This window comes from Priestia sp. ST2 (assembly GCF_055810735.1).
The window spans coordinates 115,344-165,514 of sequence record NZ_JBVVNT010000007.1; the positions used below are offsets into that span (position 1 = coordinate 115,344).

The window sequence follows — 50,171 nt, forward strand, 5'->3', positions numbered from 1 at the left end:
TGTAGAAGAAACATTACTTCATATGTATGAACAGTTAGGTTGGAAGCGAAAGGAAGAATTAGATCCGCGCCAGTATACGATTAATAAAAAGCAATGGATTGAAGTTGCAGATCAATTAGCCGAACTTGAACCTGGAGGCGCCCTACTCTTTATGAATGTTGGACCAAAAGGAAAAGAAGATGTTCCCTATGGAAAAATTAAAATAGAGAATCGGAGAAAATAACCATGAGACATCCGACCATATATAACAGCGGAGAATTTGTTTTACTTAATGGAGATATGGCAGAACGAGATAATTTATATATTGAATGGGGTACATATGGAGCTGATTCATATTCTGTACACATCTGTCTCAAACAAACGAATTCATTATTCGGTAACACGACCTGGACGGATTTAACCTCTCAAGAAAAGGTGCTAGAAGTAGTGAGGCATATCAAACGACATAGTGGCATTACAGCCATAAAGAAATTCGACGATGTATAATTGTGCTTTTATTAATTATGTTTTTATTAATTATGCTTTAGCGTAAAAATCCAAAAAAATAAAAAAGGTGTTATAAGAATAGTGAAACAAAAAGATAAAAAAATCTATAGCTCAATGGTAGAGCGCTCACTAATGAAACGAGAGGTAGAAGGTTCGAATCCTTCAGATTGTTTTTATCTTTTAATTTTTATTAAGGGAGTGACGAAATTGAAAAAGGATCTTTTTGTAATGATAATGGTTCAGCACGGGATGATCGGTGACACAATGATTAAAGAAGACATTGTAGAGATTTTCACGGAAGCATTAGATTGGCACAAAAAGAATAACTCAGGTTTGGTGATTATTGAAAAAGGAATTGAAGGCGCAACAGCAGTGAATGAGCGCTTATTTTCTTTTGATGTCAATGAGGACATGGCAATGCTGCAGGAACGTATTTATGAATGTGTAGCAAATTACGGATTCAAGAAAAGTAAAGTTGCAAACGCATAATTAATAATTATGTTTTTATGAAAATAATAACTAATAAAAAGGGGATATGTAAGATGAAAACAACTTTAGAGCAACAAGTAGAGGCTATCCAAAAGAAGATTCAAGATATGACGAAGGGTTATGTCACGTATGTTCACGTATCTGAAGTATTTGAATTAGAACAAATGATGAATCAACTTAAAGAGCTTCAACAACCACAACCAGAAGAAATCTTACAATAACCATTCCCCTTGCGGGTTTGGTTTTTCTTTTTTCTTTTTTTGTAACAACTTGTTACAGCGGTAACATCTTGATACAATGGAATAAATAGGACTATAGAACTAGGAGGAATTAACTATGAATGAGACACCCGCTACTTTTAGAACGAAGAGATTAACGACTGTTTTAGATTTAATTGATTCAGAAGCATATGAAAAAACACGTATGAGTGAGTACTTGAAACGAACAGGAGATAACGATTTAGCTAGACATAAAGAGATAGAAGTCGAGGCGATCCGCAATGTAGTTAAACAGCTCCGTAGAGACTTCTGCATAAAGAATGATCTATATGATGAACTGATGAGAAATTCACTTAAATGAAAGGAGTGTCTTGTATGAAGCCAACAGTAAAGGTTGATGACCACGTAAGATTATTGCCAAATCCAAGATTAGAAGGTGAGCGTTGCTATTGGTGGAAAGAACATATTGGTAAGCGCGCCCACGTTCTACTCATAAAGGAATATGATAAACCGCACCTACCTTATATGCTTTTTGTTGAATTAGTGGACGAGGGTGAGTTTGGTTTCGGATGGATTCCGTTTGATTCTTATACGAAAGCAGCTCATTTGTATCGCGTTAAATAGACATAATTTCATAAAGACATAATTTCATATTTATGCTGTTATGAAAGGGGATAATTATGAAAGCGTTTATCTATGGAGCAGAGAGAACTGTATATCAACAAGTTGGCAATTGGTATGTATTAGATGAAGATTTCTCCTTCGACTTAGCACGGTTGAAGTCTGAGATTGAGCGGTTTGCTCCTTCATCTTCAATACCAATTGTTTTTTGTGACTCTTGCGATGCGAATAAATTAGTATCAGACCTTGGAGAGGAAGAATGCGAATGGCTACAATTTGCTGCTGGCATCTATTGGAGAGAAGTAAACATCATTTTCATCTTCGCATTTGAAGACTTATCTACGTTAGTTGAAACCCTCTTTCACGAATTACGACACCTAGAACAAGAATCGATTGATGGATTAAAAGAATGTTTTATTACAGATAAATTATTGCCCTATGAAGAACGTGTGACAGAGAAAGATGCGTTCGCTGTAGGTAAAGAGAAATTAGCATTATTTATGTTGTCCAATTCAAATGAGTTAGAAAAATATTGTTGTTAGGGGGAAATATGATGGGCGGAAGAAGATGGACGGATGAAGAGAATAGATTATTAGAAAAATATTGGGGCTTTGCCACTATGAAAACAATATGTGAAAAGTTAAATCGTTCAGAAAGATCGATTAAGATGCAGGTTTTCAGATTAGAACTTGGTGCAGCTACTTCAAATTTTGATGGATTATCGCTCTATCAATTAGCTCAAGTTATAAATTACAATTATAGATCTGTTATGGAATGGGAACGTCACCACGGCCTCCCTAGCATGAAGAAACGCTTAGTATCTCAAAAACCTAAATCGATGATTAGAGTGGCGGACTTTTGGAAGTGGGCACACACCAATCGAAAGCGTATTGATTTTTCAAGATTTGACAAGGGAGCACTAGGACCTGAACCGGATTGGGTGGCTGAAGCAAGAAAGTATGATCAACGTTATCGTGTTCGATTCAAAAATAGGAACACTCCTTGGACAGAAGAAGAGGATAAGCTTTTAATTAGCATGGTGAAAGCATACTGCTACACATATATAGATATACAAAAACGTTTGTTACGACCTGAAACTGCTATTAAAACGCGTCTTGAAAAATTAGGTGTTCAGTTTAGACCTGTTTCCGCTTACCCTCACTATCCAGAAGATACAATGTCACCAAGACCACAACGAGCTTGGACAGAAGAGGATAAACAGAAACTAGTGGATATGACTGAAAGCCAAAAATATACGCTAGTTGATATATCACGTGAATTAGATCGAACGATTAAAGCTCTCCAAACTCAAATACGAAATCGTAAATTAAAAACGCCTCCACCATATTTAGGTTATACCTTAGAAGAAGAACAAAAAATTAAAGAAATGGTAGAACAAGGTTATAGTGTGTCTACTATTGCTGTTGAATTAGATAAAGGTCAAATGGCTATTCACTCGAAAATTCGTTATATGAAAGAAGCGAATCAAATCGCTGAATTACAGGAGGTATAATCATGGGACAAAAAAACTGGACTCAAAAAGAGATTGATATATTAGAGCGTTATTGGGGCACACGTTCTGCTCAAGGTATTGGGAAAATAATTGGTCGTACTGAACATGCTGTTCGTGTTAAAGCTTTTAAGCGGGGATTAGGGAGTGCTTTAGATAATTTCGATGGTTTCCCTATTGAACGCATTATTAATGAATTAAAAGTTCGTCATGCTACAACTGAAAAATGGATTAATCAATATGGGTTGCCTGTAAAGAAAGATCCAACACATCGCTCTAAAAAGAATAGAGTGGTCAAAACAGAATGGTTTTGGACTTGGGCTGAAAAACATCAAATCCTTATTGATTTCGCTATGCTAGAGCCACATGCGTTAGGTGTTGAGCCGGATTGGGTGGATGTTAAAAGACGGAAGGATCAGCGCAAGCATTTCCTTATAAAGAATACTTCATCTGAATGGTCAAATGAAGAAGATAAATTGTTAGTTGGTATGTGTAAAGCTGGTTGTTATTCGTATAGAGAAATGGCAAGAAGATTACAACGTACAGAAAAATCTGTAATCACTAGGTCAGAGGTTGTATATAAGAAAACTCGTCTACCTTATTCTCACAGAATGCTAAAACATTTGTCAGAAGAAGAGGTTCAAACCATGTTGAATATGTTTATGAATCATCATTCGGTTGAAGAAATAGGGGAAAAGCTAGATATTTCCACATTAATTATTAAATGCAAGCTAAAGCGCGAAGGTTATACAATCCAAAAGGTCATTGAAAAAGATACGAAAAGAGCAGAAGAGTTGTATAAAGAGCCAATAAATCTACGGAGGGATTATGATGGCATACTATGCTGAACTGTGTTACGAAGTAAATCGTTCTCCACAAGTTTGCGCTATCTTTTGTGAACAAGAAGGTGATTTTATGCAAGAAATCTATCATCAACTTAATGAATTCCCTCAAGAAAAAACATTTCGTTTTAAACGTCTGAATATTTTTAAAGATAATAAACTGATTAAATACTTTAAGAATGAAGATGGTGATGTGTTGGTTTTATTTGAAAGATGGATAGCTGGCAGCGTTCGTCATAGTGTCAAAGATTTAGCAACTCTTTTTGAACAGCGACAAATTAAATACACTGTGTCCCGTAATGGCTTTGAATTTCAATCTAAAAAAGAAAAACGTCGCGGTGTTAAGTTAGCTAAAAAAGTAGGCTTATCTTATGTGCTTGAAGGCGTTAAATAAAGGGGGTGGTGCTCTATTTGTAATCAGCACCTGGCGATCACATACGAATAAAATTAATAGTGACAAAGGGGAGAGAATGATGAGAAACGAGCAAATTAGTTATGTGGCTTTTTGTGAGAAATGCACGACGCCGAGAGTAGTTGATAAAAAGATTATTCAAGATTACTTAGGTGGCGTGAGAGTGAAAGGCTTCTATTGTCTTACAACAGAGTGTGGCCATTTAACGCCTTTTCCTGCATACATGCGTTCAATCTTAGAAGAACTCATCGAATCTCTGGATGACATTAATGAACAAAATGAGAAAGGTGTTCCTTCTATTTATGTAGGCAAGGTAAAAATGCGTCAAAGACGTTTAGTTAAAGAACGTGAACTATCTGCCAACGAAGAATAAGCTCACTTTAATTCGAATAGGGGAGTGTTAATGATGAGTGAAGTAAATAAGACGGTTGGCCACAAGAACGTACGTATCGCTACATTAACTATCAAAATGGCTGAATATAGTAAAGGTGAATACAATGTGTTGAAAGCTTACGCATGGTCTAGGCTATTGAAGAATAACGAACGTCCGGTTTCTTGGGGTGATCCGCATCAAGAAGGGACTGATGTTGATGTTGAAGCAATAACTACACCTGAAGAAGCAGCACTTGCAATAGGACAATTGGCTGACTATATGAATCAAGTAAAGGGGAGAAGATTCGATGGAGAAAAAGACTGAACAGGTAGATTCCTACGTATATAAAAAAATCCGGCAGCGGTTTAATTATCAATGCATCCATGATTTACTTGATAAGATTCAAGCTGGTGAGCTGCATCGAAAGAAAGAACTAGCAGAAACCATGTGGCATACATTTGACTTGAAAAATCCTGTAAACCAAAATCTTTATCGTCTGTACCTGTTAGTTAGAATGGATATTAAAAATGATGAATTAAAGAACACATCCAAAGTCACAGTCTAAACGTATTAATTATATAGAAAAGGGGAAACGGGTTATGGAACAAACATTAGAAGCATGGCGTGAAGAAGGTAAACGTCTTTTTGGTAAGCAGGGACGTAATTGGAAGTTTGTTTGTCCTCGGTGCGAAAACGTTCAGAGTCCACAAGATTTTGTAGATAAAACTGATATGGGTCAAGAAGAAGCGTTGAGTGCAGCCTATCAGATATGCATCGGTAGACACTACAAAGAGCATGATTGCAATTGGTCAGCATATGGACTTTTTGGCACGATGGGCAAAGGGCGTACCATTATCACACCAGATGGAGAAAAGGTTTCGGTATTCGATTTTTACCAACCAACCGCAAAAAAGGATAATTTACAACAAACTTAAAAAGATTTCCATATAGGACTTGTTATATTCAAAAAATAGGTATAAAGTAGTAGGTAGGAAGTAGTGTTTTGAAAAACAAGGCTTCCTTCCTTATATTTTGAATGGAGGGGGAAAAATGGAGCCGGTATATGAAAAAGCGATTAGAGATAAATTAAATACCATTGATAGGCAGATGAGGGAATTGGAGAGCAAGAAAGAATTTGATGTCGAACTAGCTAAAAAGTTATTCAAAGAAATTCCTCTCTTCATTTCTCGTGAGCTAGTTTATATCAATGAAATTAAAAAAATCAGAAATCATCTTTTGAAAACCCAAACACTACTGATCAGCGCCGAACGTAAAAACGATACGTTTATCAAAATGCTTAAAACAAATGGTGCGATCACATCTGAACAGGCAACCATATTATCTGAATATTTGAGTACGCCAAAAGATTGCACCGAAGAAAATTTAGAAGAGGTTTCAAAAAGGTTAAATTTGTTAGAAGATTTACGAACATAAAAAGAAGGTGTTTTAAAAATAGCGAGCAGGACGCGCTAATTTCGCAATGAATGATAGAAGGTAAAGGGGGACGTATTCTAATTTCAACACAGCTCACTTCGAAATGCCCCTTTTTCGCTTTCTATCCCTTGGGGCTGTAAGGACGAAGCCTTCTAAAAAATATTGCATTTTATTGCGGTTTTTTAGTCCAAAAAACGGATGTTTATTGGACTTTCGATAGAACAGTAGATTATGAGCTGTTTTTGGCTAAAATGCAGTCCAAAAACTCAGTACAAAATCAAAGTCCATTTACTTGCGTACATTTGACCTTTTTTGTACGATGTTCTTAGACTGTATAAAACGAATAGCTAAAAATGGAGTGGTATAGATGAAATTTGGATATGCACGTGTCAGTACAAAAGAACAAAACTTAGATTTACAAATCGATGCTCTTGAAAAAGAAGGCGTTGACAGAATTTACAAAGAGGTTGTATCGGGTGCTAAAGCGGATCGTCCCGAATTAGCGAGAATGCTAGATAACGTCCGAGAAGGTGACACTATCGTTATTTGGAAGTTGGATCGTCTAGGGCGTAGTCTTCAACATTTAATTCGGATGGTAGAAGATTTCAAAAAGCAAGGAATCAATTTAGTTTCTCTAAATGAAAAAATAGATACAACAAGTGCAGGTGGAGAATTGATCTTTCACATTTTCGCATCTATCGCTCAGTTCGAACGGAATTTAATTCGTGACAGAACAAATGCAGGGTTAGCTGCAGCACGTGCCAGAGGACGAAAAGGTGGAAGACCAAAAGTTGATAAAAAGAAAGTTGACTTAGCTCTCAAAATGTACGAAAGCAAAATGTACTCAATTGCTGAAATATTAGATGCAACCGGAATGTCAAAAGGTTCGCTTTACAATTACATCGACAAACGTAATAAAGAAAAACAGCAGTCGAGTTGATCACAAACTTAACCAATTAGGGGGAATAGAGTTGACAACATTCAATTCGTATACCAATTTAGTAGGTCTTTTATATAAGAAAGGTATTATGGACATTACAGAATACGAGAGGCTTGTTGAGAAAGTCGGCCCAGGATTAGGCACGGGTTTTCCTTGGATGTTTGAAGAGTTATATGAAATTACGGATAGATGGGATGCTGCGAAATTAGCATCCCATATTAATAAAGAACGTCTTCCTTCTATTAAAGAAGCGATGCTACGTGAAGAAAATGATAGTTTACGAGCAGCATTGAGAAATATTTCTCAGCTTGAAAATAATGATAGCGCTTATTTTGAAGCGATTAAAATTGCATTGAATGCTTTGCAGCCTTTCAAAAGTGAGGTTCGCCACGGATGAACATCGTTACTTTCCAACGTGCTGATGGCGTTTCTATGAATGTAAATGTAGATAAAATTATTTATCATATAAAAAATCAGATTGTTTTGGAAACTGGAATCCTTTTCAATCTTAACCATACGTTCGAAGAAGTAGAGGCATTAATAAAGGAGGCTAAAAAGTAATGGAAGGTTTATTTCCGAAGTACCAAATAGAGCGTTGGGATGGTCAACCGATTACTGATTTTAAATTTGTGCTTAGCCCTTATAAAGATGATGCAGCTATGAAAGCTTTAATTATCTATTGCAAAATGATGGGTGAATCAGGCAATACAATTGGTGTTATGGAAGAGAATTCAGAGACTTTTCGAGTACGGAAATTTGATGGTTCACCAATTAATAATGCTAAATTTGTCTTAAGTCCAGAACAAGGAATGGCTTCACTTATAGCGTTGAACGCGTACGCTGAAAATACACCTAATGATGAATTACGCAAAGATATAAAGAAGTGGGTTCAAACGATTATCCAAAAAATAACGGAGGGTGTTAAATCATGAACTTAGTAGATCTATGTGAAATTCAATATGCGGTGGTTCAATATCAAAATGAGTTGTTTAAAATTAATCGATTACAAGGAAATCCGTTACAACTAGGCAGTCCACATGATGATGATGCATTTCCGACACATAAAATTATGAATCAAAAAGGTACAAACATTGTCGTTCTTGCCCTACCTAATAAAAAGACTGTTTCTTTCTTGGAACATATTCCGCATACCTCAGTGTTTGTTTCTGCAAACGAGCCGGAGCAGTACAAAAATATCTATACAATCTTAAAAATTGCTGTCGATCACAAGGTACGAATGGAAGACCAAACTGAATAACAAAAACGTCCACTATCCCTTGTACTTGTTATAAGGATAGTGGGCAATATACTATTTTTTTCTTAGGGGGAATGGTTGTGGAAGAGACTCAAATGCCTATCACTTATGACCGCTTTGGACGTATGAAATATCATCCGGATTACCATGTGAATCACGGAAAAGACTACACGATCAAGGAGCTTTCTTACATCTGCAAGTATTATAAACCGGGGCATGTGAAGACATTATCGCTGGATGTTGGAAGAACAGAAACGTCTATTCGTGAATTAGTTTGTCGTTTGCGTCGTCTTGGAAAGTTCGAAGAATATAAAAACATGGAACTCACTCATTAATAAAGGAGCTGGAAGCAATGGAAATGAGAAACCTACGTGAAGAATACAAAAACTCAATCTTGATAATGGATGCAAAAGGTGATGAGTACAGATTGAAAGCTGGAAAAGATATGCATTCTTTCATGGTGAATGATAAGGAAATTGAAACATTAGAAGAGGCAAAAGTAGCTTTAAATATGTTAACAAAATCTATAATTAGTATAGCTGGAGGTTCCTATGAGTGATTTTATTAAATCTTCTTTACCTAAGCTGACAGCTGAACATTTACAAATGATTATAAAAGATGCTGAAAACCGTATCATTACTCATCAACGTGGCTATGTTACACCTGAATATATTGAGCGGCAACAAGAAATTATTACGTTAGCAAAAATTCAATTAGAAAAAGCTCAAAAGGAAAATGAAGTTTTTCCTCAAGAAATTAAATTCGATAATGGTAGCTCTATATCTTTAAATCCTGCACGTACTGCGATGATTCGAGGACGTGGCAGCCGTTTTACAGCAAGAGATTTAGAACAATTACTCTTTTCTTCAATGGGTGTTCCGGAGAAATACTTCGAAAGAGATCATTATTCACCTTATAAAAAGGAGGATAAAAAATGATATTCGATTACACCAGTTTGTACGATGCGCTGTTTCAATCACAACGTTTGTTAAAACATTATGTACGCGGCATGAAACCTTTGTATGTACTGACGGATTCAGTTACTAAAAATGCATATGTAGCAGCTGGTCAAGTAGGTAAAGCGGATTTGGAGAAAATGATTCTAGCGAACTTTTCTTCAGAAGCAGATTTATCTATGACTGATTATCTAAAACGTTTTACCGCTTATGAATATGTGTCATCCAAACGAAAAGAACTTACTCCCGAGATTACCACATATAAGCCTTCTTATTTTAGAAAAGATTTATATAGAAGAAAGATGGATATCCAACACAAGTATCTTCTATTAAATGAATTTGTGTAAAGGATGATAGCGAATGAACTTGAATGAATTCAACGATAAAGAATCCGTTCGAATCAAAGAAACAGGCGAAATTGTGACTGTTGATTATTGGTGGCAAACAAACAATCGAGGACCAGCTAACGCTATTTATCAATACAACATTATTGAAAAACCTGGCACTTGGTACTCTGAATATGAATTAGAAAAAATAAAAACGGAGTGATAACAATGGCATCACTAACAGATCACACATTAGAAGAAGAAATGACTACAGAAGAATTACGTAGAGATCGACGAGATTTAATTCTTTTAGTCGGTATGATTTTAAATGAATTGCCAAATAAAAAGATAGAAATTCCAGAACAATCAGCAGTATTTATTGACCGGAACAAATATGCAATTAACCGCATCAATGATCCCGCTACTCAAAGTGTCGTGTTTAGTTTAGTAGATCTTGAAAGAGACGTAGCATATGAAAGAAAGTGATTTATTCGTTCCTGTCAAAGAGTGGCTAGAAGAAAAAGGCTATGAAGTATTTTCGGAAGTTCAACATGGGTGGGGCGGTAAACGGGCAGATGTGGTAGGACGTATTGGTAAATGCATCTGCATCGTAGAAATGAAAACATCGCTATCAATGGATGTTATTGAGCAAGCGATTAGCTGGAAACCTTATGCTCATTATATTTACATTGCTATCCCAAAACGAAAAGCGCCTATCCGTCATTTCATTCAACAGTTATTACGGCAGCATCGAATCGGCATCCTTGAAGTGAGCAGTAGAAATTGGGTGAGTGATTATCATAAAGCTCATTTTAATCGCCCTTCTATGTTGGACTGGACTAGCGGAAGTAAACGTTATAACTGGAATAACATACTCAAGGAAGAACATAAAACGTGGCTTCCTGGTGGATCAGCAGGCGGTGGATACGTAACAGATTATAAAATTACAATTCAATCCGTCAAAGATTACTTACGTAGACAAAAAGATTGGGTATCCATTAATGACATTTTGACTCATTGTGAAACGCATTATGCAAGCCCGAAACCGTCACTTGCTCAAGCACTTATTAACTTCGAAAATGATTGGTGTGAGGTCAAAAAGATTGGCCGCAAAAATCATTATCGGATGAAAGAAGATGCTCGATTAGTTATGCACCCCAGACATAAAAACATAAGATCATAATTAATAAAAACATAAAATCACTTTTATTAATTGGGGGAAATGATATGGAGTCTATGAAGCCGATAATCGAAAAAGCACCTTGCGAAACAAAACATACGTATGTTCAATTTAATGAGGTGAAATCCCACCGTCACAACAATGAAACCGGATTGACTCGGTATCGCATGATACGTTTTTACTTCTGTTCTACATGCTTAAAAAGAGAGAAAAGCATTACGATTATTTACTCAGATCAGAAGCCAGCTTGGTACTAAAATAAACGCATAAAAGCATAATTTCATATTTATGCTTTTATGCTCTTTCATAAAGGAGCAACGATATGATTAAACGATTTATTACATTTGAAGGTCCCGAAGGTGCAGGCAAAACAACCGTCATGGAACGAACAGCAGCTATTTTAAGAGAGCATGGTTATGATGTATTAACGACTCGAGAGCCGGGTGGAATTGATATTGCAGAACAGATACGCGAAGTTATTTTAAATCCTGCTAATACAAAGATGGATGCGCGAACAGAAGCATTATTGTATGCTGCAGCTCGAAGACAACATCTTGTAGAGAAAGTACTTCCTGCATTAGATGAAAATAAGGTTGTGTTATGCGACCGCTTCATTGATAGTTCTCTTGCTTATCAAGGATATGCTCGTGGGTTAGGGATTAACAATGTACTGGAGATTAATGAGTTTGCTGTTATGAACCTTCAACCTCTCATAACATTCCTATTAGATTTAAAGCCTGAAATTGGATTAGAACGTATTCAAAAGAATAGATCCGGTGAAGTGAATCGGTTAGATATGGAAACGTTAGATTTCCATAAAAAAGTAAGAGAAGGCTATTTCGAATTGGTGCAATGCTACAACAATAATAACCGTTTTTGTGTTGTAAATGCAGACTCGCCAATTGGTGAAGTTGTAAAAGAAGTAGCAACAGAACTGATTGAGCACTTTCAAACAATGGAGCAGTTTAAGTCTAAATAAAAGGGTGAAGTGAAATGAAGGAGCTATCTGAAGAAGGAAAAATGGAAGAAAAGAAAAAAATAGCCACTTATTATTCTTTAAAAACTGCTCATCGTATGAAAAGACAACTCGAAGACTACGATATTGATTTAGAAAAAGAAAGTAGATTAAATCAACAATTATGCAAGACGTGCCACTATTTAAAATCTTCTATGGCAGGTCAGGCATTCACTAAATACAATTGCCAGCATTGCGGAGAAGAACATCATCATCCAAACACTAACGTACCAAAGTATTGTCCAGCTTGCTCAGATAAATTTGATATGTGTAAGAAATGCGGTGCTAGTAAAGGAGATTGATAGAATGAGTAGTTATGTATACACTCCTGCAAAAATAACAGCAGATAATTCGAAGTTCAATGAGCTCATGAGATTGTCTTTGCAACTATATGAAGAAATCGACTATAAGCATCAGAAACACGCATGCATAACGGAAACAGAAGGTCAGTGGTTAAATGCATTTGCTCAATATGCGAAAGACATTACAAGTGATGTCTATTCAGCTATGCCGACAAAGGAGAGGTACTAATGATTAAAGAAAAAACGTTAAAGGGTAAAAAGTACAATTTCAAACATATGGCTATTGAAGTTATTGAAAAAGATAAGGACGGTAACGTTGTGGCTTTCACCGCTACATTTGTTCATACAGCACTTCCAGGCGAAACAATTAGCGATGGTTTACGTGAAGTAAATCAAACGTTATGGGATCAATCTTCTCCTAAACGTCCCAAAGGATTTCTTGTGAAAGACTCATATAAGTATCAAAACGGATTAATGACTACACTTATGGTGTCTACTGAATGGTTTCTTGAAACATTAAGCAAGGAAGCTCGTAAGGAAATTGAATTCCGATGGAACGCAAAATTCAAAAAGGATTTAGTCGAAAGTTAATCTATTAATCTAAGGGGTGCTTTGTATGAACACGAAAAGTAGAGCAAACGGTGGCAGCGCAACACTCCCGAATTTTTGGTTTAAATATGAAAAGACAATTCCTCAAGAAGCAAAAGATTGGATCTATGAGCAATACTTAAATCGCGATACCTTATATGTCTATTGCGATATGTCTCTTTCTGTTGAGAAGCAGGTTATGTCATTAGCCTGCTCTTATCTTAATAACGGCTACATCAAAGTTAAGAAACAACTATTTGAGCCTCCTAAACGATTACTACATCAGAATGTGTACGGAGAAGTAAAAGCGGTTATCTTTGCCCTCAAGAACTTCCACAACCACATCGGCCGAAACAAAAAAGTGATTATCTATTCGGACATCGAGGATATTGAAAAGATGGCCAACAATGAAGTTGCTACGGATAAACCCGTTATGATGAAAGTGCAAAATGAATTGATGCAGGTATATCGGTCTGTATGTAACGAATATAAAGATATGGATATTTCTATTCAGTTCTTACCACCATCTAAACAGCGGTACAATCCATATCATAAAGCTGCTAATAACGCTGCAAGACGATTGCTACAAGAATAGGAGGAAATTACGTGCAAGATTACGTGTTTGTTGTTACTAAAGAAGAGTTTGATGGTGTTATGGATCATAAAAGCGTTGTGCTGGTATGTGAAGAAGAAAGTGATGCAATCGATTATATCAAAGAAAATAAAGAGCCTCATTCAGATTACGATTACGAAAAGTATCCAGTTAAAAGAAAAGGAAAATAGGGGGAGATTGTGTGTCGAAAGAAGTACGAATTATTGGCGAAACCGTTTATGTTGTTTATCAAAAAGGTGTACCTTATAGTGCTCCAGGAGTCAGTATCGTGTATACAGAGGAACGCTTAGCAAAAGGCTGCATCACCAAAGAAGCCAAGAAAATCGCAGAAGAACGTTATAACGAGCGTCATAAAAAAGAATTTAAAGATTGGTATGATGCTAGCCCCGATATGAAGGAAGCGTACATTACAGCTGCACGACACGAATTTGAAGTTCGTGAATATGGGCCAAAATAATAACATAACGGCATAATTATTAAAAATATAATTATGCCGTTATAACAAAGGAGTTAATAGAATGGAACATGTTTGTGTACCGATGATAGAACATCAAACACCATCTAAAATCGGTTTTGTTAAAAGTTATTACGATACTAAAAATAATGAAAATGTTCACTACTGTCATTATTGTGGAGTAACATTCCCTATTAATGATGAAACAGCAGAGAAATACCGCTATCACAAAGGAGATAAGGTATGAAGTACTCAGAAATCAAACCCATTATTAAAACGCTGCATGCTGAAGGATGGCGCAAATATACAGGTGTAGAAAATTATCGCAAGGTTTGGAAACGCGGGAATGCTTTGTACGCACAACAAATCTCAGTTACTGAAATTACATCCACTGTCATTCCGATTGAGAATTTTTTGGCTCATTATGAAAGGAAAGCTATGCGTGAATTACGTTATGCACCTGGACATAAATATTAAATTATTAAAAGCATAATTGTTAAATTAATAATTATGCTTTTTTCTATGGAGGTATCTTATGACATTCCGATTAAACCTTTCTCACATTTATCGAAGTGGTGTAAAAGTAGCAGCATATCGAAAAAGAGAAAGCGGAGTTTACGATGTTTATCCTTATATGAATAGTGGCTTACCAATAAAGTCTTTATTGTTATCTGAAAAAGAATTTGCTGATTTAAAAAATCGATTAACAAAGGAGATAGTATGATGAAAACATATGATGGTTGGGGAGAAAGCAGATTAAGATTAGATGATTATTTACAAGTTGGTGATCTTGTCGATGAAGAAATGTATGAACATTTTATTGGTGCTGTGCCTCCCGCTTGTATGAGAAACAGTTGTACGCAAATGGGTGAGCCATATGATCATGTAAATGGCAGAGCCACATATTCCACATTATCGCGTACAGAGCATGGCTGGATGTATATGGGACATTGCCATATAGGGGAAACAGAAGAGGCGTAAATCTTTGCTGGAGTGTGAAGTTAAATGCATTACAAAGACAAATTTGCAGGAATTAAAATTTACGGTTTTTGCAACGGCTACTTTGGTCGCGATTCCTATGACGATAAAATTATTGTTGCTAGTGGTGAGGATTGGATAGTGGCAAAGAATGATAAAGGCCACAATGAATATGCTACTTTCGATGATCCGGAAGAAATGGATATACTCATTGAACGTTGGAAAACAGAAGAAGAATAAAGACATAACGGCATAATTATTAATTATGCCGTTATTTTAATTGGAGGGAATTATATGTATCAACTATTAAGAGACGGAAAAGTAATATTTGAGGGTACAGAAAACGAGTGTTATATGAAGCTGCATCGTGTTCAAGGTCAATCGTGGGATTATGCTCTTAAATATAGTGGTTATAAGATTCTTCCAAAGGAGAATGCACAATGACTTACCCACTAGCTTATGATCCGCAGGAAGGATACAAATATCAAATCTTAGTTAAAACACCTTATGATCGAGCATATGAGCATTGTGATTATGCGAAAGATAGCGAGGAAAAGAATTACCTTATTGGTGAATATCGTTTAGCATATGGTCCGGGATTCGCATTTCAAACAATCTTGTTGCCACAAAAATATTGGCCTTGAATCTTTTTGATACTGAACAAGAAAGTATTGTAAAATATAGCTATGCATTCCAAAGGGGGAGTTAGATTGGATTCAGTTGATTTAAACGATATCGACTATGATAAATATGATGTAAAAATTGTACCGCATGAAGACAATTCTTTCGACGATACACTAAAGCAGTTAATGAGCATTCTTCAAGATCGTTCTATTCCAGAAGAAAGCAAACAATTGACTCGAGATCATTACAATAGGATTATGAAACATAAAATGATTATGGCGAAGCCGCCAACGATCATACTAACTCCTAAGAAATAAAATCATAATTAATAATTATTAAAAGCACAATTATGTTTTTACATAATTGTGCTTTTTTGTGTGATAAGAATAGTGAGAAAACAATAACATCTTAGAGGAGAGATCATCATGACAAAAACAAATAAGGAACAATTAGAACAAATGGTAGGAAAGGAGAAAGCACAACAATACATCGATATGATTAAATCAATGATGGAAAGTGGAAATAACATCACAGCCAAAGAAGAACAAGAAATTAAATAACACATGAAACACAGTAGCAATTGCTGCTGTGTTTTTTATTTATTTTAAGGGGGAGATTACAGTGACAAACAGACGAAGAAGAATTGGAGAAATACATTTTACTCAAACACATTTGAAGGTGGTAAACGATGTGTTGATTCACAAAAAGACGCAATCCGCTACAGCTGAAAAGTACGATATTCCGTTAAGTACCGTCCACGATATTTTAAAGCGTTGGGAATTACGTATCGATAAGTCGCCATTGTTGCTTACGATTGAAGAAGTAAAAGAGAAGATTGTAAAGGGAATAGACATCGAAATATTTGCCCTGCCACTTTCACATCGCACTCAGCGCACCCTACGCTACGGAGGCAAGTGTCAAACCTATAAAGACCTGTTATACCTCTACGATCATCAACAGCTCAAATACAAGCATATAGACGGTCTTGGCACGATAGCACAAAGAGAGATTCGTCAGTTCCTTGATTCCATTCGTGACATCGATTCAGATGCTGCACAAAAAGAAGAAAAAGATATCACTTTGACTTATGAACAAATTGCGGAGAAATGGGCAGAAGACTTACACATTCCTACAATGTCTCTTCCGCTGCCAGTTGGTATTCAAAATAAATTATGTCGTGGTCGCATTTTTTCCTTCAAAGATTTAATGACTTTCTATATGAACAAGAAAGGCCGACTTCAATTAATTAATGGCGTAGGAGCAACAACAGAAAAAGCATTGCTGGAGCTCATTGATGGAGTGAATAAAATACGTGTTCAGAAATGTGAGGAAGCCAAATGAAAACAATCAATGAGTTAGTTGACGGCACATGTATTGTAGTCGCAGAACATGGTGACACCATCAAACATTTTGATGGTGTCTATATAGAACCGCTTGGCGTCGTGTATTTTGTGATACCGGATTATTATGATGTGATCGGCTATATACAGGAGGATGAATCATGAATAAATTAACGTTTGACCAATGGCTTAGAACTACTGGATTTCTTCCTCATAACGAATTCAAACAACAACTAATCGAAAACAATATACCTCTTATTCGTATACATCAGTTATGGAAAGAAGTTCATCGTTTATATCAAACTTATCTTTTGCTTGGGAGGAATTAAGATGACAATGCCAAATGTAATGCAGTTTCCGAATACAGCGAAAACGTTGGTGATTATGAGTAACTTTATTAATGCAGTAGCTATGACAGATGTAGGGAAGCAGCCATATGAGATTGCTCCAACAAACGGAAAGCATAAAGGTGTGTATGTCTCTTTACATAAAGGCAGCAGACCTTTTTTTATTAGCATGAAAGAGTATATGGATCCGTTCACGACAGATGATGATTTATGGAAACGAATTAGCCAATTATTTAAAAAGGAGATGGATAAGTATGAGAACCTTTCTGTTCAAAACAGCTAATGATATTTGGTTTTCTTTTCAAACGGAAAACATGGAACCTAATGATGCATTTGAAGATGAGGATGTATGCGGAGAAGTCGTAACAATGTTTGTAGAAAAGATGGTTAAAGATAATCCACCTACAACAAAAGAACAGCTAGAAGATGTAGTGGAAGAAGCGGCTTATATTTTTAATTGGTTTATATGTGATTATTTCGAAACAAGTTTTATTCCAGATAACGCAAGACCGATTGAAACGTTATTAACTGAATTTCCAATTTAAACACAGCGGCCTTCGGGTCGTTGTGTTTTTATTAATTATGTTTTTATTAATTATTAAAAGTGTAATTAATAAAAACATTGTCCCAAAAGGATGTATATTTGGGACAAATAGCGGACACAATATAATTACAACCAGATAGGAGTGATTGTTGATGTCAGAATATCGCGTTCCAGTATATGAAAGTCACGAAGATAAAAGTTGTGGTGAAAGTCCTATTGCCCGTGTAAGGTACAATACCGAGTTAGATTTTTGGGATGGTCGTAATTTCTCAAATGGTGGTACAGGATTCCATAAAGGTATCACAAAATTAAAAGATGGTCGTTTTGTCATCATTGAAGGATCACAATGGCAAGGTGATCGCGACTACGCTTATGTCGTATCAGACGATGAAGCTTTAAGTGAAATCTTAAAAAGTAATCATGCTGACTTATTAAAGCGCAAGAAATTTGTAGCGCTTAAAGAACTATATAAGCAAAAGATGATTGAAGAAGATGAAGATGATTCGTTAATTGAAGAAGCGCAATAACCAAATAAAACGCGGTGACTCAATCACCGCGTTTTATTATTATTTTCATAATTATTAATTATGCTTTTATGTGTGATAAGGATAGTGAGAAAACAATAAAAGGAGCAATGAACATGAGAAAAGAAACAGAACTATTCTTACAAGAAATGAAGCAGTTATCACAGGTGATTGAGTCACCAGTATTAAAGGAATTAATTGAACAAAACAACAATGAAATGGAACAACAGGTTCTTTATATAAAAGAATTACAAAACAAATAACCACAGTGGCCGAAAGGCTGCTGTGGTTATTTTGACATAACGGCATAATTTTATAAGTATGCTTTTTCATAATTATGTTATACTAACTAACGTATATTGATCCCTATTTATATACGTATCTCTTGATGGCGGTACCCCGAGTGGGTGCCGTTCTTTTTTTATTTTATGTCCCAACCAAATTCATTCAGTAAGCCTTTGTTACGTACTTCTACATCCATCACAAAAGGCAAGTAACTGTTGTACCATAACGATTGTTCACGACTTGATGAAAAATCTTTTGTATTAGACCGCAGTTCGTCAAACAAACGATTAGAACCTTCAATGAATTCATTGAACACGGTTGAGGCAATATAAAATGTATGGACATCGCTCGCTTCTGCATTATCTTTTGCTTTATGCTGCATAATACTTTTCACAAACATTTCATGTGAAAGGAGCCATAATTCTTCAGCTTTGGTCATACCCGCTAATTGATTGATTTTTAAAGAGCGATCCATTGCTTGTTTTAAATACTGCTTTAACATATAACTTGTCTCAATCAAGTTAATGTATTTCCCGGCTGCTACTCTTAGACCTAGTACGCTGGCATTTGTTCTTTTAAGTCGCTTCTCTTCTTCATAAGTAGCAATCAGTGTTTCAGCTTGTTTAAAAGCTTCTCTGTAATCAGAAAAAGAACGTTCAGTCATGCTTTCATAAACCTTGTGTTCTTTCCCATCATGCTTAGTCATGAATACTTTTAAGATTTTACCGAACGTCTTTTCTGAAATAAACTCTTCGCGCGCGTATCGATAAGGAGAATCGTACACTAATAAGAGCTCTTCATTTTTTTGTTCCAATTCCCGACAAATCATCACTTGATATGCCGCATCTTTTGACTTCAATACAGTAAGTTCTTCTCTTACTGGAATTGACTGAAACATATAGTTATTTCTATATACTTCAAAAAACTTATCCGCTAAATCATTAGCTTCTTCTAAATTTGTAATGCCACTAAATAAACAATCCGGCTCTTGTTTAGAGGAAAGGATAGAACCAAATTCAATTGAACACTTACCGAATTCTTCTTTTTTGACACCTACAAAAACATTGGCAGTTCTTAATAAATACAAATATTTATTTTCCTGAACATCCATTTTACTCTCCTTCTTTCTTTTTAAAGTTTCCAAGCAATCCGTTAATCGAAACTAAATCGCTAATTAACTGTGAGAATAAGGAAGGTAGTTCTGGATTAAACCCTCTCATATACTCTGCATTTTTTAGCGCGCGTTCCGCTATTTCTTCTACAGTCGCTACAGGTACTAATCCTGATGTGAACGCTTCTGTTTTCCGTTCATTCTCTTTAGCATCTAATCCACACTCATACATATATAACAAAGAAATCGCTACTGAATTAGCTGTCTCTTCATCTGGTAAGTGTTCAGCAATCCATCCGCCATTTGTACGGTAGTTGCCAGAGTGAATTAGATACGGCACTTTAAAGTTTAAAAAGAAATACCCTTGCTTTGCAGCAAAGATTTCGATTTTGGTTCCGTCTTTTTGGGAAACCTGTTCTTTTACAAATACCGGTTCGTCTTTTGGATTATTTTGAAAATAATGAGAGGCTGGCGTTCCCATTCTATCACGCTCCTTACACATGGTCTAAGCTTGTATCACGATTCATCATGACTTTATATAATGTTTTGTACGTAATGTATTTATTCTTCTGAATCGACAGCGGATCAAAGTCACCGTGACATTCATCGCAATAATAGCCTAATGTACGTTCCAATAACGATTCTTCTTCATCTGTGATCTTTTCTTTTTTAATAATGGCATCCAATTCATCTTTTTTCTGTTGATCCATAGTACGCGTAATCGGATAATCAACACAGCAAGGACATAACACGTGATAGTACTTCGCAATATAGCCTTTATCCAGAAGGAAATCTAATGTTTTTTCGACCAGCACCAACTCAGTTTGACTATATCCAATAACACGATACAACGCAGACGTTGTGATATAGTTACCTTCGCGGAATTTTGCAAGTACGCTATCCAAGTTAACTTTTGTCTCTTCAGATAAGAAGTCGATTTCTTTTAAAAAAGGGAAGTGGTGAACACCTAATAGTTCTGGATATTCCTCTTCCTTCTTTTCTTGAATCATCGCTGGAATACGGAACATCGGTGTTTTGATATTGTACATAGCTGTATCGAACTCTTTTAATTCTTTACGTGAGAACTGTCTAAACTCTTCACGATCCACACTATTTAAAAAGTCCGCATACTCTTGTTTCTTTTGAAGAATTTGCTCTAATATATTCGGCATCTTATTCCTCCTCGTTTGGCACATACGGAGCATTTATACGATTGATGAACATGCCATATCGTTTAAGGAACGAAATTACAATTTGCATTTCCTCTTCATTTCTACTTGCTACCGCATCTTCCGCTAAAGCTTGAGGAACACCGAATCGCTCAACCAATTCTTTTACATAGTTTTCACCCATATCATTCACTCCTTTTATCGAACTACTTGCCAATCAGTCGCAAACATATCTTCCGGATAAGGGATAGCGGATACAAAGCCTCCGTTGTCACGTAAACAAGCCACAATCATAGGATTCATATCCATAGAAATGATGTCGTCTTTCTGATGCAATTTGAGCGGTTTGACCGGCACTTTCCAATAACCTTCCCACGGCGCACGAGATATCTTTAATCCTTCGTGAATGCATTTATCTACAGCTTGACCATATGTTAAGCCTTCTTCGACGATTTCAGAATACATTGGCATATCTATCAATCTCCTTCACTTTCAAACAGAAATTTAATAACTAAAAAGAAACACGTGCCCATACCTAAGTAGGCGAGGGCAGTAAAGATGTCATCAATCATCGATTAATAAACTCCTGGAGATTATTAATTACATTCTGTAACACTTGTTTTACTTCATCTTCTGTTTTCTTTTTAGGGTTCATGCACACTTCCGTTACTTTAAATCCTAATAACTCACCACCGCTAATCTTGTCGTGCAGCAGGCTTATGATGGAATGACTAAAGAACTCATCCGTTACTTCAATGGATAACTGCAGTTTTGTGCCTTTTTTGAAACTAAGTTGTTCCGTAGCGTAGCGGTAGTGTTCTTCTTCTTCCATCTTTTGATCGTGAATTGCTTTTCGTTCTTCAAAGTTAGGTATCTTCACAACTTCAATCATTACTTATTCCTCCTAATCTCTTATTTAAAGAAATCGCAAATGGCTGCAATGATTGCATCAATTGCTCTCTTTTCTTGGGGTAGTTGATTATAAGGAACGATGTAAGGGCTCTTTTTTAGTTGTAAATCAAATAGTTCACCGAAACTCCAACCCTCTTGTGCTCTTTCCGTTACCCAATGTGAATGAATATGTTCAAATGATTTTCCTCTTACCATATATGCTTTAATATCTTTTAATAGCTTTTTTCGTTTTTCATCGGATAGGTGATCCCAATCCCTTTGATAGTTTCGGGTTACGTTACCATAGGCATGATTTACATTCGCGACTAAACGAGCAATATCTTCGATGTATTTTTCTCTCGTCGCTTCTTTGAATTTACCCATAGCCGCTTTCTCAGTTGCAGAAAGATTTGGTGTAATAGCTGTCTCCGGCTCATTTCCTTCTTGATCACCGTTAACTGTGTGTTGGATAGCGGTCATGGTTGCATCTTGACCTTTGTTCCAGTCCTGGCCAAAATACATAATCGGCGTTTTCTCTGGCATCTTAAAAAACGATTGGCGTTCATAGTAATCCACGATCCTCACTAGTTGGGTATACACCTGTAATTCATCGACCCCGTTCGCACCGTGTTTCTCTAACTTTTCCTTTAAAATCTTTGCTTGTTTTGCTGTGATTATCGGTATACCTTCATATGAAGCTTTTGAAGGACCGATATAACCGGTTAATTGGGTAGCAGCATTATACCCATCGTCACTGATGATACCTGAAGGCTTACAGCAATCATGGACAGTGATTTGTCCGACTTGTGTAATACCTGTTTTCTTCTTTTCGGTTTCTGTATAATCCCATGTTGGTACTTGAATACTACCTGAAGCAACAGCAGGACCTTTTTTCTTCTTGTTTTTAAGCTCTACTTTCATACCCATTCGTTTGTAGGCTTCAACGATTTCTTGAGGTGTTTCAAATCCACCACCCCCGCTATCAGAAATATCCATGATGATATTTTTGTTGTCTTGAAGTACGTAATAGCGTCCTTGTGAACAAACGATTCTACGTTCCGCGTTCACTAATTCAGGACCATTTATAATTAAAACGTCACCGTTATGCACTCTTTCTTCCATTCTCTCCATCCCCTTTATCGAATCGTTTCAGCTGATTCATCAATTTTGCTGTTGTATTCTTTGCAGAAATCAATAAATTCTTTTGTAAAGCCATATACGCCACCGCGACTATCCGGTGTAGCGCGATACGCTTTACTAACAATAAGTTGTACTTCGTGTAAGATAATTCGTCGGTGAAGAGAGTACGTGTAAAATTCAAGGTACTCATCGAGGCTGATTGTATAAGGGTTATCGCAACCTGCTAATTCAGCTGCTCTATTAAATTGTTCTACTGTATCAACATTGACACCATAGATATATACTCTTTTTGAAGAAGAATCGACCTTTACATGAGTAGGAACCGTAACGTCACAATTCTTTACTGGCATTTTTGGTATCGCACGAGCGGTTGTATTGTGAATCACACCAATTTCAATACAATCGTCTCGCATCACAAGATGAATACTAATAAATTCCGCTTTTAATGAGGTTAAATCAAACATTTCGATAGTCTTTTCCACACCATCCACCCCTTATGATTCTTTATACCTATTACTAGGTCTTTTTAACTATTTATTATTGTACAACATTTACCATCTGTCTGTACATTGTTTTTGCAGATAAATAAAAAGAACAGCGAAAGTTCCGCTGTTCTGTGGTTATTGATCGTTTTGTTGTTCTTGTTTATTTCGATTATGACGAATGGCTGCTGCACCCGCGAGTCCCATTGCACCACCAACACCGCCTGTAACCAATCCATTCATACCTTGGAATTTACTCATAGCGGAATAGGTTTTACGAGCAGAAGGTAAGACTGATTCATTGAACGCTTGCTTCGCTTTTTCAGCACTACCTAGTTCATCGGTTAAGACTTTTTTAACAAAGTCATTAGCACGATCTTCGGTACGTTCTACTAACTTACCAGATGCTAAACCAGCTAAACCGCCGCCGACAGCTGCCGAACCTGCAAGGATTGCATCTTTCTTTTTCGCATCGCTATCATTCTCTTTTGAATTAGCAGCATAGATACCAGGAGCCGCTGCCCCGCCGTAAAATGAAAGACCTGAACCAATTGCTGCTTTTTGAGCTAACTTCTTATCACGCAGCATGTTTTTATCTTGAGCATGCCCCATTTCGTGAAGGGTAATCTCTTTATGACGAGCTGAGTTAATCATGCCATCAGCCGTTTCTTCATCCGGTACCATACCTAGTTGCCTCATACCGACAGGATGGATATACATCGATTGCGATAACATATCATCATCTAATTCGTTCACAGGTACATTGATGTTGTACTTTTTCTGCACACCGTCTACAAATTGACGATATTTCTCCGGGTCCATGAAGCGCTCTTGTTGAGCACGTTCCATAAAGTCTTGACCTGTTTGTTGAACGTATCGTGGCGACCAAGCGAGTTTTACTAAACCTTCCATTAACGGTCCCTCCTTAGTTCATAGCGTTTACGGATATCTTCTTCCGCTAGTTCACGTGCCATTTCTGCATCTAATAATTCACCATTTGTTTTATAATAATTCTCCATTACTTCCGGATCTTCTTTGCCACGATGATGATACACGGCAGGTAAAGAAGCTAACCCACCGACAGCTGCACCAGCGCCAGCACCTAGTAATCCACCTAATAGACCGCCACCTACAGAATAAGCCGCTTTACCCGCTAAGGTTTTTCCTTCACCCGCTCCGATAATACCGCCTGTAACAATTCCACCTAAACCACCCGTGCCCGCACCAATACCAGCACCCATATTCATTGCACGTTCTTCTTTCGCAACAAGTTCAGGATTACGCTGTGCTTTCGCTTCTTCAAATGCTTTTTCCTTTTCTGCATAGTGGTCATTGTAGGCTTTTAAACCAGGATCATTCGAATAATCAAACGCTACTTTTACTAAACCGTCCACTGGAACTCCTCCTATTAAGCATGGTTGGCACTACGAGCTACTTCTTGCCAAACCCCGCCGACATTTTCTAATACTAATGTTTCATCTGCTGCACCCGTATAGTTCACGCCACCTTTTAACTTAATCGATGCACCATGAGCGATAGTGGTATTAGCATTTGTGAAGAATAAAGTTAAGCGCTGGCCATCTTGCCCTGTTAACGTGGCAATTGTAGTAGCAGCGGTTTGCGCTAACTTAATACGATTAGCCGCTGTGACATCAACAGTCGTATTGTTGGCTGTGATGTTAGCTGTTGCTTGAACGAAGAATTTCTTGTCCGTATTCGTCTTGTACGTATTGAAGTCCGTTGTTTTCGTATAGTTGTCTTCAACATTTTTGACTCGAGTATCATTAGTAGATTTATAAGTATTTAATTCTGATTTTGTAGCGGAATTGGTTTCTAAAGAAGATACGCGTCCATCGTTGGAAGATTTATATGAGTTAAACGTTGATGTTTTCACAGCACCAGCTTCTACATCCGATACCTTTTTGTCATTAGCGGTTTTGTACGTATTAAACGCATCAAGGTTCAACTTGCCATCCTCTAATGCTTTGACTTGCCCCGCTACGAATGCTTTGAATTGATCAAAGTCACCATCTGATACAGCATGTTTTCCGAATGTATACAGGACATTCCCATTCCCGTCCTTAATAATTAACTCATCATTTGTTTCATCGAGAATGATTTTACCTTCATAGTCACGAATTACCGTCATCCCACTCACTCCTTAAATAGAAAATGATATAGGTCTTTTGACCTATATCAAGTGTACAACAATCCGATTGGAGAAACATTAGGTTTTGTTAAGAAATGATTTTAAAAGATATTCAGTTCTTTCATCTTTTTATAAACCATATTGCCGATTACCGTTTTGCCTTGATTATTGTAATGAACGCTATCAGATAATAAACTAGGAGGAGTTTTCCCTAATGCCATTGCATCCGTATCCGCTTGTGTCGGTGTAATTCCTGCATCAGCTAGACCGTACTGTGACAAGTATTCACGTAAAGAAATGAAATAGCGTCCGAATTCAGCTTTCATAGCCGCTTCGTATGGAGCTCTTTCAGCTGCTGTACCTGAAGATAATCCTAAGATTACAACTTTCTTAGCGTTACTATGAGCAATCATTAATTTATGTTGACGAATTAGCGTATTGATATCATTATCCCAACCACCATTTTGACCGATATAGATAATCATGATGCCGTCATTGTATTTTCGGTCATAATTAGTAACTAAAGCAGTTGGTCTTTCTACTTTAACCGCTGTCCCTGGTGCATTTCGTTTAAATACCCACGTTCCAGCTGGATCAGCATAATCTGTACCGGTGTATCTCAATGTACCTTCAACATCACCAATATAACAAGGGTTAAAATGCGCGCTCCCACCTTGAAGTAAAGGAGTTACCTTTTTACCTAAGAATGTAGATATACCTGACTTGTTGGCAATTAAAATTTCAGATGTATCAGCAGGGATATTGATGTTATTAACCATCATTACATCGCCGCCTTGTCTAGCCATAATGGTTTGAGAGTTTTCCCCACCTGTACCAGCGTTATAAAGAGGTAAGCCGGATAATGTACTTAGAGTTGCGGTCCATCCTCCACCAGCAGTTAAAGAATCTCCCCAAGCTACCATCTTATCGATGATTTCTACACCAATCTCTTTAATCTTATTACTCACATCTTGTAGAGTTGCAAGATCAGGTTTAACTACTCGTGATTCCATACCATCAGCTATTGAACTATTTTGTCCTAATTCATAAGCATAAGAGTAAATCGTGTATGTTTTATTCAATTCTGTGCCTGAACCTTCATTAGTAGTTAAGATATAATAAAACCTTTGATACAATTCGGTTTGTCTTTGACTAGCAGCATAATAAGTTGAAAAGACCGAACTACTAAGATCTACATCATAAGTGAAGGTATAGTTGTTATTCGCATTCAGTTCAACGTTAGTTTCCGCGATATTCGCTACTGTATTATCGGTGCTCCCCCAAGAAGTACCATTACAGAATCTTAATTTAAATTTTCCGGCTTGTTCACCTTTGATAACAATTCTGAATTTCTTCGTTTCCAAATCGTTATAACCTAAGTTAGTTAATCGTGCATACGTATAGGCATACACGTTATCGACTACTTTAGCCTCCATTTTGTAACCGACTTGATCTGTACCCGAAAGGTATTTGGTTGAAGAAACTGTATTGTTAGCTGATGTACCTTTAGCTGAACCGATAGAAGGTAAAACCGCTTTTTCCGCTAACTTTCCTAATGCTGCTGTAGTATCAGCTGATAGAGCTCTATCAGCTATTACCGCCTTTTCTGAAGAACTAGCTTTTTCTGCAAACTTAGCATTTTCGGAAAAGAAAGCGGATGCCTCATAAAACTTACTGCTCCGAGCGTCTTTACGATTATCTAAAACAAAGTATTCCATTGTTCCTGTACCTACCATTTGACCGAAATCAAAAATAGCAAACATTGAACCTGTTTGATAGTCACTTCTTGCCTTAGCTGCATCTAATTCAGCTTGAGTGAAAGGCACTCTATACCAAACACCAGGAGCGTAAGTTTCGTATTTTTTCCCCTGGCCCGCTTGAAGATTACCCCATGAGCTTCCAGTGTTAATTAAACGACCTATATATTGAGAGGTTGCCCCTGTAACACGAAGGTAAACAGCGATATCATCTACATTATTCCATACGAATCCAAATTCACTAGAAGTGCCAGCAACTTTGGCGCCGATATTAAGTGAGGATTTTTCCTTCACTTGAGCCATATCGAATGAAGTTTTATAAAAACCATTTGTGTTTAGTTGCCAATTCGTATAGTAACTATTGATGTTATCTCTAAATCCATATCCGGAATAATCACTCATCTTCCTAAAGTTAGAACCATTAGCGGCACGTAAAGCTTCACCAGCTGTAGCGAACGTTTTACCAAACGGATCAACACGAATATCTTGTAACTCCGCATTCCCTGTTGTATTTCCAGCATTGGCAACGAGATTATTAATACGTGCTTTTTCAGTTTCTAATTCAGTCTTTAATGATCTTTTACTTAACTCTACATCAACGTATGTTTTATCCGTTTTAGGTGTTAGTTCAGATTTATCTGCTTTATTATCTGTTAATCCTTTAATTCCGCTAGCCATATCTTCTTTGAATTTTTTAAACTCCGGCTGAAATACCATTTCAATTGACGACGGCGGCTTCGGTATCGTGGTATCTGGAATATGCGGATCTTCTTCTAACATTTTCATGACTTCTTCAGGCAGTTCCGTTTCAATACTTATCTCTCTTCGGTTATGGAGCTTAATTGCATACTTAATGTCTTCGAGCGTATAGAAACTCACAAACTGTTTCTCTTTCGGCTCCAAAATAGCATTCCCTAAACGCCGGTTGTTCGTAATTAAGTTGATAATATACAACTCGCATAACTTATCTTCGGCCACTTTAACTCACTCCTTCATAAAAAATTGGTATAGGTCTAATTACCTATACCAATTGTACAACAATGCGTATTCAGAAACATTACAATTTCCAGTTCTTAACCCATTAAGAAGGTTTCAAACGATGTAAACTCTACCTTTTGGTTTGTTCCATCTTCCAGTTGGCAATATGCACGGAACAAGCGGTCTTTTGTTAAATCAATTGTAGACTCACGTGAATAAATACGTGGATTACCTAAATGAGTAAAGGAACGCATCACGACTCTTACTTTTGTATTGTCAATCGGATAGACTAACATTTCGATTTGGAAGGCGCCGGATCCTGTTTCGGTATAACTATTTAAGGATACATTATTACCGCCTGCAGTATCGGTACTTCGAATCGATAACGTTTTGTTGCCGCTACCTGTAATTACGCCAGTTAATAAGAAACGTAATCGCTGATTTTTCGATAAGAAGAAGTCTTTTGGCAACTTCCCAAGTACCGTTCCAGCATATACAGGTGTATTAGCAGTTGTTCCGGTATGAACCACTGTATCTGTACGAACACCGATACGAAACTCATTATTGGAGTTTTGGGAATACAAGCGTGTTTCCCTGGAGTTTCCGAAATGAGCATAGTTCACTTCATTGTTTTCGAACGTATTCACTTCATCGATATTGTTTAACCATTCACCGCCGCCTTCTGTACGTACTCCGTATTTATTGTTACGAAGGATTGTACCTAATACGTGAGCACGGCTGTTATGGTCAATTGAAATACCGGCGAATTTACATCCGTCTGCAATCGAATAGTCTACGTGACAAACAGAGTTACGTGAAATCGTAAAGCCTTCTCCACAGTTAAGTGCAATACATGCTTTATCCAATGTACCTCCGAACCCGCTGCCGAATGTACCACCCGAACAATACTGTGTACGGAATCCACTTGTTTCACAATCAACCGCTACACATTGCTGGAAGCTGTAGCTTACATTACGGATTGCGGCAAAGCCGATATCGCAATTCTCTGCACGGCAGTTTTCTGTAATTAAGTAACCACCGCTTTTCATCAATAAGCCATAGCCATTGAAATTGTTTTTGTAGTTTTTAAAGAGAATGTTGCGTACTTCGATACGTAAGTCAGGACATGGCTCAATCCATAAGCCAATCTTTGTTGCTGCTGTTGCCCCGTCAAATACAGCTGCAGGCGATCCATCCGGATTTACCTCACCTGTGATTTTTAGCGGAAAGCGGAAACGCGGTAAGTTATTAATTTTATGTCCTTTATTAATCGTACCACTAACCTTGATTTCCCATGTACCATCTACGGCTACATCAGACATTGAGCGTAAAACCGCCAATGCTTTATCTAATGAGCGGAACGGTGTTTGAGTAGTTTGGCCATTATTGCTGTCACTACCACTACTTGCATTTACAAAGAGTTGATGGACCACATTCGAATTATACGATGTAATCATTTGTTCAAGTGTGGCTATGTATCCAGCCACCTCATCTTTGTATTTGTTGAACTCTTCCACCGTGATTGTAGCCGTACTATCTGCCATACACATTCCTCCTCAAAAGTAATAAAACTAGGTCAAAAGACCTAGTTTTATTGTATAACAACCTCACAGACATTTCATTCCGTTTTAGTTGATCGCTAAGGTATCTTTATAGACTTTGAACTCAAATGTATCGTGCGTATTGTTCTTCCAACTTTGCACAATCCATAACTCTACTGCGTCACCAGCTGTGAATGTAGCAGCATCTAAGACAAAGTTCTTTTTAATGTTTTGCTTCACATTTTTCGTAACGGCGGAAACCGCTAAATTCGTTGTAATATAAGCGGCTTTGGTGCGATTATAAAGACGTATTTGCAACACATCATCCACCGTATTCAATAGCTCAACATCAAGGGTTAACGCATATGTTTTATTCAGAGTCAGCGGTTTAATCGGAATAATTAAGCCATCTGAGTTATTAGAGGATGTCACTCTAAAGAAATCAGTGGTGCTTTCTTGAATCGTAGCGGTATTTCCGTTTTTCACCGCATTGCTAATTAACAAGTATTCATTCGGAATGGTTTCTAATCGAAGTGCCCGCACACCTGCTGCTGTCATAATACGTGCAGGAGCAACGGTTGAATCTGTACGGTACCACACTTGCCCTTCTTCTGCATCGGCCGGATCGCTTTGACGTTTTTCTAATACCAAACCGCCTTTGGTATAGACTTTCCCGTCGATATCTCCACCGGATTTAGGGAACCATGCTTTCCCTGGATGTTTACTGCTCATTGCAAACAAGCGGCTAATTTGAATAAGAGAGCCTTTCGGGTCATTAGTACCCCAGAACGAATAGCGGATTTTGGTTGCTTTACTTACGCCCGCCCAAGGTGCTGATACCACAAAAGGGAAGGACGTGTTTCGATCTACTTCATGTATGAAAATCCATTGTTTTGTAATGTCATCATACGCTTCGATTCGTACTCCTTTAGGTGAGGTATTCCATGCACTTGTTAAGCCCATGAAGTTACAGTACCAAATCGGGTCTGAAGCGGTATCCACTTCTAGTACAATCGGATTTTCATACGTAGCACCTGCTGCTTCCCACGTGACACCGGATTCCATCTCCATTGTCAGTAATTCCGTTAAAGGAATATACGTATTTTTAAGTTTATGAGATGACGTTTGCTTAATGGTATAGCCGCGAAGCTCCCCACGTACTAAATAGTCATCTTGATTTCCTAAAAAGTTCGGTTGGAAAGGGGTAGAAAGGTGATGAGCCAGTGTACGAACATCGGGTACATGGTTTGTTAAACTATTAATCTGATTCATATAACCTTCGTCTACAAAGTGTTGCGGTTGTTCATAGCCATGAGCACAAATGACACGATTAAACTTACTGCCTTTAGCAAAGCGAATAGAAGGATTCGGGTTTTTATGTAAATCCCAAAACAATCCTTCAAAGGTGTTATAGCTACCTTCACAATAAATAGCGAAATCAGATGTTGGCTCAATCTGAATTTGAAGGTTTTTAAACTGATTCCCACCGACATCACGCGGCACACTACCTTCACCTTTTAATTCAATGCTTCGCTTGCAGTTCATCATCGCAATGGTATCGAATGTACATCCTGTGATCCATGCCCATTCACTTTGATTCTTAATCGTTTCATCCACATCGAAATATAAGCCACGATTAAAGTTAAAGATACCGATGTTATTGGCCTGAACAAAGGAAATGAATTTCGCGATATCTTTTGCTCCTTTGCCTGAGTAGAAGTGAATTCCTGTACCCGTCCACGCCTGGTCTGTATAGTAATGATCTTCACCGACTAGTAACAAATCTTCCATACGATGCAGCTCATTATAAAGAGAGAAAAGGTCGTTGCCATCTAAATACACGCATGCTTTAGTGAAATCAAGAAACGGACGGTTTGCAAATCGGCGTGTATCAATCACTCCACCTTTTAAATGGGATTCTGGTTTTAATTGAACCATATTGACATCCTTTATTGGAACCAAAGACGTATCTTTCCCCATTTCTACTTGCATACGGCGCGGTACCATAATCGTGTGACCGATATGAAACGTGCCATCTGGAATAATGACCTTCTTTTTCCCCGCTGCTTCCGCTTGATTAATCACACTTTGAATACCTAATGAATCATCAAAGAGCGGATCAAACCCTTTAACAAGATCAGTCGCTGTGACATCTACCCAACTTCGAGTATTTTTAGTGAGATAGGATAAATCCTTTGTGACACCTTGCTTATAAATGTTAAACACCGCTTGATCCACGACATTATCTAGCTTTGAGTTAACCGCTTTTTGGAGTGTGTTAAATTCATCTCGGTATACACGACTGTCAGCAGGTGGAGTCGGGAGAGAAGGCGTGGTAACTGGACTATGCAAATACTCCTCCACTAATTCCAATACCTCCGGTGGGATTGAACCCACTACTCGTATCTTGTTTTGTTGCTGCAGCTTCAGCGCCACAATTAAATCTTCCAACAATGAGAAATGTACAAACGTACTTTGCCCTGAACGTAAGATGGTATTTCCCACGTCGCGTACTTCATTGCGTAAGTTCTGAACATATAGCGTCAATCCAAACTCTCCAATTGTGGCCATTTTTCTCTTCTTCTCCTTCCCTCTTTTATAGGACAAAATACCTACAAAAGTGTGATAAGAATAGTGTAAAACAAAAAGGGAGGAATAAAAAATGAAAATTATTATTAAAGAAAACGAAATGAAGGATTATGCATTTGAAATGGAAACAACATCAGATATGAAATTAAACGTAATGATTACAGAATCAGAAGCAAAGAAAGCAACTGGATATAGAGTTATCGGACGTATCATGAGAGGAGTGAAACAAGCATGAAGAAGTTAAAACAGCTAGTATCATTTGGAAAAGAAATGAAAGAAGCAACTAAGGAAATGAAGAAAATTATGAAAGAAGCGGATACACCAGAAGGTCGCGTTATGAACGACGAGATTAAGTATTGGGCATATACAGAAGCAATTGACCAAAACGCAAAGTTATCAAAACGGCAGCAAGCAGAATTTAAAAGCATTGAAATTAGAATGAACAATCGCGCATTAACAAAACAATTAAAAGGAGAGGTTCAATAATGAATCAAACACTATACAACGTATTAAACAAGGTATTTAAAATGAAGCCACTTGAAGAGAAAAAGGGGATTTATGATCAAGAAACAAATCGTAAGGTGACAACAATGAGTCGCAGCAAACGAAAAGGTATCAGTAAAATTAAACGAGACTTTGAAACAGAAAAGCTATTAAAAGACGTAGCGGAACTGAAGTTTATGATTAAAGATTTACAACGAGATATTGATGAAGTGAATTACAAAATGCGGAAAGAACGCACAATGGAGAACATGGAGTTAACAGGAAAAGTACACAGCTTTATGAAACGAGTTGATGGATGTATAGAGATTATTAAAGATCGCAACTTACATTAAAACGATGGAGCCTTCGGGCTCTATTTTTTTCGTCTTTCGACTAGTACAGTTTGTACTTTTTTTATTTTCGTAGACTAGTACAGTTTCCTCAGACGTGTTTCCTGTGCCAAAATGCCGGACATCGAGTGACGGAGTTTTCGTCATACGTGTGACGGAATAAAAATTCAGTCATTTTGCTATTAAATGAGCGGAAATCCTCTGATTTTATGCTATTTCTTCTATTTTCTCCATTGTATACCATGTGATTTCCTCACACACCGCTAAATCACAGCGCTCACGCGCTATTTATCTATGCAAACGACTGTATATTTACAAGAAATTTATGCAGAGTGACGAGAAAGTGACGAAAAAAGTGCCGGAAAGTAGGACCCCTATGCAGAAATTTTATTTTCGACGCCTTTTTGGAGCGGGATCGTCCTTTCGCCACGAAGAAAACTGGAAATTCGAGATTTCGAAATTCAATTTTTTTCACCCGTTCCTTCCCCCGCCGAAAAACTCCGTCACTCCGTCACAAAGAGGTAAAAGATATATATATAATAAATATATATATATTATTATTATATATTATTATTTATTTAATAGGGTTTATGAGAGTTTTTGGCTCATTTTTTAAATTACATATTTTTACTTAAATGTATATACATGGTGACGGAGTTAGTGACGGAGTGTGACGGAGTTTTTCACTTTTTCGTCACCATATTTTTCCATTTACCTGTTTCTGACATTTAATTGACATTTTACAGTTAAATATTTACATATGTTTCCACAAGAATTTCCAGTTGATTTGTCCACTTTACCCTTAAAAGTACCTTGAAGCCTTGTGGCTCTAAGGCTGAACCCCTATGTTCCGAAATTCGGACTGGTATTTTTGTTCCTCACTTGTTAAATATTTGCACAAATGTGTAATAATGGTGACGAAAAAACCCAAAACTCCGTCACTCTCCGGCAGAACTCCGTCACTTCTCCGTCACCTATATTCTTCCTCCTAATTGTCCACCTGTTATAAGAAGAGTAACCACTACTGTTCTACTAAATCCGCTTTTCACAACATACCAAATAGTAGATAATGTTTATATAGGCAAATAGTCCTAAATTTACTTAAAAGTGAGGTGACCTAGCCGCTAAGCTATGCAGCAACTGAACCGCTGCATCACAAAGGAGTTTTATCTATGTATATGACCATTGGAGTCATTGTTCTTTTTTTAATTGGCCATTCAGCATCTATGATCACCAAGCAAAAAGAGAAAGCAGTGTACAACAAGGGACGATGCATGTGCGGAGGCGAATTCATCCCATACGAGTTGCAGACAAAGCATGAAATTGGCTGGATTTGCGACAATTGCGGAACGACGGTGCGAACAACGTGGATTACGCTTGCAAGGGGAGAAGAAGACGATGAATGATTCGTTTTTTCAGCAAATAGAGAAGGCAGAACGCTTATGTGAAATTTTAATGCCATATTCGCTCTTTAATACAGAGAAAACATTAAATGATGTGCAGCTACTTAAACAAAGAGTACTAAGTGGCCAAGATACAGTGAGTGAAAATGTGCTACGCGCAATAAATGCTTTAGTGATTCAACTATCTGAAATTCTTGAGGAACAAGGAGTGATGGTGTGATGGGAGCTAGAAGATCAGAAGTGGTAGGGTATCGAGTAGAGCGTATGAAACAAATCTATTTCTATATTAAAGAGTGCGGATCCGTTTCAACTGATAAGATTGCTGAGGAATTTAAGGTGAGTACACGTACAGTCCAGCGAGCCATTTTTATTCTTAGATATAATGGGCTGATTAAGCAATCAAGTCGCGGAATGTGGTCTGTTACCAATGTGAAGGTAAAAGTGGGGACATCTGAGGAGCGAAAAGAAGAAATTCCGCTAAGCCGCCGCTGAAGTATAAGATTATTCATTTAGAACAGTGTTCTAAATTCTTCTATATAAATAGTGTGCTCGCCCCCGAAGAGAACGCCGTCTACTTGCAGACGACGTTTTTTTATTGGTCAGCAGCTGAATCACGCCACCTGCAAGCAGCCGTCGTCATTCAGAGCACGTAACAATCGCTGTTTAAGAAGCTCATTCATAAAACAATGTACATGTAGCTTCAAAATGGTGTACAATTCAAATAGGTAAATAGTCCTAGTAACGAGGTGGTTGGGATGGATAAAGAGTTTTATAAAGAAATGTTCAAAGTGGTATGGAATTTTATATTCATGATGACAGTGGGTATCTTGTCTTTTTCAATTGTGGTAGTCATCGTGAGTATAGCCATGAAATATATTATCAAGCCTGTGTGGATGTGGGGTGTATACCATTGAGTAAAGAAGGATTGAAACAGCTGTTTATTTATATGATCGGAACATTTGGGGTACTGAACATCATTTTGACTTTCTTGCTTGTGGCTTTATATGTGCTCGGCATGTTAGGAATTATGTGGGCTTTGGCATGTGCATAATCAGAAAAACAGAAAGAGCGCCCCTACAGCAAAGGGACGCTCCATAGCAAAAACTCACATACTAAAAATAGTACCTGATGAGTATACCATATCTTTTTAAAAATATACAGAAAGCGGGGAATAGATAGTGAAATTTCAAATATCAGTGAGTGAAACCAAGTCATATGAGACACAGTTTATAGTGGAAAAACCGGAAGGAATGTCTCAAGAGTGGTTTGATGACATTGTTGATAAAGTGGAAACGGAATGTAAATACGATGACGGTAAATCTGTCGCTTATATTCTGCAAGATAAGTATGGCATTAAAACTGTTGGACTTGGCACGAACTTTCCCGACTCTCCAACTAACAGTGAAATAGAAATTACTGATGTCCGAGAAGTAAAGGAGAAATCAGAATGAGTGATAAAAAGAAAACAGACGAAGAAATCTTAGAAGAATATGCTGAAGATTTAGATGGATGGGTAGCAGAGCAAGAAGAACGTCTATTTAGAAAAAAGCACTTTGAAAGTATGGGCGTAGGAAAAGAATATGTATTTCAGTCACTTACGTTTACAGGAAACGCTTCTGGTGACTTATCTCTTGCTACAACCATTTTAGGCAACCTTGATTATGTACCGGAAGAATTAAAGAATGAGCTAAAAGGTATTCAAGATCAGCTGCATGAGTTCCAGGAGAAACTAAGGGAATTTAAGAAAGTAGAAAAAGAAATTATTAGAGAAGGTAAAGCGAAACAATTTAAATTTCTAACGGCACGTAACGAGGAGGAAAAGTGATGGCTATTAAAAGAGCGTGGAAAATGAAGTTGATGCAAGTTGGTACTCACCGTACATGGGAAGAAGAAATTCTTCAAAAAACAGAGCAAGGCGAATATGAACGTATTCCAGAAACATCAAGTGAAGAAAAAGCCCTGGAACTAGCGGAGCAAACAATAGATGGTTTCAATCGTAAAAAGCGTAGCGATGAGAGACAACGTAAAGTCATCACTGTCTTCCTGGAGGAGTTGCGATGAGTAAAAATAACAACACACCAATTGGTTGCTTATTTTCCTTTGTTGTCATAATCGTTGTGATTATCCTAGCCGCTATCACATTAGGGATCGTAGGTATGTTTAATACCAATGAATACACACTAACCGTAACAGATAAAGAAGTAAAGAATTCAAAAGAGCATAGCAAATACTTAATCTTCACTGAAGACAAAGATGGACATACAAAGGTGCTGCAGAATACCGACTCGACGTTAAAGTGGAAATTTAACTCTAGTGACATTTATGCTGAGTTAGATAAAGGGAAGACATATAAATTTAATGTCTATGGGTTCCGGATCCCGTTCCTTTCTAAATATGAAAATATCGATACCTATGAGGAAGTGAAATAGATATGTTTAAAGTGAGGCATAAACCTACCGGTGAAGTCCACACTATCTATGATGTACAACGTACAGAGGATGCGAAGATGAGGTTTCTTGTCTATATTAATCATTGGGTATATATCTCGGCTGAAAATTATGAACCATTAAAATAAGAGGAGCCCTTGTGGGCTTCTCTTTTATGTTTTTCGCCCAATAAAAAAACTCACTGTTTTTTGCCGAAAACAATGAGCAAGGTTGTTGGGAGTATCCTTTATATTTCTTTCCAAAAAATATAAAGGAGCGACACTATATGCACTATATTGAAATTTTTAACCAAAAAGCACCCTAGTAAGTAAATTATAGGTCATAGTACCTATTTTAGTCAAATAAAAAAACTTCCTTACCTGCAATAAGGAAGCGTCAGAAAGGTTTTTTTATACTTATGGGTGTGGGATAAGTATAAAAAGCCAAAATGGGTAGTAAATTACTTTTCATTATACGGTAAAAACCTTGTAAAATCAATGAAAAAGCCACTTCTTAACCGCACATCAAGAAGTGGCTTTTATGACTGTGCTGAATGTTTTACTTTGCCAGAAGTAAAAGATAAACAATTATAAAACCAACACGTAACAGAAGAACGCTTAACCTTCTTTAGTATAGTTCATTTTTCCTATACATACAATAAATACCTCTTAGAACATTTAGAAATTCAGAAAATAGGGTACAAATAAAGAAAATGGTGCTCAAATTCAGAAAAATACATATACATAAACAGAAAAAACACTTCAGATGGGGGCCAAAGTGTTTTTCTAATTCATAGAAATAGTGACAACACAGTAATCAGCTGTGAAGTATCGTATTTGGAAACGACCAAATAACGAGTAAATGTCGAAAACCAAACAGGATTCTCTTTATATTAAATACTAAAGTCCTATAAATTTCAATAAAGAAGTATAAATAAATAGGTATATCTGCTTATTTTACGTATCTGTGGATAATTACGACCTACAATCTATTTCTTTTTAAGAGAGATAGATTTAAAATAGTGTTAGACAGTAGAAGTAGTGTGAGTATAGGACATAAATAATCTTTGAAGGTGGTGAACAGGGATATGAATAAAAGAGAATTGATGAAAGAGATCGATTTCGCCTTTGAACGAGCAAGAAAGAAGGATGACTGGATTTATAAACAGTACAAAAACTTTTATGAACTCAATCAACTCTCTCACTTTCAAATCTTTAAGATAAACTGGTTCAACGGTGCTGCTCAAATAATGAGTTTAATCGATCAGTTGCATACCCTCGTTACATCTAAAGAGGACTTTGTGGCCCTTGCAAAGTTATCTGGAATAGAAGTTACTAGCAAAATGAAGAAAGCAGAATTAGCTGAGCTCGTAAAAGCAAATCCCTCTTGGCGTTCTAAGACATTTGAGTTAGAAAGACTTAGACGTGTAGATTCTAGGAAGCGCACTTTACAACCTCTCTATGAACATTTATCTTCTTTAGGTTATGAAACAGACCTATTACCTGTGAAAGTTAGTTATGGTAAATGGATGGTTGACGCTACCAATAAAAGCGGAGTCCCTGAGACAATCTATTTAAATGAAAGTCCAGAAGGCGATTCATTGTTGATCCAATCAACGTACAATGATTTTATTAGTATATTTACTGGCAACCAAGAGTTATTTGTACAACGAGTGTAAGTTGAACCCTTTGTACAATATGTGTTATAAGGAGTATGAAACGAAAAGAGAACTTTGTGACGAAAGTTCTCGCACCTATCTAGGTTAAGTTAGGCAGAGGTTTCTTTGAACGAATTTAACGCACTATTAGTCGTATTCCGTTAAGAACTTATCCCTTACCTATTTAGGTATTTCGTTTTTTATATTTTATGTGTGAGATAGCATCCCCGCCGTCTCGCATTTTTTTTGCGCTTTTTTACTGTAAATATATTGTATAGGAGGAAGTAAAAGTATGAAAAAATTGCTGATTAGTTTAGTGTTGGTCTTTGGTTTTTCTACTATCGTAACAAGCTACATCCCTACAGCCACAACGGTTGTCGAGGCTAAAGAGAAAAAGAAGAAAAAGAAAATATTCGATAAAGGGTGGAAAACATTTAAGAAGAAGTGGAAAAACAAAATGGAAATCTATGATTCTGAATTAGCGACAATTCATCCTTATAAAAAATCAGCAGGTCCCTTCGATACAGTAAGATGGGATGGCAAAATAACCACTGATGACAGAAAAACCTTTGTTTCAGCTTCAACGCAAATCGATAAGAATCAAAAACCATTGAAACGATTAGCATATGCAACTGTCATTGGCTCTACAGATGCTCATGATGATGAACAAGAAAGATACAATACAGAAATGGCCAGTGTAGTTCTTATCTTAATTGCAGATCCTACGATTCCACTTAAGAAGAGAAAACAAATTGCATTCAAGAAACTTCATATTGGTGAAGATCATGTTCAAGATGATTCCTATGAGTACTCTTATAATGGGGTTGAGTATTCATTAGAATATGACCGTGGCGTGACCACTGTAGATGCTAGAGAAATCGTTGAATAAATAAATATCCATAAAAACATAAAGGGGATGGAATTGTGGAGACTCAAACTGATCAAACAAAGACCTTGAAAGATAAAGTTATTGAGCATATTCAATTAAGTAAACAAAAAGAGAAACGTGCCTGGATTATTAATGTATGTATCGTGGCAGCCATTATTATATTATGGATGTTTGTTCATCATAGAATGGTTGAGAATTATGGAGATAATCTTCGTGATACTGCTCGTTTCATTATGGCTTCATCAGTCGAATCTGAAGAAATGTTAGATGAATATGAATATGAGTGGGCAGATGCAATCGATAATGGAAGTGACTTCAATGCTGCTCTTGAGCTTCAATACAATGAATTTGATGTTGATGGTGACATTGAAAATGTGCAAGATAAACAAGATCAAATCAAAGAAATGATGAAAGACCTTCGTGATCCACCTGAGAAATATGCAGAGGCACACCAATATTTACTCGAGCAATATGCTTCTTATCAATCTTATTCAAGATTGGCCATTTCACCTGAAGGTTCCTTACTTTCTTTTAGAGAAAAAACACAAGAGTTAAATGACAATATTAAAGAGTCCTTCGATAAAGTAACCTCTTATGCAGACTTAAGTAATTAAAAAAAGTAAGAGGGTTAAATAAGGTAGTATCAACACAAGATTTACTAGTAAAGGTACAATAAGGAGTTTATGGTACAAAGATACAAAAGATTACGTTAAAATAGTAAATGGCTCATCACTCATATGGGTGGTGAGCATTTTTTATTTCTTTTTTTATAAGATATATGGTCAAGTTATGGGGGTGGGAGAATTGAGTAATAAGACGATGTGGATGATGATTGGAGTATTTGCTCTGATTTGCGTTTTTCTCTATTTTGTCATTACAATGTTTGTCGTAGGAGAAAAACCGCCTGATGCCCCAAATTGAGAGCTCTAGGCATATAATCCATTAGATTAGATGAGAATTCATTGAAAACCACTAGATTCCAATAGAATCCACTAGAAGTATATAAAGATAGTGGGTTTCTTTTTTAAAACTTGTCTAAAGAGAAGTTAATCATTATGATGGATAAAAGATTAAAAACATTTCTAATTACCGAAGGTTACCTATCGGGTGTTGCAAAACATTATAATGTAGTGGACAATAGTAACGGTAAGTTGGTAACAATAGACAATATAATTAACATATCTAGTAAAGATGTCATTGAACCTAACAGGCAGTATGTAAAGGTGTTCAGCATTTAAACCATATTAGGGTGTGGCATACTTATTTTGCTACATCCTTTTTTCTATAACTATAGATAAAAGGGGATGGGTGGATAATGGCAAATAAGAAACTGACTAAACAAGATTTGATTAACTTTCGAAATGAGTTAGATCAATTATATAAAAAGTATGGAGTTTATTTAGAAACTGATGGTGGAAATCAGGATATCTTCTTAGGAGATCCTGAGACTCATTCTGAAATGATTTATGTTGTCTTCAATAGAGAAGAGAAAAGATATACTCTTTGGGAAACGATTATAGGAGAATATCATAGTAGAGAATATAAAGAAATCAAAGAGGATGAAGACAAATGAAGATAGATCATTATGAGTTTGAAGCTAAATGGACAACAGATTGTGGAGGGAAACAAGATTTTGATTTCCCTATAGTCGAAGTTAGTGTAAGGTATTGGCCAGACTTTAATGCTCAACCTACAATTTTGATTGGAGAAGAAAAACTTGTAGAGTATGAAGGATATATTAATGGTGGAAGTGAATTAGAAACAAAGAGATTAGTCGAAGAATGGGTTAGGGAGCAAATTTCAATCATTATTCAGAAACTCACTAATTCAGAAACTCCATTAAATAAAGTAAATAAATTAAGAAAAGTGTATGCTCATTTAGAAAGGTCCAAACAAGGAAACTATATGCTTCAAAAATCTGAAGGTGTTACAGACATCGGAAAGTTTGCTTTCTATATAGATGCGTTAAACTATGCTTCTACATTAGGGTGGAACTTAGTTCAAACGAATATCTTAGAAGATGGGCGCTCTATTCATATATTAGTTAAAGAATTATAGATTGAGGGATTAGGTACGTGAGATATGGCAAAAGGGAAGAATTAAATATACAGAAAGTAAATAACTTAAAAACTTATCAAATGGAGAAGGGGATTATTTACGAAAACTCTTCTTATGGTAAGGATTTAGGAAAACGCTTTAAATATGCAAGAAAGACTGATGAAGGATATTTAGAAGTAAGTAATGATTTAAAATACTGGACTATGATTAACATAGGAAAGATTTCAATATTCCCAAAAAGGAAGTGAAAAGATGAAAATCCTAACAAGAGCAGAATTATTAAAACTTCCTTCAGGTGTATTGTATTCTACCTTCCATGCATCTTACGTGTTTAGCGGTTTGTATTTAAAGAAAGAAAGTTTCTTTAATGAATGGAATTATGAAAATTTAACAGATAATGTAGAAGGATGTTTTTCCAGTGAAGACATTGCAAAGATTGCTGTAGATTCTGAATTAAATAAAACATCCTTTGAAATAGATCTGTATCGTGAAGAAAAAGATAAATTAGAAGATAGTCAATTATATGCTGTTTATGAACAAGAGGATATTAAACAACTCTTAATGAAATTAATGGATTCTGCAGTTGGGTATCCAAACATCTAGTACATCATTAAATAAAATTAAGCAAAGGGGAATTGGATGAAAAAGAAAAGCTTAGAAATGATGCTGCCTACAGAAACAAGTAAAGAAGGTATTGCTAAGGAAGTAATAGGATTATTTAAAAAGAATTGGAAGACAAGCAGAAACTATAACCCTAAAAGTTTCGTTACTTTTATAGAGAAACAAAATCCATTCGTTCATCCTGTCGATGAGCCAGCTTTTGAGGGGCATTCATACTATTTAACAGAACTAGTGTACGCCTCAAGAGCTAATGACACAAAAACGTTGGAAAAAATTGAGGGTTATGAGCTTGGATTGAATGAAATAAGGAAATGGAATAATAAGGGTGGATTATGTATCTATACAAGTGTACTACTCTATAAATTATTAACAACTCCAGGATATAGTTCTATTAACCCCAAACAAGTAAAGTTTCATCAAGGATTCTATATTCATGATGTGATTCCAGGTTCGCTTCTTTCTATGATAGCGAAACGTAAAGTAGGTCTGCATGCTTTTCTCACGTTTAATGATGCTGTACTGGATGTATCGATTCAACAAATTTATGATGAATACGATTTGATGGAGCCTGCTTTCTTCTATGGAAAGTTCCCACCAAATACAACATTCTACGGTTATGAAGAAACAGAGAAAATTATTAATAAATATTTATATCGTATTCTGAAAGACAATGGACTAACTGAAGAAGAATGGTTAGACCATCACATGACCTGTGCTGTTAATCTCGTGAGGAAGCAAGCAGATGAGTTAGCAGCAAATCTTAAGGAAAGGAGGAACGAAATAAGTGAAGCCCTTCACCTTCCTGCCGAATAAACTATACACATTCAGTTCACAAACAACTGTCTATAATACAGAAATAGAGTATTTGTATAAAGGTGAAGAGAAGGAGCTTCACATATTAGATTTGGATAGGCCTGGTCGAAAAAGCGTAACGAATGCGATTTGCAGTGGATTTATTGAAAATCTTTTGGAGCATCCAAAGAAACATTTCGGATGGGTGGAAACGGATAAATACGATATCTACAGGACTTTCGAAATTTTTCTATACGGAACAGATGCTATGATTAGTAAGTGGAATGCTACAGATGGATTTACTTATGTTCCAAATTCACACACTTCTGCTTATTCACTATTTATAGAAAAAATGAATAACTCTTATAAAAAAGGAGAATTACTGTGAATACAGAAAAGTATTATTTCATCTCGTATAAGTGGACGCGGCCAGGAATAAGCGGATGGGAAACATCGAACATAGTAGTAAAGGTTCACCCTTTAGAGTGGTTAAAAGATATGATTACTAACTTTGAAGATACGTATCGCATAGTGTTTTACGATGAAATTAGTAAAGAACACTATGATCTGCTTTATGGATGGATAGACTGAAGATACAAAAAAACCACGTTTAAGTTGCAGAAACGCGGTTTTAGACAGTATGTGATAAGTAAGAACTTTTAGCTAACAAAAAGAATTATACTAAAAAATGTATATAGTGTACATGTTATTTATACCTATTTATTGTGACAACTTTTCAACAAAAAACAGGCTAAAAGTACGGATAGTAAAACCGCTTAACCACGTATTTTTTTCCAGTTTTGGTAATCACAATAAATCTTTTGTCCCATACACAAAAAAGAGTTATGGCTCTACAATAAAAAGGTATAAAGAGATATGCTAAAAGTCACTACTTACGATTGAAGGAGGTTTTGGCAAAATGGGTGGTAAAAAAGAAGAGACAGAGGATAAAGAGCTGATTAAAATGGACCGCATCTTAGAAAAAATGAGAAGGGCTGGCTTAAACGTAAGTGAGCAGGAAGCCAAAGAGGTCGGCATTGAAGGGGTTATGGAAAAAATCCTTCAAGCGTATCAAGTAGAAAAGAAGAATAATTCTTCCAAGTAACAGTATAATAGAAGTAGGCAAAATGGTGTGTATTGACTACGTTCTTTTATAAAAAATGACATAAGCGTATTTCAAATGGCTATGCATTCGACATCTAATGTCGAAAGTATAGCCATTTTTGTGTGCATAAATAGTCCTATCGTTCGAAGAAAAGAAAATGGTTTTTTTGTATACTTTTGGTAAGAAGAAAAACGAAACGGAGAGGTGACCGGGGATGCAAAGAATTTCAAAGCCTGTTAAGATGTTTTTAGTAGCGGTAAATAGTAAAAATGTTGAAAAAGCGACGATTAAATATACAGAAAAAGGGAAAGGGAGAAAAAAGACCCTCCCAAACAATTCCCTAATTATTGGCGTAACGACAGGTACATCAGACCATGAGGTTATTAACAAAATAGCTATCAATCATAAGTTACCTGTGGAAATCCTAACAGCATTCGAACTATCGAACTAAAAAAATGTACAAGCTATCCATATTATAAGGGAGAAGTATGCCCTTTTTTGATAGCGCAATCATTTTTTTAAATAATTTGTATCTTATCGCTTAATACGAATGTACGTTTGGTGTATAATGAAGAAAATCACCAAATGATTACAATTAAGGAATATCTAATGTATAGTAAAAGAAAAAAAGCGTGCGCGTCCATGCGAACTATAAACAATACTTACTTTGAAAAAAGGGGATGGAGTGTAATGAGTGTACAAACAATAAACGGAAAAAGTGAAATGATCGGTAGTCTAAAAGTAAAATGGTATCTAACACCTTCTCAGACTTTCAAAGTAACTATCTTCAAGCTTGATAGAAACAATGTCATTAAAGAATGGGAATTCGAAGAGAGTCCAATTACTGAAGCGATTTCACATTCTTGGTACGAGTATGTACTAAAAAGCTTAGAGCAGCATATCATCACTTCTGATAGCTTAGGCTTAATTCCAAAGTTTCTGCAAAACACTACAACAAATGATGCTGAAGAATTACTTCTCATGGTATTAGAACGTCTAAAAGCCATGTAACCCACAAATACATTTTCCGCATTCAAAAGCGTAGGTATGTGCTACCTGCGCTTTTTTATATGCGGTAGATCTTATATAAGAATAAGAATATCTAGGAAAAGGGGCAGGAGTTATGACAAAAGAATTGAATTTCTATTACCGTATCGAAAAAGAAGCTGGTCTAGGTATTAATACGGAAACCGGCGAAGATACAGAAGTATATATGCAACGCACGTTTTATTTCGAAAAGCCGCTAACTCCTGAGAAAGAGAATCAACTTAAAGCCTTAGCGCTTTTAGATTCCGAAGACATATTTGGTGTGGATCACCAGTATATTACGCCGATAAGTAAAAGTGAATATGATCGAAATACAGAGGAAGACGAAAACGAATCGAGGAGTGGACCAACATGAAAAACAAAAAGATGATGTATGTGATAATTGGTGGATTAGTAGTTTTAATAGGATTAGCTGCAGCTTTTTCTTACACAAAGAATACGATTGTAAAAGAGAGTGTGTCCGATGTTAGAAACGAAGACTTACCAATTTCCAAAGAAGATGCAGAGTACTACAGCTTTTATGAAGAGCAAACTGAAAAGCTGGAGCAGCTGCACAATGAGTTAGAAAGCATCGACAATGATTTAAAAAATAATATCTCTACCAACGTTGCGAACTATGATGGCATCGAACGTAAGATGTTAACTGAAATCAATACTATTCTTGAAAATGACTATGAGCCAGAAGCGGAAGAGGTTCAAGAATTAAAAACAAATATGGTGACGTTTGCTAATGCTTATAGCGATTATCTATCTGCAGAACGCGAAACGATTGAATATAACTCCAGCTCAAATCAACAGACGCTTGCAAATCGCGAAGACGAGTTAGAAGATGCTCGTAGTGAGATGGATAGCATCGCAAATGATGTTGATTGGAAATACGATTTAATTAAGTGGGAGGAATAACGGTGAAGAAACGTAATGCTCTTTATACAACGGTTGTCATTACCAAACAAGAAATTGTATCAGCTACGCACTTTGATTACAAAGAAGCGAAAGAGGATTTGATTAATTCTCTTTCTGTCTCTTTTGATCAGATGAATGATGAAGGACTAATTTTTGAAGTGACGGGCGAAGGCCCATCTAAGCCGCTCTTTAATATACGCTCCTTATACAGCGGGGATCCAGAAGAAGAACGTGAGCCTGCAAAAGAACATCCAAATTTGCGTTTTTTCTTCAAATGCGAGCATTGTGACGGAACTGAAGGAAAAATGCTTGTAGATGACGATAACGACATTATAGTAAGGTGTCACAGCTGTAAGAAGCCGACGTACATCCAGGGAGGTTAAAAACGATGCGGGATAAAAATCATCAATACCACGTCTACAATGAACATATCAGTATCATTGTGACGATCGGTACCAAAGACGACGAATATGCAACTATTTTCGGAAAACGAACAGCTGTTGATTTTTTTGAAGCAACGGAAGATCAATTAGATAATGTGAAATGTGAATATATTTGCTCTTTCTTTTTAGATAGCGCTATATCGGTAAATCATTTAAATAAGGCTGTTGAACATGAGAAAAGTTGATGTGTGCCGCTTATGTGGTGAAAAGTGCGGAGATTATTGTAACGATAAAGGGTTATGCCAAAAATGCTATGAGGAGGTCTATGAACAAGATGACGAATAAAAAAGGTTCCCAGGCAAAGTATTTTGATGGATTACGTGAGGTTGTGCAGCAACATGTGACATTGGATTTAAGCTCCATTGAAAAGATTGAGGCTGCGGTGGATCGGTACCTTAAAACTCAAACGTATTTAAGACGGTTGACAAAGAATCATTATTCCCGTGAGTTGATTGTTTATATTGCTGGCCAGCGTATTGTTGAATTGTCCCTAGAAACATTAAAGCGGCGCAAAGAGACAGAAGGGTATTATGCCTCGTTAACTGAGCTGCGTAATTACATCTTTACTAAAGTACACAAAATCGGATTGTACCATATTGTGTTTTCTGCACCAGAATTCATTCCTGTTCGACTGATGAGTGATTATGAAGACTATCTTGAAAAAGCATACAATGACATCTTTGCATCTGAAGAACCTGAGTTAGTGGTGTAACGATTATTTTGTTGTGCTCATTTTATAGGTAAAAAGAACTATAAAGTAGTTTCATCTCTCTTTGACTTTATGTACAATGAAAGTAGCGCAAAGAGAGCGATAGACATGCAATTGTCACGCTAAGTAAATCTCTTAGCGTGACTTTTTTTATTTCGATTATAGGTATAAAGAACTATATAAGGAGTGGGAGAATGGAGAAAAAATATAATAACGAATCCACAATGAGGTTAGCTGAAGTTAAGCCTGCTGATAAAGAAAAAGGAACAGAGGCGGAATTAGTATTTGTAGACGAGGTGACAGAAGAACGTGGTCGTTACGAACGAGATGCTGTTGATATTGTTATTCCTTCTAATCATCTGGAATTGGTTCATGACACCATAACTGACTATAAGAAGTGGCTGAAAGAAAATGAAGCACTTCAAGAAAAAGTTGATTTAGCTGAAACAGAAGAGGAACGCTTAGAAGCAATAAAAGCACGGTCACTTCATTTTAAAGACCGCTTTGCTGGTGTTGTCTCGAAAGATATGGGGGATCGACTAAGTCCTTCTAAAATAAAAAAGATGTGGGAAAAGTTCATTTGTGGAGAATACCGCGATTTCTTACAGGCTCATGTTAACCTAACGATGAAAGATATCGTAGAAATTGGCGTTGATAAATTCTTCTATGTTATGGGATGGAAGAAACCTAGTGATGTGTCTAAGTGGCGTAACAACAAAGTACGTATCGGGTATTGCTGCCATTGCCATGATCAATTTGTTCCGATGATTCTGCAGTACAATCATGGTTTATGCTTAAATTGTAAGGTTCATTATTCAGAAACGGCTATTCGCAACTTCGTGATCCGTACCCTGAATGAATCCAAACGATACCACGAGGCACAGCATGATATGATGATGGATTTCCATATCATGTTCTATCATGACGAACAGTTCCGTCGTATGTTCTTAGTTGGTGATGAATTCGCTATACAAATGGAACAAACGGAAGGAGAAGTTCCGGAGTGGGTGCAGCTGCCACCACATTTGCGTCCTGAAGGTGGCCAGCAATCATGAGTAAGAAACCTTTTGATACAGAAAATAAAAATATGACATTTGGACAATATTTGCGCTATCGTCGGGAGAAGGAAGAGAACGAAAAAAAGCGTAAGGAAACGATGCCAGCAGCTGAAGTAAAGCCTGGTAGGTGCCCTGAATGCGATAATACAAAGTTTTCTTTACGGGCAGAGCCGGGTATATTAATTAGAACTTGTGAAACTAAAGGTTGCGGGGATGTGCAAATATTCGACTAAACGTAGCGTTGATAAGAATAGGGTTCGTGTGGCTTGTACATGGTACTATAGTCCTATATCAACCTACCATGTCGGTGCTTGAGAAGAAAAAACATGTTCCGAGCAGAACCGTTTCGTAAAACACCAATTGGCTAGGTTGATAATATCAGATTCTTTTTATGTTTAGGGAGGTGCAGTATCATGAATCCTGATTCTGTCACTGAGCAACGTTTACGGCTACTTGAAGATAACCAGCGCACCTTTAACGTAGAAATGAAAGAGGTTGTGAAAAGGTTGAATGGTCACGATACGTCTATTGCGAAATTCGAGTTTATATCTGAATCCATGCGTAACGATTGGGCCCAAACCAAAGGCGACATCAAAGAAATGGTCGATAAACAAAATCAAGTGGCTGCGGAAACCAAACTCGCTATGGAGAAACAACATGAAAAAATGATGGAGACGCAAAAGCTAGCGGCACAAGAAGCAAAGCGCTCTTTCGAAGAACAACATCGTCTCATGATGGAAACGCAAACAAAAATGTTTGAGGCAAATACAACAAGTAGTAACAACGTTATGGCTACAATTAAAGACATCACAATTGAAATCATCAAGCTTCTCGTTATTATTTCTGGAGTGCTCGGAACTTTGTATGGAGTTGGAAAGGCGACAGGTAAGATCAACTTCGTGCATACGACTCTACAAATGATGGGGTTGATGTAACATCGTTGGTTCATCGTAAAAAGCTCTACTTTTTCTTAAAGGAAAGGTAGAGCTTTTTACTTTTTTAAAATATAGTACTTTTTTCATAGAACACGTATTCCATTATAGGTACAAAGTATTATATACTATTAGTAGGGAATTCCAAAAAAGGAAGAAGAGGTGCTTCTTTTTTGCAGGTATCAGGAAGTATTCGAGATTTTCAGAGTTTAAAAGTTATCCAAAACCAGCTTCAAGCGCATGCGGTTTTTTTCATTTCACCCAATGTCGTTTTGATGACGGGGCGCAATCCGAAAGAATACGCCTTTTTTAAAACAGGCTTGCTAATTGAATCATCGTTCATGGTGTCAGCCATTCAATTTCGCAACATGTTCCTTTATATGAAGCAAGGAGAGAAGCGGTTGAAGAATTCACCATTTACATTCAAGAGAGTTCCTTTATCGACGGTCATCTTTACAGAATCTTCGATACGCTTTGTTGGAAGTGAAGACTTTCAAATGGAAGTCCCTAATGCTCATTCCGCTGTACCGAAGGATATCGAATTAAAGTTAGACCGCTACTTTCTGTCGTCGTTTGATCGAGAGGCACCTTTTTATAAAATACCGTTCAGTGGTGTATGTCAGCTTCTTTCCGAATTGAAAGAACATAAGCCGGGTTTTGGAAGCGGAATACAATCACGATATGAAGCTGGATTGTTTAACCGTCATAATCAACTGTCAATGAAAATCATTCGTAACCGCGAAGTGATTGAGTTTGACACAGGCGTTCATCAGTTTGATAGCAACAAAAAATATGCAACATTACCGTTTCGATTATCAGAGCCAGTACTACG

The 50,171-nt window shown here is 36.7% G+C and carries 99 protein-coding genes and 1 pseudogene (2 of these 100 cut by a window edge); 86 read left to right on the forward strand and 14 right to left on the reverse strand.

What is annotated here, in order from left to right; translation table 11 throughout:
* The 52 genes and pseudogenes from AC0KUU_RS24985 to AC0KUU_RS25240 form a co-directional block, all read left to right on the forward strand.
* Positions 1-223, forward strand: the 3' portion of a protein-coding gene (locus tag AC0KUU_RS24985; RefSeq protein ID WP_473453535.1) for a hypothetical protein. 38 nt of this gene lie to the left of the window's left edge; 223 of the gene's 261 nt are visible here — the last part of the coding sequence; its start codon lies beyond the left edge, outside the window; the stop codon is at positions 221-223.
* Between the two features lie 2 nt (positions 224-225).
* The gene (locus AC0KUU_RS24990) at positions 226-486 is read left to right on the forward strand and encodes a hypothetical protein (RefSeq protein ID WP_473453537.1); all 261 of its coding nucleotides are present in this window, start codon (positions 226-228) and stop codon (positions 484-486) included.
* 99 nt (positions 487-585) lie between these two features.
* Positions 586-655: pseudogene (locus AC0KUU_RS24995) on the forward strand.
* A 38-nt stretch (positions 656-693) separates the two neighbouring features.
* A complete protein-coding gene (locus AC0KUU_RS25000) occupies positions 694-975 on the forward strand; it encodes a hypothetical protein (protein WP_473453539.1) in 282 nt (93 codons plus the stop codon).
* Positions 976-1,028: 53 nt separating this feature from the next.
* The gene (locus AC0KUU_RS25005) at positions 1,029-1,196 is read left to right on the forward strand and encodes a hypothetical protein (protein WP_473453541.1); all 168 of its coding nucleotides are present in this window, start codon (positions 1,029-1,031) and stop codon (positions 1,194-1,196) included.
* Between the two features lie 115 nt (positions 1,197-1,311).
* Entirely contained in the window at positions 1,312-1,554 is a 243-nt protein-coding gene (locus AC0KUU_RS25010; protein ID WP_473453543.1) for a hypothetical protein, read from the forward strand.
* A 14-nt stretch (positions 1,555-1,568) separates the two neighbouring features.
* Positions 1,569-1,817, forward strand: coding sequence for a hypothetical protein (locus AC0KUU_RS25015; protein ID WP_473453545.1), 249 nt, complete (start codon positions 1,569-1,571; stop codon positions 1,815-1,817).
* A gap of 56 nt (positions 1,818-1,873) precedes the next feature.
* The gene (locus tag AC0KUU_RS25020) at positions 1,874-2,356 is read left to right on the forward strand and encodes a DUF3920 family protein (protein ID WP_473453547.1); all 483 of its coding nucleotides are present in this window, start codon (positions 1,874-1,876) and stop codon (positions 2,354-2,356) included.
* 11 nt (positions 2,357-2,367) lie between these two features.
* Positions 2,368-3,327 carry a hypothetical protein gene (locus AC0KUU_RS25025; RefSeq protein ID WP_473453549.1) on the forward strand — a complete coding sequence of 320 codons (960 nt, stop codon included), beginning with the start codon at positions 2,368-2,370 and terminating at the stop codon, positions 3,325-3,327.
* Between the two features lie 2 nt (positions 3,328-3,329).
* A complete protein-coding gene (locus tag AC0KUU_RS25030; protein WP_473453551.1) occupies positions 3,330-4,172 on the forward strand; it encodes a hypothetical protein in 843 nt (280 codons plus the stop codon).
* A complete protein-coding gene (locus tag AC0KUU_RS25035) occupies positions 4,156-4,560 on the forward strand; it encodes a hypothetical protein (RefSeq protein ID WP_473453553.1) in 405 nt (134 codons plus the stop codon). The genes AC0KUU_RS25030 and AC0KUU_RS25035 overlap by 17 nt, the downstream gene beginning before the upstream one ends.
* Positions 4,561-4,639: 79 nt before the next feature.
* Positions 4,640-4,951, forward strand: coding sequence for a hypothetical protein (locus AC0KUU_RS25040; protein ID WP_473453555.1), 312 nt, complete (start codon positions 4,640-4,642; stop codon positions 4,949-4,951).
* Between the two features lie 30 nt (positions 4,952-4,981).
* Positions 4,982-5,275 carry a hypothetical protein gene (locus tag AC0KUU_RS25045; protein WP_473453557.1) on the forward strand — a complete coding sequence of 98 codons (294 nt, stop codon included), beginning with the start codon at positions 4,982-4,984 and terminating at the stop codon, positions 5,273-5,275.
* Complete coding sequence (locus tag AC0KUU_RS25050) at positions 5,259-5,516, forward strand: hypothetical protein (RefSeq protein WP_473453559.1); 258 nt, start codon at positions 5,259-5,261, stop codon at positions 5,514-5,516. The genes AC0KUU_RS25045 and AC0KUU_RS25050 overlap by 17 nt, the downstream gene beginning before the upstream one ends.
* A 34-nt stretch (positions 5,517-5,550) precedes the next feature.
* Positions 5,551-5,886 carry a VVA0879 family protein gene (locus AC0KUU_RS25055; RefSeq protein ID WP_473453561.1) on the forward strand — a complete coding sequence of 112 codons (336 nt, stop codon included), beginning with the start codon at positions 5,551-5,553 and terminating at the stop codon, positions 5,884-5,886.
* A gap of 115 nt (positions 5,887-6,001) precedes the next feature.
* Positions 6,002-6,385 carry a hypothetical protein gene (locus tag AC0KUU_RS25060; RefSeq protein WP_473453563.1) on the forward strand — a complete coding sequence of 128 codons (384 nt, stop codon included), beginning with the start codon at positions 6,002-6,004 and terminating at the stop codon, positions 6,383-6,385.
* Positions 6,386-6,752: 367 nt separating this feature from the next.
* On the forward strand, positions 6,753-7,325 hold the full coding sequence (locus tag AC0KUU_RS25065; protein ID WP_427598099.1) for a recombinase family protein: 573 nt from the start codon (positions 6,753-6,755) through the stop codon (positions 7,323-7,325).
* Positions 7,326-7,356: 31 nt separating this feature from the next.
* Positions 7,357-7,722 carry a hypothetical protein gene (locus AC0KUU_RS25070; protein WP_473453565.1) on the forward strand — a complete coding sequence of 122 codons (366 nt, stop codon included), beginning with the start codon at positions 7,357-7,359 and terminating at the stop codon, positions 7,720-7,722.
* A complete protein-coding gene (locus AC0KUU_RS25075) occupies positions 7,719-7,886 on the forward strand; it encodes a hypothetical protein (protein WP_473453567.1) in 168 nt (55 codons plus the stop codon). Before AC0KUU_RS25070 ends, AC0KUU_RS25075 begins: the two co-directional genes overlap by 4 nt.
* Complete coding sequence (locus AC0KUU_RS25080) at positions 7,886-8,257, forward strand: hypothetical protein (protein WP_473453569.1); 372 nt, start codon at positions 7,886-7,888, stop codon at positions 8,255-8,257. Before AC0KUU_RS25075 ends, AC0KUU_RS25080 begins: the two co-directional genes overlap by 1 nt.
* On the forward strand, positions 8,254-8,583 hold the full coding sequence (locus AC0KUU_RS25085; RefSeq protein WP_427598107.1) for a hypothetical protein: 330 nt from the start codon (positions 8,254-8,256) through the stop codon (positions 8,581-8,583). Before AC0KUU_RS25080 ends, AC0KUU_RS25085 begins: the two co-directional genes overlap by 4 nt.
* Positions 8,584-8,660: 77 nt before the next feature.
* The gene (locus AC0KUU_RS25090; protein WP_473453571.1) at positions 8,661-8,915 is read left to right on the forward strand and encodes a DNA-entry nuclease; all 255 of its coding nucleotides are present in this window, start codon (positions 8,661-8,663) and stop codon (positions 8,913-8,915) included.
* A 17-nt stretch (positions 8,916-8,932) separates the two neighbouring features.
* Positions 8,933-9,139, forward strand: a complete 207-nt coding sequence (locus AC0KUU_RS25095; protein WP_473453573.1) for a hypothetical protein — start codon at positions 8,933-8,935, stop codon at positions 9,137-9,139.
* Entirely contained in the window at positions 9,132-9,518 is a 387-nt protein-coding gene (locus AC0KUU_RS25100) for a hypothetical protein (protein ID WP_473453575.1), read from the forward strand. Before AC0KUU_RS25095 ends, AC0KUU_RS25100 begins: the two co-directional genes overlap by 8 nt.
* Positions 9,515-9,883, forward strand: coding sequence for a hypothetical protein (locus tag AC0KUU_RS25105; RefSeq protein WP_473453577.1), 369 nt, complete (start codon positions 9,515-9,517; stop codon positions 9,881-9,883). Before AC0KUU_RS25100 ends, AC0KUU_RS25105 begins: the two co-directional genes overlap by 4 nt.
* Before the next feature lie 13 nt (positions 9,884-9,896).
* Positions 9,897-10,085 (forward strand): hypothetical protein, encoded by a 189-nt coding sequence (locus tag AC0KUU_RS25110; RefSeq protein WP_427598118.1) that lies wholly within the window; start codon positions 9,897-9,899, stop codon positions 10,083-10,085.
* 5 nt (positions 10,086-10,090) lie between these two features.
* Complete coding sequence (locus AC0KUU_RS25115; RefSeq protein ID WP_473453579.1) at positions 10,091-10,348, forward strand: hypothetical protein; 258 nt, start codon at positions 10,091-10,093, stop codon at positions 10,346-10,348.
* Positions 10,335-11,045 (forward strand): hypothetical protein, encoded by a 711-nt coding sequence (locus AC0KUU_RS25120; protein WP_473453581.1) that lies wholly within the window; start codon positions 10,335-10,337, stop codon positions 11,043-11,045. Before AC0KUU_RS25115 ends, AC0KUU_RS25120 begins: the two co-directional genes overlap by 14 nt.
* A 44-nt stretch (positions 11,046-11,089) precedes the next feature.
* Positions 11,090-11,299 carry a hypothetical protein gene (locus tag AC0KUU_RS25125; protein ID WP_427598124.1) on the forward strand — a complete coding sequence of 70 codons (210 nt, stop codon included), beginning with the start codon at positions 11,090-11,092 and terminating at the stop codon, positions 11,297-11,299.
* 65 nt (positions 11,300-11,364) lie between these two features.
* A complete protein-coding gene (tmk, locus tag AC0KUU_RS25130; RefSeq protein ID WP_473453583.1) occupies positions 11,365-12,021 on the forward strand; it encodes a dTMP kinase in 657 nt (218 codons plus the stop codon).
* 14 nt (positions 12,022-12,035) lie between these two features.
* Entirely contained in the window at positions 12,036-12,359 is a 324-nt protein-coding gene (locus tag AC0KUU_RS25135; protein ID WP_473453585.1) for a hypothetical protein, read from the forward strand.
* 4 nt (positions 12,360-12,363) lie between these two features.
* Positions 12,364-12,588: a hypothetical protein gene (locus AC0KUU_RS25140; RefSeq protein WP_473453587.1), complete on the forward strand. Its 225-nt coding sequence runs from the start codon at positions 12,364-12,366 to the stop codon at positions 12,586-12,588.
* Positions 12,588-12,950 carry a hypothetical protein gene (locus AC0KUU_RS25145; RefSeq protein ID WP_473453589.1) on the forward strand — a complete coding sequence of 121 codons (363 nt, stop codon included), beginning with the start codon at positions 12,588-12,590 and terminating at the stop codon, positions 12,948-12,950. Before AC0KUU_RS25140 ends, AC0KUU_RS25145 begins: the two co-directional genes overlap by 1 nt.
* Before the next feature lie 25 nt (positions 12,951-12,975).
* The gene (locus tag AC0KUU_RS25150; RefSeq protein ID WP_473453591.1) at positions 12,976-13,542 is read left to right on the forward strand and encodes a ribonuclease H family protein; all 567 of its coding nucleotides are present in this window, start codon (positions 12,976-12,978) and stop codon (positions 13,540-13,542) included.
* An 11-nt stretch (positions 13,543-13,553) separates the two neighbouring features.
* Positions 13,554-13,730: a hypothetical protein gene (locus AC0KUU_RS25155; protein ID WP_427598140.1), complete on the forward strand. Its 177-nt coding sequence runs from the start codon at positions 13,554-13,556 to the stop codon at positions 13,728-13,730.
* A gap of 11 nt (positions 13,731-13,741) precedes the next feature.
* The gene (locus tag AC0KUU_RS25160) at positions 13,742-14,017 is read left to right on the forward strand and encodes a hypothetical protein (RefSeq protein WP_473453593.1); all 276 of its coding nucleotides are present in this window, start codon (positions 13,742-13,744) and stop codon (positions 14,015-14,017) included.
* Positions 14,018-14,078: 61 nt separating this feature from the next.
* Positions 14,079-14,261, forward strand: coding sequence for a hypothetical protein (locus AC0KUU_RS25165; RefSeq protein WP_427598146.1), 183 nt, complete (start codon positions 14,079-14,081; stop codon positions 14,259-14,261).
* Positions 14,258-14,491 carry a hypothetical protein gene (locus AC0KUU_RS25170; protein ID WP_473453595.1) on the forward strand — a complete coding sequence of 78 codons (234 nt, stop codon included), beginning with the start codon at positions 14,258-14,260 and terminating at the stop codon, positions 14,489-14,491. Before AC0KUU_RS25165 ends, AC0KUU_RS25170 begins: the two co-directional genes overlap by 4 nt.
* A 58-nt stretch (positions 14,492-14,549) precedes the next feature.
* Positions 14,550-14,738: a hypothetical protein gene (locus AC0KUU_RS25175; protein WP_473453597.1), complete on the forward strand. Its 189-nt coding sequence runs from the start codon at positions 14,550-14,552 to the stop codon at positions 14,736-14,738.
* Positions 14,738-14,995 carry a hypothetical protein gene (locus AC0KUU_RS25180; RefSeq protein ID WP_473453599.1) on the forward strand — a complete coding sequence of 86 codons (258 nt, stop codon included), beginning with the start codon at positions 14,738-14,740 and terminating at the stop codon, positions 14,993-14,995. Before AC0KUU_RS25175 ends, AC0KUU_RS25180 begins: the two co-directional genes overlap by 1 nt.
* A gap of 24 nt (positions 14,996-15,019) precedes the next feature.
* Positions 15,020-15,232: a hypothetical protein gene (locus tag AC0KUU_RS25185; protein ID WP_473453601.1), complete on the forward strand. Its 213-nt coding sequence runs from the start codon at positions 15,020-15,022 to the stop codon at positions 15,230-15,232.
* 54 nt (positions 15,233-15,286) lie between these two features.
* Positions 15,287-15,436 carry a hypothetical protein gene (locus AC0KUU_RS25190; protein ID WP_473453603.1) on the forward strand — a complete coding sequence of 50 codons (150 nt, stop codon included), beginning with the start codon at positions 15,287-15,289 and terminating at the stop codon, positions 15,434-15,436.
* Positions 15,433-15,636 (forward strand): hypothetical protein, encoded by a 204-nt coding sequence (locus tag AC0KUU_RS25195; protein ID WP_473453605.1) that lies wholly within the window; start codon positions 15,433-15,435, stop codon positions 15,634-15,636. Before AC0KUU_RS25190 ends, AC0KUU_RS25195 begins: the two co-directional genes overlap by 4 nt.
* A 66-nt stretch (positions 15,637-15,702) precedes the next feature.
* Positions 15,703-15,933 (forward strand): hypothetical protein, encoded by a 231-nt coding sequence (locus AC0KUU_RS25200; protein ID WP_473453607.1) that lies wholly within the window; start codon positions 15,703-15,705, stop codon positions 15,931-15,933.
* Between the two features lie 108 nt (positions 15,934-16,041).
* Positions 16,042-16,176: a hypothetical protein gene (locus tag AC0KUU_RS25205; protein WP_427598163.1), complete on the forward strand. Its 135-nt coding sequence runs from the start codon at positions 16,042-16,044 to the stop codon at positions 16,174-16,176.
* A gap of 61 nt (positions 16,177-16,237) precedes the next feature.
* Entirely contained in the window at positions 16,238-16,957 is a 720-nt protein-coding gene (locus AC0KUU_RS25210; protein ID WP_473453609.1) for a hypothetical protein, read from the forward strand.
* Positions 16,954-17,121 carry a hypothetical protein gene (locus AC0KUU_RS25215; protein WP_473453611.1) on the forward strand — a complete coding sequence of 56 codons (168 nt, stop codon included), beginning with the start codon at positions 16,954-16,956 and terminating at the stop codon, positions 17,119-17,121. The genes AC0KUU_RS25210 and AC0KUU_RS25215 overlap by 4 nt, the downstream gene beginning before the upstream one ends.
* Positions 17,118-17,285, forward strand: coding sequence for a hypothetical protein (locus AC0KUU_RS25220; protein ID WP_473453613.1), 168 nt, complete (start codon positions 17,118-17,120; stop codon positions 17,283-17,285). The genes AC0KUU_RS25215 and AC0KUU_RS25220 overlap by 4 nt, the downstream gene beginning before the upstream one ends.
* 1 nt (position 17,286) lies before the next feature.
* Positions 17,287-17,586: a hypothetical protein gene (locus AC0KUU_RS25225; RefSeq protein WP_427598171.1), complete on the forward strand. Its 300-nt coding sequence runs from the start codon at positions 17,287-17,289 to the stop codon at positions 17,584-17,586.
* Positions 17,558-17,848: a hypothetical protein gene (locus tag AC0KUU_RS25230; protein ID WP_473453615.1), complete on the forward strand. Its 291-nt coding sequence runs from the start codon at positions 17,558-17,560 to the stop codon at positions 17,846-17,848. Before AC0KUU_RS25225 ends, AC0KUU_RS25230 begins: the two co-directional genes overlap by 29 nt.
* A 151-nt stretch (positions 17,849-17,999) precedes the next feature.
* Positions 18,000-18,374, forward strand: a complete 375-nt coding sequence (locus tag AC0KUU_RS25235; RefSeq protein ID WP_473453617.1) for a hypothetical protein — start codon at positions 18,000-18,002, stop codon at positions 18,372-18,374.
* A gap of 113 nt (positions 18,375-18,487) precedes the next feature.
* Positions 18,488-18,634 (forward strand): hypothetical protein, encoded by a 147-nt coding sequence (locus tag AC0KUU_RS25240; protein WP_473453619.1) that lies wholly within the window; start codon positions 18,488-18,490, stop codon positions 18,632-18,634.
* A gap of 158 nt (positions 18,635-18,792) precedes the next feature.
* Here the strand turns inward: AC0KUU_RS25240 and AC0KUU_RS25245 are convergent, their stop codons facing one another.
* The 14 genes from AC0KUU_RS25245 to AC0KUU_RS25310 form a co-directional block, all read right to left on the reverse strand.
* Positions 18,793-19,767 carry a hypothetical protein gene (locus AC0KUU_RS25245; protein ID WP_473453621.1) on the reverse strand — a complete coding sequence of 325 codons (975 nt, stop codon included), beginning with the start codon at positions 19,765-19,767 and terminating at the stop codon, positions 18,793-18,795.
* A 1-nt stretch (position 19,768) separates the two neighbouring features.
* Complete coding sequence (locus tag AC0KUU_RS25250; protein ID WP_473453623.1) at positions 19,769-20,248, reverse strand: hypothetical protein; 480 nt, start codon at positions 20,246-20,248, stop codon at positions 19,769-19,771.
* 13 nt (positions 20,249-20,261) lie between these two features.
* Positions 20,262-20,939, reverse strand: a complete 678-nt coding sequence (locus AC0KUU_RS25255; RefSeq protein ID WP_473453625.1) for a hypothetical protein — start codon at positions 20,937-20,939, stop codon at positions 20,262-20,264.
* A gap of 1 nt (position 20,940) precedes the next feature.
* On the reverse strand, positions 20,941-21,120 hold the full coding sequence (locus AC0KUU_RS25260) for a hypothetical protein (protein ID WP_473453627.1): 180 nt from the start codon (positions 21,118-21,120) through the stop codon (positions 20,941-20,943).
* 14 nt (positions 21,121-21,134) lie between these two features.
* On the reverse strand, positions 21,135-21,407 hold the full coding sequence (locus AC0KUU_RS25265; protein ID WP_473453629.1) for a Thoeris anti-defense Tad2 family protein: 273 nt from the start codon (positions 21,405-21,407) through the stop codon (positions 21,135-21,137).
* A 97-nt stretch (positions 21,408-21,504) separates the two neighbouring features.
* Entirely contained in the window at positions 21,505-21,828 is a 324-nt protein-coding gene (locus AC0KUU_RS25270; protein ID WP_473453631.1) for a hypothetical protein, read from the reverse strand.
* Positions 21,829-21,848: 20 nt separating this feature from the next.
* Complete coding sequence (locus tag AC0KUU_RS25275) at positions 21,849-22,949, reverse strand: RyR domain-containing protein (protein ID WP_473453633.1); 1,101 nt, start codon at positions 22,947-22,949, stop codon at positions 21,849-21,851.
* Between the two features lie 14 nt (positions 22,950-22,963).
* Positions 22,964-23,449, reverse strand: a complete 486-nt coding sequence (locus tag AC0KUU_RS25280; RefSeq protein ID WP_473453635.1) for a hypothetical protein — start codon at positions 23,447-23,449, stop codon at positions 22,964-22,966.
* Positions 23,450-23,587: 138 nt separating this feature from the next.
* Positions 23,588-24,361, reverse strand: coding sequence for a hypothetical protein (locus AC0KUU_RS25285; RefSeq protein WP_473453637.1), 774 nt, complete (start codon positions 24,359-24,361; stop codon positions 23,588-23,590).
* Entirely contained in the window at positions 24,361-24,843 is a 483-nt protein-coding gene (locus tag AC0KUU_RS25290) for a hypothetical protein (protein ID WP_427598195.1), read from the reverse strand. The genes AC0KUU_RS25285 and AC0KUU_RS25290 overlap by 1 nt, the downstream gene beginning before the upstream one ends.
* Positions 24,844-24,857: 14 nt before the next feature.
* Positions 24,858-25,598, reverse strand: a complete 741-nt coding sequence (locus AC0KUU_RS25295; protein WP_473453639.1) for a hypothetical protein — start codon at positions 25,596-25,598, stop codon at positions 24,858-24,860.
* Positions 25,599-25,699: 101 nt separating this feature from the next.
* Entirely contained in the window at positions 25,700-28,333 is a 2,634-nt protein-coding gene (locus AC0KUU_RS25300; protein WP_473453641.1) for a hypothetical protein, read from the reverse strand.
* Positions 28,334-28,428: 95 nt separating this feature from the next.
* On the reverse strand, positions 28,429-29,877 hold the full coding sequence (locus tag AC0KUU_RS25305) for a right-handed parallel beta-helix repeat-containing protein (protein ID WP_473453643.1): 1,449 nt from the start codon (positions 29,875-29,877) through the stop codon (positions 28,429-28,431).
* Positions 29,878-29,961: 84 nt separating this feature from the next.
* A complete protein-coding gene (locus tag AC0KUU_RS25310; RefSeq protein WP_473453645.1) occupies positions 29,962-32,445 on the reverse strand; it encodes a hypothetical protein in 2,484 nt (827 codons plus the stop codon).
* 91 nt (positions 32,446-32,536) lie between these two features.
* On the opposite strand from AC0KUU_RS25310, the gene AC0KUU_RS25315 reads away from it, so the two are divergent.
* The 34 genes from AC0KUU_RS25315 to AC0KUU_RS25480 all read left to right on the forward strand — a co-directional run.
* Entirely contained in the window at positions 32,537-32,698 is a 162-nt protein-coding gene (locus tag AC0KUU_RS25315; RefSeq protein WP_427598201.1) for a hypothetical protein, read from the forward strand.
* On the forward strand, positions 32,695-32,949 hold the full coding sequence (locus AC0KUU_RS25320; RefSeq protein ID WP_473453647.1) for a hypothetical protein: 255 nt from the start codon (positions 32,695-32,697) through the stop codon (positions 32,947-32,949). The genes AC0KUU_RS25315 and AC0KUU_RS25320 overlap by 4 nt, the downstream gene beginning before the upstream one ends.
* A complete protein-coding gene (locus AC0KUU_RS25325; protein WP_473453649.1) occupies positions 32,949-33,299 on the forward strand; it encodes a hypothetical protein in 351 nt (116 codons plus the stop codon). Before AC0KUU_RS25320 ends, AC0KUU_RS25325 begins: the two co-directional genes overlap by 1 nt.
* 1,169 nt (positions 33,300-34,468) lie before the next feature.
* The gene (locus AC0KUU_RS25330) at positions 34,469-34,702 is read left to right on the forward strand and encodes a hypothetical protein (RefSeq protein WP_473453651.1); all 234 of its coding nucleotides are present in this window, start codon (positions 34,469-34,471) and stop codon (positions 34,700-34,702) included.
* Positions 34,695-34,919, forward strand: coding sequence for a hypothetical protein (locus AC0KUU_RS25335; protein WP_473453653.1), 225 nt, complete (start codon positions 34,695-34,697; stop codon positions 34,917-34,919). Before AC0KUU_RS25330 ends, AC0KUU_RS25335 begins: the two co-directional genes overlap by 8 nt.
* On the forward strand, positions 34,919-35,191 hold the full coding sequence (locus tag AC0KUU_RS25340; RefSeq protein ID WP_473453655.1) for a DeoR family transcriptional regulator: 273 nt from the start codon (positions 34,919-34,921) through the stop codon (positions 35,189-35,191). The genes AC0KUU_RS25335 and AC0KUU_RS25340 overlap by 1 nt, the downstream gene beginning before the upstream one ends.
* Positions 35,192-35,454: 263 nt before the next feature.
* Positions 35,455-35,613 (forward strand): hypothetical protein, encoded by a 159-nt coding sequence (locus AC0KUU_RS25345; protein WP_473453657.1) that lies wholly within the window; start codon positions 35,455-35,457, stop codon positions 35,611-35,613.
* The gene (locus AC0KUU_RS25350) at positions 35,610-35,750 is read left to right on the forward strand and encodes a hypothetical protein (RefSeq protein ID WP_473453659.1); all 141 of its coding nucleotides are present in this window, start codon (positions 35,610-35,612) and stop codon (positions 35,748-35,750) included. The genes AC0KUU_RS25345 and AC0KUU_RS25350 overlap by 4 nt, the downstream gene beginning before the upstream one ends.
* 145 nt (positions 35,751-35,895) lie before the next feature.
* Positions 35,896-36,150, forward strand: a complete 255-nt coding sequence (locus AC0KUU_RS25355) for a hypothetical protein (RefSeq protein WP_473453661.1) — start codon at positions 35,896-35,898, stop codon at positions 36,148-36,150.
* The gene (locus AC0KUU_RS25360; protein ID WP_473453663.1) at positions 36,147-36,524 is read left to right on the forward strand and encodes a hypothetical protein; all 378 of its coding nucleotides are present in this window, start codon (positions 36,147-36,149) and stop codon (positions 36,522-36,524) included. Before AC0KUU_RS25355 ends, AC0KUU_RS25360 begins: the two co-directional genes overlap by 4 nt.
* On the forward strand, positions 36,524-36,760 hold the full coding sequence (locus tag AC0KUU_RS25365) for a hypothetical protein (protein ID WP_473453665.1): 237 nt from the start codon (positions 36,524-36,526) through the stop codon (positions 36,758-36,760). The genes AC0KUU_RS25360 and AC0KUU_RS25365 overlap by 1 nt, the downstream gene beginning before the upstream one ends.
* A complete protein-coding gene (locus AC0KUU_RS25370; RefSeq protein ID WP_473453667.1) occupies positions 36,757-37,128 on the forward strand; it encodes a hypothetical protein in 372 nt (123 codons plus the stop codon). Before AC0KUU_RS25365 ends, AC0KUU_RS25370 begins: the two co-directional genes overlap by 4 nt.
* A gap of 1,084 nt (positions 37,129-38,212) precedes the next feature.
* Complete coding sequence (locus tag AC0KUU_RS25375; RefSeq protein ID WP_473453669.1) at positions 38,213-38,803, forward strand: hypothetical protein; 591 nt, start codon at positions 38,213-38,215, stop codon at positions 38,801-38,803.
* Positions 38,804-39,074: 271 nt separating this feature from the next.
* Positions 39,075-39,671 carry a hypothetical protein gene (locus AC0KUU_RS25380; RefSeq protein WP_473453671.1) on the forward strand — a complete coding sequence of 199 codons (597 nt, stop codon included), beginning with the start codon at positions 39,075-39,077 and terminating at the stop codon, positions 39,669-39,671.
* 35 nt (positions 39,672-39,706) lie between these two features.
* Positions 39,707-40,285, forward strand: a complete 579-nt coding sequence (locus AC0KUU_RS25385) for a hypothetical protein (protein ID WP_473453673.1) — start codon at positions 39,707-39,709, stop codon at positions 40,283-40,285.
* A gap of 701 nt (positions 40,286-40,986) precedes the next feature.
* Positions 40,987-41,244 carry a hypothetical protein gene (locus AC0KUU_RS25390; RefSeq protein ID WP_473453675.1) on the forward strand — a complete coding sequence of 86 codons (258 nt, stop codon included), beginning with the start codon at positions 40,987-40,989 and terminating at the stop codon, positions 41,242-41,244.
* A complete protein-coding gene (locus tag AC0KUU_RS25395) occupies positions 41,241-41,729 on the forward strand; it encodes a hypothetical protein (protein WP_473453677.1) in 489 nt (162 codons plus the stop codon). The genes AC0KUU_RS25390 and AC0KUU_RS25395 overlap by 4 nt, the downstream gene beginning before the upstream one ends.
* A 17-nt stretch (positions 41,730-41,746) precedes the next feature.
* The gene (locus AC0KUU_RS25400; protein WP_473453679.1) at positions 41,747-41,977 is read left to right on the forward strand and encodes a hypothetical protein; all 231 of its coding nucleotides are present in this window, start codon (positions 41,747-41,749) and stop codon (positions 41,975-41,977) included.
* A gap of 4 nt (positions 41,978-41,981) precedes the next feature.
* Positions 41,982-42,332 (forward strand): hypothetical protein, encoded by a 351-nt coding sequence (locus tag AC0KUU_RS25405; RefSeq protein ID WP_473453681.1) that lies wholly within the window; start codon positions 41,982-41,984, stop codon positions 42,330-42,332.
* Positions 42,333-42,368: 36 nt separating this feature from the next.
* The gene (locus tag AC0KUU_RS25410; protein WP_473453683.1) at positions 42,369-43,163 is read left to right on the forward strand and encodes a hypothetical protein; all 795 of its coding nucleotides are present in this window, start codon (positions 42,369-42,371) and stop codon (positions 43,161-43,163) included.
* A complete protein-coding gene (locus tag AC0KUU_RS25415) occupies positions 43,135-43,530 on the forward strand; it encodes a hypothetical protein (RefSeq protein ID WP_473453685.1) in 396 nt (131 codons plus the stop codon). Before AC0KUU_RS25410 ends, AC0KUU_RS25415 begins: the two co-directional genes overlap by 29 nt.
* Positions 43,527-43,733, forward strand: a complete 207-nt coding sequence (locus AC0KUU_RS25420) for a hypothetical protein (RefSeq protein WP_473453687.1) — start codon at positions 43,527-43,529, stop codon at positions 43,731-43,733. Before AC0KUU_RS25415 ends, AC0KUU_RS25420 begins: the two co-directional genes overlap by 4 nt.
* 328 nt (positions 43,734-44,061) lie before the next feature.
* Positions 44,062-44,247, forward strand: coding sequence for a hypothetical protein (locus tag AC0KUU_RS25425; protein WP_473453689.1), 186 nt, complete (start codon positions 44,062-44,064; stop codon positions 44,245-44,247).
* Between the two features lie 214 nt (positions 44,248-44,461).
* A complete protein-coding gene (locus AC0KUU_RS25430; protein ID WP_473453691.1) occupies positions 44,462-44,698 on the forward strand; it encodes a hypothetical protein in 237 nt (78 codons plus the stop codon).
* 239 nt (positions 44,699-44,937) lie between these two features.
* Positions 44,938-45,258 (forward strand): hypothetical protein, encoded by a 321-nt coding sequence (locus AC0KUU_RS25435; protein ID WP_473453693.1) that lies wholly within the window; start codon positions 44,938-44,940, stop codon positions 45,256-45,258.
* A 112-nt stretch (positions 45,259-45,370) separates the two neighbouring features.
* A complete protein-coding gene (locus AC0KUU_RS25440) occupies positions 45,371-45,649 on the forward strand; it encodes a hypothetical protein (protein ID WP_473453695.1) in 279 nt (92 codons plus the stop codon).
* The gene (locus AC0KUU_RS25445; protein ID WP_473453697.1) at positions 45,646-46,197 is read left to right on the forward strand and encodes a hypothetical protein; all 552 of its coding nucleotides are present in this window, start codon (positions 45,646-45,648) and stop codon (positions 46,195-46,197) included. The genes AC0KUU_RS25440 and AC0KUU_RS25445 overlap by 4 nt, the downstream gene beginning before the upstream one ends.
* Positions 46,198-46,199: 2 nt before the next feature.
* The gene (locus tag AC0KUU_RS25450) at positions 46,200-46,580 is read left to right on the forward strand and encodes a hypothetical protein (RefSeq protein WP_473453699.1); all 381 of its coding nucleotides are present in this window, start codon (positions 46,200-46,202) and stop codon (positions 46,578-46,580) included.
* Positions 46,581-46,585: 5 nt separating this feature from the next.
* A complete protein-coding gene (locus AC0KUU_RS25455) occupies positions 46,586-46,825 on the forward strand; it encodes a hypothetical protein (protein ID WP_473453701.1) in 240 nt (79 codons plus the stop codon).
* Between the two features lie 89 nt (positions 46,826-46,914).
* The gene (locus AC0KUU_RS25460; RefSeq protein WP_473453703.1) at positions 46,915-47,352 is read left to right on the forward strand and encodes a hypothetical protein; all 438 of its coding nucleotides are present in this window, start codon (positions 46,915-46,917) and stop codon (positions 47,350-47,352) included.
* Between the two features lie 191 nt (positions 47,353-47,543).
* Complete coding sequence (locus AC0KUU_RS25465) at positions 47,544-48,404, forward strand: hypothetical protein (protein ID WP_473453705.1); 861 nt, start codon at positions 47,544-47,546, stop codon at positions 48,402-48,404.
* Positions 48,401-48,640, forward strand: a complete 240-nt coding sequence (locus AC0KUU_RS25470; protein WP_473453707.1) for a hypothetical protein — start codon at positions 48,401-48,403, stop codon at positions 48,638-48,640. The genes AC0KUU_RS25465 and AC0KUU_RS25470 overlap by 4 nt, the downstream gene beginning before the upstream one ends.
* Positions 48,641-48,820: 180 nt before the next feature.
* Entirely contained in the window at positions 48,821-49,342 is a 522-nt protein-coding gene (locus AC0KUU_RS25475; protein ID WP_473453709.1) for a hypothetical protein, read from the forward strand.
* A gap of 170 nt (positions 49,343-49,512) precedes the next feature.
* On the forward strand, positions 49,513-50,171 hold the 5' portion of the coding sequence (locus AC0KUU_RS25480) for a hypothetical protein (protein ID WP_473453711.1). 139 nt of this gene lie beyond the right edge of the window; the window shows 659 of its 798 coding nt (coding positions 1-659); the start codon lies at positions 49,513-49,515; its stop codon lies beyond the right edge, outside the window.

Bases quoted from the DNA above. Each gene is read 5' to 3' on its own strand.
- AC0KUU_RS24990 (WP_473453537.1), top strand. From the start codon at position 226: ATGAGACATCCGACCATATATAACAGCGGAGAATTTGTTTTACTTAAT.
- AC0KUU_RS25005 (WP_473453541.1), top strand. From the start codon at position 1,029: ATGAAAACAACTTTAGAGCAACAAGTAGAGGCTATCCAAAAGAAGATT.
- AC0KUU_RS25010 (WP_473453543.1), top strand. From the start codon at position 1,312: ATGAATGAGACACCCGCTACTTTTAGAACGAAGAGATTAACGACTGTT.
- AC0KUU_RS25015 (WP_473453545.1), top strand. From the start codon at position 1,569: ATGAAGCCAACAGTAAAGGTTGATGACCACGTAAGATTATTGCCAAAT.
- AC0KUU_RS25020 (WP_473453547.1), top strand. From the start codon at position 1,874: ATGAAAGCGTTTATCTATGGAGCAGAGAGAACTGTATATCAACAAGTT.
- AC0KUU_RS25025 (WP_473453549.1), top strand. From the start codon at position 2,368: ATGGGCGGAAGAAGATGGACGGATGAAGAGAATAGATTATTAGAAAAA.
- AC0KUU_RS25030 (WP_473453551.1), top strand. From the start codon at position 3,330: ATGGGACAAAAAAACTGGACTCAAAAAGAGATTGATATATTAGAGCGT.
- AC0KUU_RS25035 (WP_473453553.1), top strand. From the start codon at position 4,156: ATGGCATACTATGCTGAACTGTGTTACGAAGTAAATCGTTCTCCACAA.
- AC0KUU_RS25040 (WP_473453555.1), top strand. From the start codon at position 4,640: ATGAGAAACGAGCAAATTAGTTATGTGGCTTTTTGTGAGAAATGCACG.
- AC0KUU_RS25045 (WP_473453557.1), top strand. From the start codon at position 4,982: ATGATGAGTGAAGTAAATAAGACGGTTGGCCACAAGAACGTACGTATC.
- AC0KUU_RS25050 (WP_473453559.1), top strand. From the start codon at position 5,259: ATGGAGAAAAAGACTGAACAGGTAGATTCCTACGTATATAAAAAAATC.
- AC0KUU_RS25055 (WP_473453561.1), top strand. From the start codon at position 5,551: ATGGAACAAACATTAGAAGCATGGCGTGAAGAAGGTAAACGTCTTTTT.
- AC0KUU_RS25060 (WP_473453563.1), top strand. From the start codon at position 6,002: ATGGAGCCGGTATATGAAAAAGCGATTAGAGATAAATTAAATACCATT.
- AC0KUU_RS25065 (WP_427598099.1), top strand. From the start codon at position 6,753: ATGAAATTTGGATATGCACGTGTCAGTACAAAAGAACAAAACTTAGAT.
- AC0KUU_RS25075 (WP_473453567.1), top strand. From the start codon at position 7,719: ATGAACATCGTTACTTTCCAACGTGCTGATGGCGTTTCTATGAATGTA.
- AC0KUU_RS25080 (WP_473453569.1), top strand. From the start codon at position 7,886: ATGGAAGGTTTATTTCCGAAGTACCAAATAGAGCGTTGGGATGGTCAA.
- AC0KUU_RS25085 (WP_427598107.1), top strand. From the start codon at position 8,254: ATGAACTTAGTAGATCTATGTGAAATTCAATATGCGGTGGTTCAATAT.
- AC0KUU_RS25095 (WP_473453573.1), top strand. From the start codon at position 8,933: ATGGAAATGAGAAACCTACGTGAAGAATACAAAAACTCAATCTTGATA.
- AC0KUU_RS25100 (WP_473453575.1), top strand. From the start codon at position 9,132: ATGAGTGATTTTATTAAATCTTCTTTACCTAAGCTGACAGCTGAACAT.
- AC0KUU_RS25105 (WP_473453577.1), top strand. From the start codon at position 9,515: ATGATATTCGATTACACCAGTTTGTACGATGCGCTGTTTCAATCACAA.
- AC0KUU_RS25110 (WP_427598118.1), top strand. From the start codon at position 9,897: ATGAACTTGAATGAATTCAACGATAAAGAATCCGTTCGAATCAAAGAA.
- AC0KUU_RS25115 (WP_473453579.1), top strand. From the start codon at position 10,091: ATGGCATCACTAACAGATCACACATTAGAAGAAGAAATGACTACAGAA.
- AC0KUU_RS25120 (WP_473453581.1), top strand. From the start codon at position 10,335: ATGAAAGAAAGTGATTTATTCGTTCCTGTCAAAGAGTGGCTAGAAGAA.
- AC0KUU_RS25125 (WP_427598124.1), top strand. From the start codon at position 11,090: ATGGAGTCTATGAAGCCGATAATCGAAAAAGCACCTTGCGAAACAAAA.
- tmk (WP_473453583.1), top strand. From the start codon at position 11,365: ATGATTAAACGATTTATTACATTTGAAGGTCCCGAAGGTGCAGGCAAA.
- AC0KUU_RS25135 (WP_473453585.1), top strand. From the start codon at position 12,036: ATGAAGGAGCTATCTGAAGAAGGAAAAATGGAAGAAAAGAAAAAAATA.
- AC0KUU_RS25140 (WP_473453587.1), top strand. From the start codon at position 12,364: ATGAGTAGTTATGTATACACTCCTGCAAAAATAACAGCAGATAATTCG.
- AC0KUU_RS25145 (WP_473453589.1), top strand. From the start codon at position 12,588: ATGATTAAAGAAAAAACGTTAAAGGGTAAAAAGTACAATTTCAAACAT.
- AC0KUU_RS25150 (WP_473453591.1), top strand. From the start codon at position 12,976: ATGAACACGAAAAGTAGAGCAAACGGTGGCAGCGCAACACTCCCGAAT.
- AC0KUU_RS25165 (WP_427598146.1), top strand. From the start codon at position 14,079: ATGGAACATGTTTGTGTACCGATGATAGAACATCAAACACCATCTAAA.
- AC0KUU_RS25170 (WP_473453595.1), top strand. From the start codon at position 14,258: ATGAAGTACTCAGAAATCAAACCCATTATTAAAACGCTGCATGCTGAA.
- AC0KUU_RS25175 (WP_473453597.1), top strand. From the start codon at position 14,550: ATGACATTCCGATTAAACCTTTCTCACATTTATCGAAGTGGTGTAAAA.
- AC0KUU_RS25180 (WP_473453599.1), top strand. From the start codon at position 14,738: ATGAAAACATATGATGGTTGGGGAGAAAGCAGATTAAGATTAGATGAT.
- AC0KUU_RS25185 (WP_473453601.1), top strand. From the start codon at position 15,020: ATGCATTACAAAGACAAATTTGCAGGAATTAAAATTTACGGTTTTTGC.
- AC0KUU_RS25190 (WP_473453603.1), top strand. From the start codon at position 15,287: ATGTATCAACTATTAAGAGACGGAAAAGTAATATTTGAGGGTACAGAA.
- AC0KUU_RS25195 (WP_473453605.1), top strand. From the start codon at position 15,433: ATGACTTACCCACTAGCTTATGATCCGCAGGAAGGATACAAATATCAA.
- AC0KUU_RS25205 (WP_427598163.1), top strand. From the start codon at position 16,042: ATGACAAAAACAAATAAGGAACAATTAGAACAAATGGTAGGAAAGGAG.
- AC0KUU_RS25215 (WP_473453611.1), top strand. From the start codon at position 16,954: ATGAAAACAATCAATGAGTTAGTTGACGGCACATGTATTGTAGTCGCA.
- AC0KUU_RS25220 (WP_473453613.1), top strand. From the start codon at position 17,118: ATGAATAAATTAACGTTTGACCAATGGCTTAGAACTACTGGATTTCTT.
- AC0KUU_RS25225 (WP_427598171.1), top strand. From the start codon at position 17,287: ATGACAATGCCAAATGTAATGCAGTTTCCGAATACAGCGAAAACGTTG.
- AC0KUU_RS25230 (WP_473453615.1), top strand. From the start codon at position 17,558: ATGAGAACCTTTCTGTTCAAAACAGCTAATGATATTTGGTTTTCTTTT.
- AC0KUU_RS25235 (WP_473453617.1), top strand. From the start codon at position 18,000: ATGTCAGAATATCGCGTTCCAGTATATGAAAGTCACGAAGATAAAAGT.
- AC0KUU_RS25240 (WP_473453619.1), top strand. From the start codon at position 18,488: ATGAGAAAAGAAACAGAACTATTCTTACAAGAAATGAAGCAGTTATCA.
- AC0KUU_RS25245 (WP_473453621.1), bottom strand. From the start codon at position 19,767: ATGGATGTTCAGGAAAATAAATATTTGTATTTATTAAGAACTGCCAAT.
- AC0KUU_RS25250 (WP_473453623.1), bottom strand. From the start codon at position 20,248: ATGGGAACGCCAGCCTCTCATTATTTTCAAAATAATCCAAAAGACGAA.
- AC0KUU_RS25255 (WP_473453625.1), bottom strand. From the start codon at position 20,939: ATGCCGAATATATTAGAGCAAATTCTTCAAAAGAAACAAGAGTATGCG.
- AC0KUU_RS25260 (WP_473453627.1), bottom strand. From the start codon at position 21,120: ATGGGTGAAAACTATGTAAAAGAATTGGTTGAGCGATTCGGTGTTCCT.
- AC0KUU_RS25265 (WP_473453629.1), bottom strand. From the start codon at position 21,407: ATGCCAATGTATTCTGAAATCGTCGAAGAAGGCTTAACATATGGTCAA.
- AC0KUU_RS25270 (WP_473453631.1), bottom strand. From the start codon at position 21,828: ATGATTGAAGTTGTGAAGATACCTAACTTTGAAGAACGAAAAGCAATT.
- AC0KUU_RS25275 (WP_473453633.1), bottom strand. From the start codon at position 22,949: ATGGAAGAAAGAGTGCATAACGGTGACGTTTTAATTATAAATGGTCCT.
- AC0KUU_RS25285 (WP_473453637.1), bottom strand. From the start codon at position 24,361: ATGGAAGGTTTAGTAAAACTCGCTTGGTCGCCACGATACGTTCAACAA.
- AC0KUU_RS25295 (WP_473453639.1), bottom strand. From the start codon at position 25,598: ATGACGGTAATTCGTGACTATGAAGGTAAAATCATTCTCGATGAAACA.
- AC0KUU_RS25305 (WP_473453643.1), bottom strand. From the start codon at position 29,877: ATGGCAGATAGTACGGCTACAATCACGGTGGAAGAGTTCAACAAATAC.
- AC0KUU_RS25310 (WP_473453645.1), bottom strand. From the start codon at position 32,445: ATGGCCACAATTGGAGAGTTTGGATTGACGCTATATGTTCAGAACTTA.
- AC0KUU_RS25315 (WP_427598201.1), top strand. From the start codon at position 32,537: ATGAAAATTATTATTAAAGAAAACGAAATGAAGGATTATGCATTTGAA.
- AC0KUU_RS25320 (WP_473453647.1), top strand. From the start codon at position 32,695: ATGAAGAAGTTAAAACAGCTAGTATCATTTGGAAAAGAAATGAAAGAA.
- AC0KUU_RS25325 (WP_473453649.1), top strand. From the start codon at position 32,949: ATGAATCAAACACTATACAACGTATTAAACAAGGTATTTAAAATGAAG.
- AC0KUU_RS25330 (WP_473453651.1), top strand. From the start codon at position 34,469: ATGTATATGACCATTGGAGTCATTGTTCTTTTTTTAATTGGCCATTCA.
- AC0KUU_RS25335 (WP_473453653.1), top strand. From the start codon at position 34,695: ATGAATGATTCGTTTTTTCAGCAAATAGAGAAGGCAGAACGCTTATGT.
- AC0KUU_RS25340 (WP_473453655.1), top strand. From the start codon at position 34,919: ATGGGAGCTAGAAGATCAGAAGTGGTAGGGTATCGAGTAGAGCGTATG.
- AC0KUU_RS25345 (WP_473453657.1), top strand. From the start codon at position 35,455: ATGGATAAAGAGTTTTATAAAGAAATGTTCAAAGTGGTATGGAATTTT.
- AC0KUU_RS25360 (WP_473453663.1), top strand. From the start codon at position 36,147: ATGAGTGATAAAAAGAAAACAGACGAAGAAATCTTAGAAGAATATGCT.
- AC0KUU_RS25365 (WP_473453665.1), top strand. From the start codon at position 36,524: ATGGCTATTAAAAGAGCGTGGAAAATGAAGTTGATGCAAGTTGGTACT.
- AC0KUU_RS25370 (WP_473453667.1), top strand. From the start codon at position 36,757: ATGAGTAAAAATAACAACACACCAATTGGTTGCTTATTTTCCTTTGTT.
- AC0KUU_RS25375 (WP_473453669.1), top strand. From the start codon at position 38,213: ATGAATAAAAGAGAATTGATGAAAGAGATCGATTTCGCCTTTGAACGA.
- AC0KUU_RS25380 (WP_473453671.1), top strand. From the start codon at position 39,075: ATGAAAAAATTGCTGATTAGTTTAGTGTTGGTCTTTGGTTTTTCTACT.
- AC0KUU_RS25390 (WP_473453675.1), top strand. From the start codon at position 40,987: ATGGCAAATAAGAAACTGACTAAACAAGATTTGATTAACTTTCGAAAT.
- AC0KUU_RS25395 (WP_473453677.1), top strand. From the start codon at position 41,241: ATGAAGATAGATCATTATGAGTTTGAAGCTAAATGGACAACAGATTGT.
- AC0KUU_RS25405 (WP_473453681.1), top strand. From the start codon at position 41,982: ATGAAAATCCTAACAAGAGCAGAATTATTAAAACTTCCTTCAGGTGTA.
- AC0KUU_RS25410 (WP_473453683.1), top strand. From the start codon at position 42,369: ATGAAAAAGAAAAGCTTAGAAATGATGCTGCCTACAGAAACAAGTAAA.
- AC0KUU_RS25425 (WP_473453689.1), top strand. From the start codon at position 44,062: ATGGGTGGTAAAAAAGAAGAGACAGAGGATAAAGAGCTGATTAAAATG.
- AC0KUU_RS25430 (WP_473453691.1), top strand. From the start codon at position 44,462: ATGCAAAGAATTTCAAAGCCTGTTAAGATGTTTTTAGTAGCGGTAAAT.
- AC0KUU_RS25435 (WP_473453693.1), top strand. From the start codon at position 44,938: ATGAGTGTACAAACAATAAACGGAAAAAGTGAAATGATCGGTAGTCTA.
- AC0KUU_RS25440 (WP_473453695.1), top strand. From the start codon at position 45,371: ATGACAAAAGAATTGAATTTCTATTACCGTATCGAAAAAGAAGCTGGT.
- AC0KUU_RS25445 (WP_473453697.1), top strand. From the start codon at position 45,646: ATGAAAAACAAAAAGATGATGTATGTGATAATTGGTGGATTAGTAGTT.
- AC0KUU_RS25455 (WP_473453701.1), top strand. From the start codon at position 46,586: ATGCGGGATAAAAATCATCAATACCACGTCTACAATGAACATATCAGT.
- AC0KUU_RS25460 (WP_473453703.1), top strand. From the start codon at position 46,915: ATGACGAATAAAAAAGGTTCCCAGGCAAAGTATTTTGATGGATTACGT.
- AC0KUU_RS25465 (WP_473453705.1), top strand. From the start codon at position 47,544: ATGGAGAAAAAATATAATAACGAATCCACAATGAGGTTAGCTGAAGTT.
- AC0KUU_RS25470 (WP_473453707.1), top strand. From the start codon at position 48,401: ATGAGTAAGAAACCTTTTGATACAGAAAATAAAAATATGACATTTGGA.
- AC0KUU_RS25475 (WP_473453709.1), top strand. From the start codon at position 48,821: ATGAATCCTGATTCTGTCACTGAGCAACGTTTACGGCTACTTGAAGAT.